This window comes from Algoriphagus sp. (assembly GCF_029254265.1).
Taxonomy (GTDB): domain Bacteria; phylum Bacteroidota; class Bacteroidia; order Cytophagales; family Cyclobacteriaceae; genus Algoriphagus.
Map to the genome: position 1 here is coordinate 1 of NZ_JAQWXX010000053.1, position 43,517 is coordinate 43,517.

The 43,517-nt window shown below is 38.3% G+C and carries 39 protein-coding genes, 1 tRNA gene and 1 riboswitch; of the genes, 22 read left to right on the forward strand and 18 right to left on the reverse strand.

Going from position 1 to position 43,517, the window contains the following annotated elements:
- Positions 1-371 precede the first annotated feature (371 nt).
- Positions 372-773 (reverse strand): hypothetical protein, encoded by a 402-nt coding sequence (locus P8O16_RS08355; RefSeq protein ID WP_075349560.1) that lies wholly within the window; start codon positions 771-773, stop codon positions 372-374.
- A 115-nt stretch (positions 774-888) separates the two neighbouring features.
- On the reverse strand, positions 889-1,665 hold the full coding sequence (locus tag P8O16_RS08360; RefSeq protein ID WP_300313211.1) for a hypothetical protein: 777 nt from the start codon (positions 1,663-1,665) through the stop codon (positions 889-891).
- A 254-nt stretch (positions 1,666-1,919) separates the two neighbouring features.
- On the opposite strand from P8O16_RS08360, the gene P8O16_RS08365 reads away from it, so the two are divergent.
- From P8O16_RS08365 to lepB, 7 genes are all read left to right on the forward strand, one after another.
- The gene (locus P8O16_RS08365; RefSeq protein ID WP_300313214.1) at positions 1,920-3,536 is read left to right on the forward strand and encodes a CTP synthase; all 1,617 of its coding nucleotides are present in this window, start codon (positions 1,920-1,922) and stop codon (positions 3,534-3,536) included.
- A 40-nt stretch (positions 3,537-3,576) separates the two neighbouring features.
- Complete coding sequence (yidC, locus tag P8O16_RS08370) at positions 3,577-5,382, forward strand: membrane protein insertase YidC (RefSeq protein ID WP_300313217.1); 1,806 nt, start codon at positions 3,577-3,579, stop codon at positions 5,380-5,382.
- A 321-nt stretch (positions 5,383-5,703) separates the two neighbouring features.
- A complete protein-coding gene (locus P8O16_RS08375) occupies positions 5,704-6,486 on the forward strand; it encodes an AAA family ATPase (protein ID WP_300313220.1) in 783 nt (260 codons plus the stop codon).
- Between the two features lie 2 nt (positions 6,487-6,488).
- Positions 6,489-7,400, forward strand: a complete 912-nt coding sequence (locus P8O16_RS08380) for a ParB/RepB/Spo0J family partition protein (RefSeq protein WP_300313223.1) — start codon at positions 6,489-6,491, stop codon at positions 7,398-7,400.
- 128 nt (positions 7,401-7,528) lie between these two features.
- The gene (locus P8O16_RS08385) at positions 7,529-7,999 is read left to right on the forward strand and encodes a DUF5683 domain-containing protein (RefSeq protein ID WP_300313225.1); all 471 of its coding nucleotides are present in this window, start codon (positions 7,529-7,531) and stop codon (positions 7,997-7,999) included.
- A 3-nt stretch (positions 8,000-8,002) separates the two neighbouring features.
- Positions 8,003-8,725: a 4-hydroxy-tetrahydrodipicolinate reductase gene (gene dapB / locus P8O16_RS08390; protein WP_300313228.1), complete on the forward strand. Its 723-nt coding sequence runs from the start codon at positions 8,003-8,005 to the stop codon at positions 8,723-8,725.
- Between the two features lie 14 nt (positions 8,726-8,739).
- Positions 8,740-9,813 (forward strand): signal peptidase I, encoded by a 1,074-nt coding sequence (gene lepB / locus P8O16_RS08395; protein WP_300313231.1) that lies wholly within the window; start codon positions 8,740-8,742, stop codon positions 9,811-9,813.
- Between the two features lie 40 nt (positions 9,814-9,853).
- Here the strand turns inward: lepB and ung are convergent, their stop codons facing one another.
- A complete protein-coding gene (gene ung / locus P8O16_RS08400) occupies positions 9,854-10,516 on the reverse strand; it encodes a uracil-DNA glycosylase (protein WP_300313234.1) in 663 nt (220 codons plus the stop codon).
- Positions 10,517-10,578: 62 nt separating this feature from the next.
- On the opposite strand from ung, the gene apaG reads away from it, so the two are divergent.
- Both apaG and P8O16_RS08410 read left to right on the forward strand, forming a co-directional pair.
- Positions 10,579-10,965 (forward strand): Co2+/Mg2+ efflux protein ApaG, encoded by a 387-nt coding sequence (gene apaG / locus P8O16_RS08405; RefSeq protein ID WP_300313237.1) that lies wholly within the window; start codon positions 10,579-10,581, stop codon positions 10,963-10,965.
- Position 10,966: 1 nt separating this feature from the next.
- Positions 10,967-11,746, forward strand: a complete 780-nt coding sequence (locus P8O16_RS08410; RefSeq protein WP_300313240.1) for a class I SAM-dependent methyltransferase — start codon at positions 10,967-10,969, stop codon at positions 11,744-11,746.
- Here the strand turns inward: P8O16_RS08410 and P8O16_RS08415 are convergent.
- Positions 11,735-12,325, reverse strand: a complete 591-nt coding sequence (locus P8O16_RS08415; RefSeq protein WP_300313243.1) for a methyltransferase domain-containing protein — start codon at positions 12,323-12,325, stop codon at positions 11,735-11,737. The genes P8O16_RS08410 and P8O16_RS08415 overlap by 12 nt on opposite strands.
- 23 nt (positions 12,326-12,348) lie before the next feature.
- On the opposite strand from P8O16_RS08415, the gene P8O16_RS08420 reads away from it, so the two are divergent.
- The 4 genes from P8O16_RS08420 to rplI all read left to right on the forward strand — a co-directional run bounded on the left by P8O16_RS08420 (position 12,349) and on the right by rplI (position 14,507).
- Complete coding sequence (locus P8O16_RS08420; protein WP_300313246.1) at positions 12,349-13,278, forward strand: hypothetical protein; 930 nt, start codon at positions 12,349-12,351, stop codon at positions 13,276-13,278.
- A gap of 130 nt (positions 13,279-13,408) precedes the next feature.
- A complete protein-coding gene (gene rpsF, locus P8O16_RS08425) occupies positions 13,409-13,780 on the forward strand; it encodes a 30S ribosomal protein S6 (protein WP_300313249.1) in 372 nt (123 codons plus the stop codon).
- The gene (gene rpsR, locus P8O16_RS08430; RefSeq protein WP_057937597.1) at positions 13,777-14,028 is read left to right on the forward strand and encodes a 30S ribosomal protein S18; all 252 of its coding nucleotides are present in this window, start codon (positions 13,777-13,779) and stop codon (positions 14,026-14,028) included. The genes rpsF and rpsR overlap by 4 nt, the downstream gene beginning before the upstream one ends.
- A gap of 35 nt (positions 14,029-14,063) precedes the next feature.
- The gene (rplI, locus tag P8O16_RS08435) at positions 14,064-14,507 is read left to right on the forward strand and encodes a 50S ribosomal protein L9 (RefSeq protein ID WP_300313261.1); all 444 of its coding nucleotides are present in this window, start codon (positions 14,064-14,066) and stop codon (positions 14,505-14,507) included.
- Between the two features lie 69 nt (positions 14,508-14,576).
- Here rplI and P8O16_RS08440 read toward each other — a convergent pair whose 3' ends face one another.
- On the reverse strand, positions 14,577-14,822 hold the full coding sequence (locus P8O16_RS08440) for a hypothetical protein (protein ID WP_300313264.1): 246 nt from the start codon (positions 14,820-14,822) through the stop codon (positions 14,577-14,579).
- A 307-nt stretch (positions 14,823-15,129) separates the two neighbouring features.
- Here P8O16_RS08440 and P8O16_RS08445 point away from each other — a divergent pair.
- A tRNA-Gln gene (locus tag P8O16_RS08445) sits at positions 15,130-15,202 on the forward strand.
- Positions 15,203-15,294: 92 nt separating this feature from the next.
- On the opposite strand, the gene P8O16_RS08450 is transcribed toward P8O16_RS08445, so the two are convergent.
- A complete protein-coding gene (locus tag P8O16_RS08450; RefSeq protein WP_300313267.1) occupies positions 15,295-16,011 on the reverse strand; it encodes an EcsC family protein in 717 nt (238 codons plus the stop codon).
- 69 nt (positions 16,012-16,080) lie between these two features.
- Here P8O16_RS08450 and P8O16_RS08455 point away from each other — a divergent pair, with 69 nt between their 5' ends.
- Positions 16,081-16,938, forward strand: a complete 858-nt coding sequence (locus P8O16_RS08455; protein ID WP_300313270.1) for a dienelactone hydrolase family protein — start codon at positions 16,081-16,083, stop codon at positions 16,936-16,938.
- 77 nt (positions 16,939-17,015) lie between these two features.
- On the opposite strand, the gene P8O16_RS08460 is transcribed toward P8O16_RS08455, so the two are convergent.
- Positions 17,016-19,733 (reverse strand): M14 metallopeptidase family protein, encoded by a 2,718-nt coding sequence (locus tag P8O16_RS08460; RefSeq protein WP_300313273.1) that lies wholly within the window; start codon positions 19,731-19,733, stop codon positions 17,016-17,018.
- A gap of 302 nt (positions 19,734-20,035) precedes the next feature.
- Between P8O16_RS08460 and P8O16_RS08465 the strand changes: the two genes are divergently transcribed.
- The 4 genes from P8O16_RS08465 (at position 20,036) to P8O16_RS08480 (ending at position 23,640) form a co-directional block, all read left to right on the forward strand.
- Positions 20,036-20,962 (forward strand): ribose-phosphate pyrophosphokinase, encoded by a 927-nt coding sequence (locus tag P8O16_RS08465; protein ID WP_300313276.1) that lies wholly within the window; start codon positions 20,036-20,038, stop codon positions 20,960-20,962.
- Positions 20,963-20,989: 27 nt separating this feature from the next.
- Positions 20,990-21,571: a 50S ribosomal protein L25/general stress protein Ctc gene (locus tag P8O16_RS08470; protein WP_075349580.1), complete on the forward strand. Its 582-nt coding sequence runs from the start codon at positions 20,990-20,992 to the stop codon at positions 21,569-21,571.
- 77 nt (positions 21,572-21,648) lie between these two features.
- Positions 21,649-22,209, forward strand: coding sequence for an aminoacyl-tRNA hydrolase (pth, locus tag P8O16_RS08475; protein ID WP_300313280.1), 561 nt, complete (start codon positions 21,649-21,651; stop codon positions 22,207-22,209).
- A 60-nt stretch (positions 22,210-22,269) separates the two neighbouring features.
- Positions 22,270-22,372: riboswitch (SAM riboswitch) on the forward strand.
- A 92-nt stretch (positions 22,373-22,464) separates the two neighbouring features.
- Complete coding sequence (locus P8O16_RS08480) at positions 22,465-23,640, forward strand: aminotransferase class I/II-fold pyridoxal phosphate-dependent enzyme (RefSeq protein WP_300313283.1); 1,176 nt, start codon at positions 22,465-22,467, stop codon at positions 23,638-23,640.
- 24 nt (positions 23,641-23,664) lie between these two features.
- Here the strand turns inward: P8O16_RS08480 and P8O16_RS08485 are convergent, their stop codons facing one another.
- The 4 genes from P8O16_RS08485 to P8O16_RS08500 all read right to left on the reverse strand — a co-directional run bounded on the left by P8O16_RS08485 (position 23,665) and on the right by P8O16_RS08500 (position 27,619).
- Complete coding sequence (locus tag P8O16_RS08485; RefSeq protein ID WP_300313286.1) at positions 23,665-24,126, reverse strand: CBS domain-containing protein; 462 nt, start codon at positions 24,124-24,126, stop codon at positions 23,665-23,667.
- Positions 24,127-24,354: 228 nt separating this feature from the next.
- Complete coding sequence (locus tag P8O16_RS08490; protein WP_300313289.1) at positions 24,355-25,893, reverse strand: VCBS repeat-containing protein; 1,539 nt, start codon at positions 25,891-25,893, stop codon at positions 24,355-24,357.
- Complete coding sequence (locus P8O16_RS08495; RefSeq protein WP_300313292.1) at positions 25,890-26,633, reverse strand: copper homeostasis protein CutC; 744 nt, start codon at positions 26,631-26,633, stop codon at positions 25,890-25,892. Before P8O16_RS08495 ends, P8O16_RS08490 begins: the two co-directional genes overlap by 4 nt.
- Positions 26,630-27,619 (reverse strand): N(4)-(beta-N-acetylglucosaminyl)-L-asparaginase, encoded by a 990-nt coding sequence (locus P8O16_RS08500; RefSeq protein ID WP_300313294.1) that lies wholly within the window; start codon positions 27,617-27,619, stop codon positions 26,630-26,632. The genes P8O16_RS08495 and P8O16_RS08500 overlap by 4 nt, the downstream gene beginning before the upstream one ends.
- 87 nt (positions 27,620-27,706) lie before the next feature.
- On the opposite strand from P8O16_RS08500, the gene P8O16_RS08505 reads away from it, so the two are divergent.
- Positions 27,707-28,468, forward strand: a complete 762-nt coding sequence (locus P8O16_RS08505) for a creatininase family protein (RefSeq protein WP_300313297.1) — start codon at positions 27,707-27,709, stop codon at positions 28,466-28,468.
- On the opposite strand, the gene P8O16_RS08510 is transcribed toward P8O16_RS08505, so the two are convergent.
- The 4 genes from P8O16_RS08510 to P8O16_RS08525 all read right to left on the reverse strand — a co-directional run bounded on the left by P8O16_RS08510 (position 28,469) and on the right by P8O16_RS08525 (position 39,373).
- Complete coding sequence (locus tag P8O16_RS08510) at positions 28,469-31,999, reverse strand: VCBS repeat-containing protein (protein ID WP_300313300.1); 3,531 nt, start codon at positions 31,997-31,999, stop codon at positions 28,469-28,471.
- Between the two features lie 137 nt (positions 32,000-32,136).
- Complete coding sequence (locus P8O16_RS08515) at positions 32,137-33,870, reverse strand: RagB/SusD family nutrient uptake outer membrane protein (protein ID WP_300313302.1); 1,734 nt, start codon at positions 33,868-33,870, stop codon at positions 32,137-32,139.
- 54 nt (positions 33,871-33,924) lie between these two features.
- Positions 33,925-37,179, reverse strand: coding sequence for a TonB-dependent receptor (locus tag P8O16_RS08520; protein WP_300313305.1), 3,255 nt, complete (start codon positions 37,177-37,179; stop codon positions 33,925-33,927).
- Between the two features lie 475 nt (positions 37,180-37,654).
- Entirely contained in the window at positions 37,655-39,373 is a 1,719-nt protein-coding gene (locus tag P8O16_RS08525; RefSeq protein WP_300313308.1) for a hypothetical protein, read from the reverse strand.
- Between the two features lie 139 nt (positions 39,374-39,512).
- On the opposite strand from P8O16_RS08525, the gene P8O16_RS08530 reads away from it, so the two are divergent.
- Entirely contained in the window at positions 39,513-39,731 is a 219-nt protein-coding gene (locus tag P8O16_RS08530; protein WP_300313310.1) for a PspC family transcriptional regulator, read from the forward strand.
- Here the strand turns inward: P8O16_RS08530 and P8O16_RS08535 are convergent.
- Entirely contained in the window at positions 39,728-40,726 is a 999-nt protein-coding gene (locus P8O16_RS08535; protein ID WP_300313312.1) for a glycosyltransferase family 2 protein, read from the reverse strand. The genes P8O16_RS08530 and P8O16_RS08535 overlap by 4 nt on opposite strands.
- Positions 40,723-41,058 (reverse strand): YbaB/EbfC family nucleoid-associated protein, encoded by a 336-nt coding sequence (locus P8O16_RS08540; RefSeq protein ID WP_300313315.1) that lies wholly within the window; start codon positions 41,056-41,058, stop codon positions 40,723-40,725. The genes P8O16_RS08535 and P8O16_RS08540 overlap by 4 nt, the downstream gene beginning before the upstream one ends.
- A gap of 169 nt (positions 41,059-41,227) precedes the next feature.
- On the opposite strand from P8O16_RS08540, the gene P8O16_RS08545 reads away from it, so the two are divergent.
- A complete protein-coding gene (locus tag P8O16_RS08545) occupies positions 41,228-41,509 on the forward strand; it encodes a hypothetical protein (RefSeq protein WP_300313318.1) in 282 nt (93 codons plus the stop codon).
- On the opposite strand, the gene hisS is transcribed toward P8O16_RS08545, so the two are convergent.
- Positions 41,506-42,873 (reverse strand): histidine--tRNA ligase, encoded by a 1,368-nt coding sequence (gene hisS, locus P8O16_RS08550; RefSeq protein ID WP_300313321.1) that lies wholly within the window; start codon positions 42,871-42,873, stop codon positions 41,506-41,508. The genes P8O16_RS08545 and hisS overlap by 4 nt on opposite strands.
- Between the last annotated feature and the right edge of the window lie 644 nt (positions 42,874-43,517).

Consider the following 43,517-nt stretch of genomic DNA (forward strand, 5'->3'; position numbering starts at 1 on the left):
GGTCAAAACCGTTTATTTTGACCTAATTTAGTACCCGTTAAGATCGCAAGAAAGCGATTGTCACTGGCTGTCACTTCTAACTTATTTGGCTACTGGCATCTTTGCGGATATACATAAAATTTATTTACCACAAGGAGTTAATTCGGGTGTTTGCTAACATTTTCAGGAATAAACATAGCCATATTCAAATCACAACTCCTAAAATCCTCAAACTAAACAAAGAAACCAACATTACTTTGAGTTCTTCCATTCTAATATTTAGTGTAAGGACTTTTCTTTTTTTGATAGTGAATACGAGAAAAATAAATTACTAAAAAAAAAAGCTACTGATTTGATATATCAGTAGCCTTATATTTTCAAGGAGTGGGTAATTAACCTCTCAACCAATTAATAAAAGTCTGGTAACCAACTCCTATTTCTCTAGCGAATGCTGCTTTGGTCTTCTTTCCCGCAGCTTCTACCTTTTTCCACTCTTCAATGATTTTACTTTTCTCAGAATCAGAAAAAGATCTTCTCTTAGAACCTTTAGACACTACATTTCCTGTAACAAGAGAAATTAGCTCATTCAATTCATTTAGAAATCTTCCATCATTCAAATGAAGACCTGCGGCTTCCAATTTTTTAATAACTTGATCCTTTGGGTTTACAGGAGTAACTGCGATGCCTTTGGATGCAGCCTCATGTAAATCGATCTTACTTCCATCAGAAGTAACATAAATAAAACCATCACCTTTTTTTAGATCAGCAATTGCTTCTTTAATTAAATCTCTCATTTTCCTATTATTTAAGGGGTTTTGTAAAAAACGATAGCAATATAATTATATATTATTTGTTTCCCTAGAAAAACAATCTCTAAAAATAAAAAGAGTTTATAATTAAAGCTAAGAATCAATTTAAAGAGTAATTCTTCACCCAATTTTGAATAAGATTAATATGAGAATCCATTTTAAGAATAGCATTGAAATAAATCTTTTCTAGCGCAGCGTTGAAAAAAGAACTTTCAAATGAACTTAAGTCAGTTTTTCTTTGAATTTGTTCAACTAATGATTCAAAATCATTAAATTCTTCCAAGTAGTCTATATTTTCTTTCTTGTCAAATTCATATTGTGGTTCAAATTGAAAAATCTCCTGAGAGGATGTCAAATAAAAGTATTTGTATATTTCTAAATCCTTTTGACAATATATAATAATAGATTGATCACTACTTTTAAGGTAAGCTATTTCTTCAAGCCCCTCATTTAATTTGATGTCTTCTGACAAGAAATCTATCATTTCTAAAATAAATTTCTTCCATGTATGTTGAAGCTCCTCAGGAATCTCGTCAGATATATTTCCAACCTCGTTCAAATGGTTAATTTCAATGGATACACTGGCTTTTGCAGCTAGACTAAGTAGATCAAACCAATGACTATCAGGAAAGTTGGAACTAGGCCAATAACAAACCAAAGTCTTATTTTCAATTACAAATTCATCAAAGAGTTTACTATAAATATGATTTAATGTGTCTACACTATTTTCATAATTAGTCCAATCTATCTCAGAAAACAAAGATACTGGATCAAAATACAGATATTCTTTACTCAAAAATTGAAATCCATCTAATGTCATATTCATTGAACTGGATCTCTGTCCAGTAAGGATAATTTTTCTTCTGATTCTTTTCATGGTATAATTTGTTTAAGATTTCCACTTTTTGGGAAGAACATAAAATCATGATGCTCAAACCGACAATAAAAAGTAGATCATTCAAACTCATTTTAAAAACTTTTGACACTAAGTGTCATAAAACAGATTTAACAGAAAAGATCACTGCTTTCAAAAATGTAAATGCAACTTTGTGAAAAAGGGTCATTACTCAGGAATTTTCCCTAATTTTGTATCCCATAAGAAACCCTACAATTTCACCACTCGCCCTTCTTATGGCTTCCAACACGAAATACATCTTTATTACCGGAGGAGTGACATCCTCGCTAGGAAAAGGCATTATTGCCGCTTCTCTTGGCAAACTGCTTCAATCCAGAGGCTTCAGTGTCACCATCCAAAAATTTGACCCCTATCTGAATATTGATCCGGGAACTTTGAATCCATACGAACATGGCGAATGCTATGTGACTGATGATGGAGCAGAGACGGATCTTGACTTGGGACATTATGAGCGATTCCTAAATATTCCAACCTCCCAAAACAATAACATCACAACGGGTAGAATCTATAACAATGTTATTACAAAAGAGCGAAAAGGTGACTATTTGGGGAAAACTGTTCAAGTGATCCCTCATATCACAGATGAAATTAAGTCCAATTTTTACAAACTAGGTGAAGAAGGAAAATACGATGTAGTAATCACTGAAATCGGCGGTTGTGTGGGAGACATTGAATCCCTACCATTTATTGAAGCGGTGAGACAAGCCAAATGGGATCTTTCTCCCAATGATTTTTTGGTCATCCATTTGACTTTGATACCTTTTCTTAAAGCAGCAAAGGAACTTAAAACCAAACCGACCCAGCATTCCGTTAAGCAATTGCTGGAGGCTGGTATTCAACCGGATATCCTAGTTTGTAGGACTGAATATCACTTACCTCCTGATGTAAAAAAGAAATTAGCCCTTTTCTGTAACGTTCAATTAAATAGTGTAATCGAAGCAATGGACGCAGAGTCTATTTACGATGTACCACTGCTAATGAAGAAAGAAAAACTTGATGAAAGAGTCATGTCAAAGTTGAAGCTTTCTTCAAAAACGAATGCTAATCTGGACAATTGGAAAGAATTCTTGGGCAAATTAAAAAACCCAACCCAAGCTGTAAACATCGGTTTGGTAGGAAAATATGTTTCACTTCCAGATTCATATAAATCAATTATTGAAGCATTCACTCATGCTGGAGCATCCATCGAATGTGAGGTCAACTTGAAGTTGATTTCTTCAGAAGAAATCAACTCTGACAATTTCAAAAGCAAACTCAAAGATTTGGATGGAATCGTTGTAGCACCAGGGTTTGGAGAAAGAGGGTTTGAAGGTAAAATAGAAACTGTCCGCTATGCGAGAGAAAACAAAATTCCATTTTTGGGAATTTGTCTTGGCATGCAGGTAGCTGTGATCGAATTTAGCCGAAATGTGCTTGGTCTAGAAAATGCAAATAGTACTGAAATGGACCCAAATACTCCATATCCAGTGATCGCATTGATGGAAGAACAAAAGAAAGTCGATCAAATGGGTGGAACAATGCGATTAGGTTCGTATGCTTGCGACCTGAAAAAATCAAGTAAAGCCTATGCTGCCTATGGAAAAACTAAAATCCAAGAGCGACACCGCCACAGATATGAATTCAACAACTCATATTTAGAGCAAATCGAGAGCAAAGGAATGATAGCCTCCGGAAGAAATCCGGAAACAGGATTAGTTGAAATAGTGGAGCTGAAAAACCATCCTTGGTTTGTTGGTGTTCAGTTTCATCCAGAATACAAAAGTACCGTTTTAAATCCGCAGCCATTGTTTGTGAAATTCATCCAGGCTGCCATAGACAATAAAGTAAAATAATTTACCCTCCTGAGTTGATTCAGGAATTACGATTAACAATATGGACAAAAATCAAGCAACAGGTTTGATTCTTTTCGCTGCAGTAATTTTGATCTACTCTATCTTTTTTGCGAGTGGACCTGAAATTCCCGAAGGAGAAACTGTAGCAATCACTCAAACAGAAGCAATAGATCCAACAAGCAGCTTCGAGCCACAGGATGTGGCGCCAATCGCAGAAAATGACAGCATTCTAAGTCAATCTCGAATCAATACTTATGGTGTCCTTGCAGTAATGACCATGGGTACTGAAGAAGAAGTTCTCTTGGAGAATGATCTTATTCAGGTCAAAATTTCAAGTAAAGGGGCAAATGTCAAAGAAGTTATTCTGAAAGAATACAAGAGCTGGGACATGAATCCACTGGATTTGATCAGTGAGAAAAGTTCACAGATGAACTTTATGATTGACACAAAATCAGGACCAATCAATCTTAATGATCTTTATTTCAATAGCTCAATAGATAGCTCTGTCGATGAAGAGGGAGTAAAAACACAAACCTTGACATTTTCAGCAGCAACAGAGAGTGGTCAATTGACTCATAAGTTTACGCTAAAAGATGGAAGTTATGAGCTGAAGAAGACGTTTGAAATAGATCGTTATTCAGGGGTTTTTACAGGTAATTCAATTGCTTTTTCTTGGGACGACCAAATTAAAGCGCAGGAAAGCAATTTGGCTGAGTCAAAGCGCCAATCAAGATTAAACTATTACACTGCCTCAGGTTCATTTGACAATTTAGGTGCTGGCGATGATTTAGAGGAAGAGGCAATTGAAGAACCCGTGAAATGGATCTCATTTAGTCAACGATTTTTCTCAGCGGCAATCATCTCTGACAGTACCTTTCAGTCTGTAAAGATTACTCAATCCACTCCAACAGACAGCGCTATAGTACGAAATATGAGTGCGGCCTTCAATATTCCATTGGTAGACGGAAAAGCTGGCTTCACCTTTTATTTCGGTCCCGACAAATACAAAGTCCTGAAAAAAGTTACTCCAGGATTTGAGGACAATGTGGACATGGGATACTTCTTTGTCAGCTGGGTGAACAAGTACATTATTGTAAACCTCTTTGCTTTCCTTGAAAAGTTCTTTAGCAATTATGGTGTAATCATTATCATTATCGTCTTTCTGATCAAGTTAGCCTTGTTTCCATTGACTTATAAGTCATATATAGGAATGGCTAAGATGAGAGTAATCAAACCGGAAATCGATGAACTGAAGGAGAAATACGGTGATGATGCTACCAAAATGCAACAGGAGCAGATGAAGCTATTTTCCCAACTAGGGGTTAGTCCGATTTCGGGGTGCTTGCCTTTGGTACTTCAAATGCCATTTTTGTTTGCGATGTTCTTCTTTTTCCCAAATGCAATCGAGCTTCGCCAAGAATCTTTCCTTTGGGCATCTGATTTATCTACGTACGACACTTTCCTTAAGCTTCCATTTACGATCCCTTTTTATGGATCCCATGTAAGTTTATTCACACTTTTGATGACGGTGTCTCAGATCGTATATACGCATTTCAACAATCAGTTGACAACTGCCACTGGCCCAATGAAGAATCTAGGATACATTATGCCAGTGATGTTCATGTTTATCCTTAACTCCTACCCTGCTGGTTTGAGTTTCTATTACTTTGTATCCAACATGGTGACTTTTGGTCAGCAAGCACTAATCAAACTATTTGTGGATGATGCGAAAATCAGAGCAAAAGTGGATGAAAGCAAAGTGAAAAATGTGAATAAAAAGAAGTCAAAATTCCAGCAAAAATTGGAAGATGCTATGAAAGCTGCAGATTCTAATCGGAAAAAATAAAATTAAAGAGCCTTTTATAAGGCTCTTTTTTTGTCCTTTTCTTGGAAAAACATTCCAATTTTAGATTGATTTCGGATAAAGCTCAGTTCATTATCAAATTAGAATTTCTGGATAGAAGAATTTCTGTGGACAAATAAAAAATGTTAATCCGAAAAGCCCAAAAAGAATGGAATTTCTCTGAAAATCAACACCCTAGACAATCATCATTCTTTTATTAAGTATTAGAGCTATTAAGAGCAAGCCTTAAAAAAATATCAAAATCCAATATAAAAGAGCCGATTTTGATTAATATTGACATTCAAAATCTTCTTTAAAACCAACATGGGAAAAATCATTGCAATTGCTAATCAAAAAGGTGGAGTAGGTAAAACTACCACAGCGATGAATTTAGCAGCGAGTCTGGCTGTTCTGGAATACAAAACCCTTATTATCGATGCAGATCCTCAAGCCAACACCACATCTGGTCTTGGCCAAGATCCAAAACTAGTTAGCACAAGCATTTACGAATGTATGGTTGATGGCATTGAGGTGAGTGAGATTATCATTTCTACAGATATCTCAAATCTTGACCTAGTACCATCACATATTGATCTTGTAGGTGCAGAAGTCGAGATGATCAATATGGAAAACCGGGAGGAGAAAATGAAAAAAGTCATTTCAAGTCTGACTGAGATTTATGATTTTATTATAATTGACTGCTCGCCCTCACTTGGCTTAATTACAATCAATGCCCTAACAGCTGCAAATTCTGTAATTATTCCAGTACAATGTGAATATTTCGCCTTAGAAGGACTAGGAAAGTTATTGAATACGATCAAAATTATTCAGACTCGACTCAACCCTGATCTCGAAATTGAAGGGATTCTATTGACTATGTATGATATGCGATTGAGACTATCAAATCAAGTGGTAGATGAAGTGAAAGTCCACTTTAAAAAGATGGTCTTCGAAACTATAATTCCAAGAAATGTAAGACTAAGTGAGGCTCCGAGTTTTGGATTGCCAGCGATCGCTTTTGATGCTGATGGCAAAGGAGCAATTGCTTATATGAATTTGGCTGCGGAGATAGCTCAGCGAAACGGCCTAACTACAGTGACTAACTAATCATGGCAGATCAAAAACCCATAAAGAAAAAAAGTGCATTAGGAAGAGGATTAGGTGCTTTGCTAGAAGACAGTCCTGCAAAACATAAATCCGAAGATCTACTTCCCGAAGTAGTCAAAACGGGAATATTTGAAATCCCAGTAACTCAGATTCAGGTTAATCCTTATCAGCCTAGAGTCTATTTTGACAAAGACGCCTTACTCGAACTCTCAGAATCCATTAAAGTTCAGGGGATAATTCAACCAATAACTGTTCGGAAACTTGATACAGACGAGTATCAACTTATCTCAGGAGAGCGTAGATTTCAAGCTTCAAAGTTGGCAGGATTGACAGAAATCCCTGCTTACGTACGTACGGCCAATGATCAGCAGATGCTGGAAATGGCACTCATTGAAAACATTCAGAGAGAAAATCTTAATGCTCTGGAGATAGCGCAATCCTACCAGAGACTTCTCGCAGAATGTGATCTGAAGCAAGAAGAGCTAGGTGACCGTGTTGGAAAAAACCGAACTACTGTCAACAATTACCTTAGATTGCTAAAGCTCCCTCCCACGATCCAGGCGGCTATCCGCGATCAAAGGCTTTCAATGGGTCATGCCCGAGCTTTGATCAATATTGAAAACGTAGATAAGCAACTGGCTATCTTCAACAAAGCGCTTGAAGAAGAATTGAGTGTGAGAAAAGTGGAGGCTTTGGTGAAAGCACTAAGTGAAGGTGGACTTGAAAAGAAAGAAAAAGCAGAGCTAGATCCTGTTAAAAAATATGAAACCAGCAAACTTCAACAGAAACTTGCTTCACATTTTGGAACAAAAGTGGCTTTAAAAACGAATTCTAAAAATAAGGGCGAGATCAAAATCCCTTTTACTTCAACTTCTGACCTAAACAGAATTTTAGAAATTCTCGATCTTATTTAAACTTGAACTTAGCCAAACCAAATAATAGCTACCATTTTGCAAAGCTACCATTGGTTGCCTTTATATTATTGTTTTTATTTTCCTCACAATTATCCTTCGGACAAGAAGAAACCAGCAGGCCCAAACCTGTGAAGAAAGAAAAACCAGACTATTCTAATCTGCCAAAAAATCCAAGAAAGGCTACAATGCTTTCGGCAATCCTTCCTGGAGCCGGACAGGTATATAATGAAAAGGCCTGGAAAGTCCCAATCATCTATGCTGGCTTGATCACGGATATATATTTCATAGGGTACAATAACACTAGATATCAGGTTTTTAAAGAAGCACTAATTGCTTCTGACAATGGAGAGCCAACGGATTTCCCAAATCTAAATCGGGACGGACTGGTTCGAAATGTAGATTATTGGAGAGGAAATCGAGACCTTTGCTATATCCTTTTGGGAGCGATCTATGCACTCAATCTAATTGATGCAAATGTAGACGCTCACCTTTCAGGGTTTGATATATCGGATGATCTAGCATTAAAGATTGACCCTAAATTCGAGAGTTTCTCAGCTAATAATAATTCCGTTGGCTTTTCTATCAAATTGAAATTTTAAATAATGAAAATCCTTTTACTCGGCTATGGGAAAATGGGGCAACTAATCGGTGCAATCGCCGAATCAAGAGGCCATCAAATTGTCGGAAAAATAAACATTGACAACACTTCTGATCTGGAAAAATTAGACTCCTCACTCGTTGATGTAGCTATTGAATTTAGTCAACCAGAAGCTGCTGTTAAGAACATTAAATGGTCTTTAGAAAAAGGGATTCCAATCGTATCCGGTACTACTGGGTGGCTCGATCAAAAAGCCGAACTCGACAGCCTTACTAAGACTAGAAACGGCACATTCTTTTATGCTTCAAATTATAGCATTGGAGTCAATATCTTCTTTAAAGTAAATCAGTTTCTTGCTAAACTGATGAATGAAACCTCAGGATATCAAGTTGCAATTGAAGAAATCCATCATACCGCCAAAAAAGATGCTCCTTCAGGCACCGCTATCACTCTTGCAGAAGGAATCCTTGATAACATTGATTCTTTGAATACCTGGAAACTAGCTGATCAGTCTACTATAAATGAACATTCACTTCCCATTGTATCCAAAAGGATAGACCCCGCTCCTGGAACGCACATCATTAGTTATACTTCCACGATAGACACCATTGAGATCAAACATACTGCCCATAGCAGAGAAGGTTTTGCACTTGGTGCAATTTTAGTTGCTGAGTGGATTCAAGATAAGAAAGGGGTACTTTCTATGGATGATTTTCTATCTTTCTGAACATTAAATCGAATATGAGTAAATCTAAAGCAAAAAAATCACCGGCAAGAGAATGGGTAGATGCCCTAGTATTTGCTGTAGTAGCTGCCAGTTTAATCAGATGGCTACTTTTAGAACCCTTTACAATCCCTACTGCCTCAATGGAAAAGTCTCTTCTAGTGGGAGATTTTCTATTTGTGAGTAAAATGCATTATGGAACTAGGATTCCTAAAACTCCCCTTCAAGTACCATTGACTCACCAAAAAATTTGGGGCACAGAGATTCCTTCCTATAGTGATGCAATTCAACTTCCCTACTATAGACTTCCTGGATTTTCAGATGTCGAAAGAAATGATGTAGTGGTATTCAACTATCCAACAGAATTCCAATACCCGACCGACCTCAAGACTAACTATATCAAAAGAGCTGTTGGTACTCCTGGTGATGTAATTGAAATAAAATTAAGTGAATTGATAGTTAATGGAGAGGTAGGATTCAAGCCCGAAGAGATGCAGTTCTCCTATGATGTAATTACCAATAGACCATTAAACGCAGATTTCTTCAAAGAATACGGTATAAACCAAGATAGCTTTGGGACTTTTAGCAATGGAGCTGGATACTTGGTATTTGCTACAGAGGAAATAATTAAAAGACTTGAGTCCTCTCCTGTAGTTACTTCTGTGACCAAAAGAATTCAACCTGCAGGTGGCGAAACAGGTATATTTCCGGACGGAAATATGCTAGGTTGGAATAGAGATAATTATGGTCCGTTGAAAATTCCAGCAAAAGGTTGGACAATCGAAATGACCCAAGAGAATGTGGTTAAATATGGCTTCGCAATTGAGAAATATGAAGGCTTAGAAAATGTGGAAATGAAAGAAGCTCAACTTTTCATCGATGGTAAAAAAGTGGACAGCTATACTTTTACTCAAGATTATTATTTCATGATGGGTGACAATCGGCACGACTCCTATGATTCAAGGTATTGGGGATTTGTACCAGAAGATCACATTGTGGGCAAAGCTTGGTTTCTCTGGCTCTCACTTGATAAAGATGAGTCCATGTTCAGTAAAATTAGATGGAATAGATTCTTTAAAGGAATAGAATAAAAAAGAATGCCTCGGGAACAATATTCTCGAGGCGTTTTTCTTACCAATTTATTGGTTCTTTTCCTTGGGCGATTAGATATTCATTAGTTTGGGAAAAATGCTTACACCCAAAAAATCCTCGGTGCGAACTAAGTGGGCTTGGGTGAGGTGCTTTTAGAATCAAATGTTTTGATTGGTCGATCAAAGCAACTTTTTTCTGCGCGTATGCTCCCCAAAGCAAAAAAACAACATGCTCTTTCTTATCGCTAATCAGTCGAATCACCTCATCAGTAAATTCCTCCCAGCCTTTTTTCTGATGAGATCCTGCTTCATGAGCTCTAACCGTCAAAGTTGCGTTTAGTAAAAACACACCTTGATCAGCCCAACGAGTCAAATCTCCATTGGGCGGCATGTCGATTCCTAAGTCTGTTTTGATCTCTTTAAAAATATTCAGAAGACTGGGTGGAAAAGGAGTCCCTGGTCTTACAGAGAATGACAAACCATGTGCTTGATTCGGACCATGATATGGATCCTGTCCAAGGATCACAACTTTCACATCATTTAATGGACAATGCTCAAAGGCATTGAAAATATCTTTTCCTTGAGGAAAAACTTTTCCTTGTCTGAACTCGTCTTTAACAAAGGAAACTAATCCTTTAAAAAATTCTTTTTCAAAAACGGCACTTAGAGCATTTTTCCAGGAGGACTCAATTTGTACTTCCATGTTAAATTATTGAATTTCTAATTTGGAATTGTATCTTTACCATCTTTCAACCTATTATCGTAATGGTCACAGCAGTAACAGACGGAGTCAAAGTCAGTGTGGAGGTAACCTATCAGGCAGAGTTTTCTAGTCCTCATCAACATCATTATGTTTTTACCTACAAGGTAAACATTGAAAACAAAAGCAACCAGACAATTCAACTTTTAAGGAGAAAATGGGAGATTTTTGATGCTGCGGAAACCCCAAAAACCGTTGAAGGTAATGGTGTCGTGGGCCAACAACCTGTTTTAGAACCGGGAGAGTCACATAGCTATGTATCTGGCTGTAACCTCAAATCAGGATTAGGAAAAATGAGAGGATCATATTTTATGGAGCGGCTAATAGATGGAAAATCTATCGAAGTAAAGGTCCCTGAATTCCAGATGATCGCTAATATTTTCCACAACTGATTTGAACGAAAAGGTATATTCCTTTCTCGCATATCTTTCTTATTGGCTGAAAAAGGAAGATAAATACGCACTTCAATCCCCTTTATTATACAACCACTACAAGGAATTATTCAAATTTATTGAAGAAAGAAAAGATACTGATCTTGAAATCGAAGAATTCAGAAATCAGCTCCTTCAAAGTCAAAAGTTAATTCCAGTGCTTGACCTTGGTGCGGGTTCAAAAAAAGTCAATTCTCCAATTAGGGAAGTAGCGAAAATCACCAAATACAGCACAAGTAATCGAAAATACGCACAGCTATTACAGTACTTTTGCGCTCAAACACCCGGGGAAATCGTTATTGAATTAGGAACCTGTGTAGGCATCACTACTCGATATCTTAGCAAATCAACGAAAACTCAACTTCTTACATTTGAAGCTTCCGAGGAATTAATACAAGTAGCAAAAAGTGATTTCAAACTACCAAAAGTCAAATTTGTAAAAGGTAATATTAATTTCACATTGCCTGAAGAGCTAAGGAAGATTGAGAAAGTTGATTTTGCTTTTATTGATGCCAATCATACCTATGAAGGAACAATGAAGTCTTTTAAAGAATTAATTTCAAAAACAAGTTCAGAATCCATCATTGCGATTGGAGATATTCATTGGTCAAAGGACATGGAAAAAGCTTGGAAAGAAATCCAAGGGTTTTCCGAGGTAAAGTTGAGCTTGGATTTTTATGAAGTAGGAATTTTATTCTTTCAATTCCCAGGCAAGAAAACTCATCTAATATTAGACTTTTGAGTTTTCCAGAATAATAAATAGCTCGTACCCCAACCTTTCAGGAATAGAATTATAACAGGGCGTAAAAGTCTTGATCTCAAAAAACTGATCCAAATAACTGAGATACTTCACCCTATCTCCTCCAAATGGAGGCCCCGCAAAATCGAATTTCCTATCAAATAGCACTCCAACGAGTTTTCCTCCTGGCTTGAGGAGGCTTTTCATTTTGGAAACATAATCAGGTCTAAGTACTGGATCCAAAGCACAAAAGAATGTTTGCTCAATAATTAAATCATATTGACCTTGATGCTCAAAAAAATCAGTCAGAAAAATTTGATTATCAGGAAATTCAGGATTTTTAACTTTAAATCTTTGAATAGGCTCCGAAGAAAAATCCAACAAATGCACATTTTGGAAGCCATTATTATAAGCATACTCTACTTCATATGCATTTCCAGCCCCAGGGATCAAGACCTCAACATCCTTATTTTCAAATTGGTCTAAATATTGCAATATAGGTCGAGATGGAAATCCAATATCCCAACCGGTCTTACCTGATTTGTACCTGTCGGTCCAGTAGTTTTCATCTAAAAACATCATAATCCCTATAAATTAATTCAGTTATGAATTCAGAATTTGAAAAAAATTCGCCTCAAAAGAAAGGACAAGGTAAGAACATTATAATTATTGTTTTGGTCTTGCTCGTCATAATTAGTGGAATCAAGCTATACACTGACTACATTGATCGCACAAAAAAGACGGAAGAAATCTTAATCCTTTCTACAGAGAATAACGATCTAAACAAAAGATTAGACTCCGTTACTTATCAGTTAGACCTTAGAATCCAAGAGATTGAAAAACTCGGAGGAGACATCAAAGCTCTAGAGGAAGTAAAGAGCCAATTAGTTGCCGAACGCAACTCATCTCGTCAGAGAAGTTCATCTGAGATAGCAGCACTAAATGCTAAAATCAATTCATACAATGGATTGATTGCCGAAAAAGATCAGGAAATCCTTGAACTACGCGCAATGAACCAACAGCTTTACTCTGAAAATCAAGATTTGAAAACAACTCAAGCAGAGATTGAAGAGGAAGTGGCACAATTGAATATTCAAAAAGAGAATCTACAGGCCAAAGTCAATGTGGCTTCAATGCTGAAAGCTGAAAACATTTCGATTTCAGCAGTAAATTCTAAAGGAAAAGAGCGAGTGGAAACAACAAAAGACTTTAAGAACCGACAAATCGAACGAATAAAAGTCAGCTTCAATCTTGCTGACAATAAGGTAGCTGAAAAAGGTCCGAGAAATATTTACGTGCAGGTTTTGGCACCAAATTCCCAACCTATTTTTGATGTAGCTAAGGGTTCTGGAACATTTATGATGAATGGCAACGAACAATTCTATACTGTTAAGCAAGATGTGATCTTTGACAATTCCGGTAATGAACTGGTTTTTTACTATGAAAAAGGATCTGATTATGTCTCTGGAACCCATGAAGTCAGGATTTTTGTAGACAATTATCAAGTTGGCTCGAAGAGTTTTACGGTTAAATAATAAAAAGCCTCCCTCGGGAGGTTTTTTTTTGACTTTTAACCTGATCTTCATTTCGATAAATATTTGGAAAACAGCTGATATTCTCCTACTTTTGCGGTCTGTTTATTCAAATTCTTAAACACATTACAAAATGTTCCAAAGAAATTATGAGACGGTATTCATTTTAACTCCCGTTTTGTCTGATGTTCAGATGAAGGATACTGTCGACAAGTTTGTAAACTTGTTAAAAGAAGAGGGGGCAGATGTCATTAATGTGGAAAATTGGGGTCTCAAGAAGATGGCTTATGCTATCGACAAGAAGACTACTGGTTTCTATGTGATGGTTGAGTTCAAGGCTGTTCCAACGATCATCCGTAAATTCGAATTAGAATTTAGAAGAGATGAAAAAGTGATGAGATTCTTGACTACTGTTTTGGACAAACATTCAATTGTTTATGCCGAAAGAAGAAGAAAAGGAGAGTTTAACAAAAAAGTTGAAGCTAAGGAGGAAGCTGCCAAATGACACTAGTAAACGAGCCAATCAATAGAGGCGAAATCAGAAAAAAGTATTGTCGATTCAAGAAGCACGGCATCAAGTACATTGACTACAAGGATCCTAATTTCTTGTTGAAGTTTGTTAATGAGCAAGGTAAAATCCTTCCTAGAAGACTTACAGGTAACTCTGCGAAGTTCCAAAGAAAAGTGGCTCAGGCCATTAAAAAAGCAAGACATTTGGCTTTGTTGCCATTCGTAACCGATGGGTTGAAATAATTTCTTGTATCGTCCAACATTAAAGAACATTACAAATGGAAATCATTCTAAAGACAGACATCAAAGGTCTTGGCTATAAAAATGACTTGGTTGATGTAAAGCCAGGTTACGGAAGAAACTACCTTATCCCTCAGGGATTTGCAGTTTTAGCAACAGGTTCGAACAAAAAGATTCTTGCTGAAAACATTAAGCAAGCTGCTCATAAAGCTGAAAAAATCAAGACAGAAGCTGAAAACATCGCTGCTAAAGTAGAAGCGATAACTTTGGAAATCAAAGCAAAAATCGGTGAATCAGGTAAGATTTTCGGAAAAGTGACTACACTTCAAATTGCTGATGCGTTAGCTACTCACGGAATCGACATTGATCGTAAAAAAATCTCTATCAACACTCCTGTAGACGGAGCTGGTGAATTTACTGCAGAAGTTGATCTTCATAGAGAAGTGAAAACTCAAGCTAAATTCTTGGTGGTAGCAGAGTAATACTGATCTACATCAAATAAAAAAACCCCGATTAATCGGGGTTTTTTTATGCCTTAAATTTCCTGAGACTTAGCTCAAAGCTTTTTCAAAGCTTTCGATCAATTTTTTTGATACTGCTTTGCTGTTTTTCTCTCTAGCTTCTTTGAACAAGGCTATAGCCTCTTCACCTTTTTGAATTACTCCAATAGGGTTTTGATCATTTTGGAAGCTTACCCAGCACCAAGACAATTCTGCAGCTAAGGTTTCTCCACCTTTTACTTTCTCTAACTTCTGAACAACTTCAGGAACTGTTTTTTCTAATTTTTCGACTTGCATAATTTTTAAGGTTTGGTAGTTTTCTTACTGAATTTTAAACAAAACTGAGTAAATATTTTTGTTATTACAATTTTTTACACTCATAATTATCACAATCATAATTTTCAATCGATTGCATAACCCAAAAAAAATAATTCTTTTCAAAACACCCACTTTTCAAAAGGAATTATCCGTCATTTTTTTCCCCCTGATCTAAAGGCATTTATTGAAAAAATAGAAAAACTTTAAAACTTGGTTTGGAAAAAAACAGCTAAGATTCTACCTTTGTCACACTTTAAAGAACCCTACCAGGTTTTAGAAGTCAAACTGGTCTATGGTGTAACTGGCAACACGTCTGATTTTGGTTCAGAAGAGTCTAGGTTCGAGCCCTAGTAGACCAACAGAAAAGCCCCGATTTGAAAGATTCGGGGCTTTTTTTTTATTTTTTCGGCTCTATTTCAGCTTAATAAACTGTTGAAGGCTTTCCTTCCTGCTATTTCAAAACTCGAAGCCTAAAAGCATTCATTGCATTTTTCCCTAAGTGTTCGGTCAATCTGTAATTGGCTATCGCACCCACTCCGGCTCCGATGATAGGGACTAGTTGTGCCAACTTAGCCAAATCAATATAATCCCTATAATCCAGCTGAAAAGTCCTCCAGTCAAAGGCCCCCAAGTCTTCTGGCAGATCATGGCGGTAACTATCCCAATTTTCCAATAATCCTATTAAGTCGTTTCTCCTACTTTGAGTTGAAAAACTGATTTGAAAAATATACAATAGAAATAAACGCTCCTGGTAATTCTTGGTATCAAAACCGTAAAGCGCTGCAATGTCAAAAAGCATTTTCATTTTAATTGTTAAAAAAGCTGGAAAATCCGCAAAACCAAGCAAAATCCCTCCCGCTCCAGTAACCGCTCCTTCGACTGAGGCTGTATTCCTATACCATTTAATTCTATTTCTTACTTTGAACTCTCGCTGTTTTAATGATAGGCTTTCGTGAGGCTTGGGAACAATCCAACTGGAACCAGAAATAACCGCTTTTACCATATTTTCAATAGCCGCTGTTATTGCCAGATGCACTTTCTCAGGAATCCAATCATTAATTTTACTTTGAACCCCATGAGTAACCCTACCCGTGAAACTAGGAGGCTTTTTCATTTGATAGCGCCATAGTCCAAGTTCTGCCTGAGCGTAATTTGTATAATTATCCATTTCCTGTTTGAAAAACTTAAATTGAAATTTCAGGTTATTCCATCATTCCACATACCAAATCTAAACAATATGATTAAGCCTATTTATTTACTCATTCTCCTGTTAGGGAGTTTTCTTTTCCCAAAAGAAAACGAAAAAAACATAGATCCTTTTGCGAACATCACCATCTGTCATTCCGATGATATGGCTCAATTTGTAAATTATCCTGGATTTGCATCTTTTCACCCTGCCCCTTTAGAAATTGAATTTTCAGGGAAGGGAGAAATGACTACTTATCCTACAGCAGATGGAAAAACCGCAAGTGGCTATTTGATCAAATCAAACGGACCATCAGATAAATGGCTCTTTGTATACCAAGAATGGTGGGGGCTAAACGATCATATTAAATCTAAAGCTGATGAATTCTATGATGATCTGGAAGGAAAAGTTAATGTAATCGCTCTTGACATGTATGATGGACAAGTCACATCTAATCCTCAGGAAGCCGGTAAACTAATGCAGGGCGCAAATGAAGATCGACTTACAGCTATCGTAAAAGGAGCACAAGTACTAGCTGGATCTAATGCTAAAATCGCTAATGTAGGCTGGTGCTTCGGCGGAGCATGGTCACTTCGTTCTGCTTTAATCACTGGCGAGCAAAATATAGGATCAGTAATGTACTACGGCATACCTGTAAGAGATGTAGAACAACTCAAAAAATTAAACTCAGATGTTTTAGGCCTTTTTGCAACTGAGCAATATATCTCCGAAGAAATCATCAAGGATTTTGCTTCAAAGATGGATGAGGCAGGCAAAAAGTTAACTTATAAAATTTTCCCAGCTGTTCACGGGTTTTCTAATCCAAGCAACCCTAAATATGATGCGGAAGCAAGTGCCGAAGCATATGAGTTGGCAATAAACTACCTAAGAGGAAAATTTCAAGTTTAATTAATCCCTCCATTTAAGTTATAAACAAGAAAAGCTATCAATTATGATAGCTTTTCTTGTTTTATAAGGTTTTAGAATTACTTGTACAATCCGTTGAATAACATCTTAAATGTACCATGAGATTGCGCTCTGAACGTGATTTCTGGTCCAAAAGCATAGAATTTACCTTTTCCTATTTCTGCTTCAAATGCAGTCACCCCATTTTTTAAATAGGATTGCCCCCAAGCCCATCCACTTTTCAATGGTGCTTCTTCACCAAACCAGGCAATTGGTTTCACTCCCTGATTGGCTGCATTTGGCGAAAGGGTGAATACTGGACTTCGATTGAACATGATATAAGCTTTATCGCCCATACCGTAGTTTATCGGAACCGAATTATCGACATGCATTTCCAGCACAGATCCTGGGATATAATATTTCTCACCGCTCAAAGGTCTGCTTACACCCTTATCGTTTAATTCCACCAATGCGTCATTTACCGGCAAACCTAAATGGAACGCTAAATCTGTGGCTGAACCTACAGTGATAATTTCTCCGCCTTTTTCCAAAAAGGATTTCAACTGTGGTACTGACTCTGCTTTGGTAAAACTTGCCAGCATATGGTGATATTTGGAATCTACCTCTTCAGGCTTAGGAAGTGATCTTCCATAGCGCCCCTGATTCGGACCTGGAATACCAGGACCAATGAACAGTATGACATCATATTTATCATTCAAACCCCCTTCATTGATCTCTTTGGCGAAAAGAAGCTGGTAATCAAAATGAAACTGCTCCATCATCCAGCGTACCCATCCAGATGGCATCGAACCTCCATAATAGTCATAAAGGGCAATTCTTGAAGGCTTAATCTCTTTGGCACCTTTTGGCATTGCTGCTACTGGCTCTGGATAAACCCCATAATCAGATGCCGCTTTATTCAAAAGATCTTTTCCTCCTGATACATAAAATGAACCAACTGGCATCCCATTAGACGCTGTTGTAGTCCGATATACTTTCACCTTTGCTTTTAATAAATCATTTACAGCCATGAAACTGTTGTTATTTCTTGCATCCAAAAGATATCCAGACCCACTAGCGAGCGATTTAGACGGAGGAGTCTGAAGCTCACCATATGGCAGAGCCTTGAAAGGGCCTGAAAAATCCTCATAGATTCTGTCGATATCTGAACCCATTTGAAAAGCTAAGGTCCAACCAGCAGCATCATATGGCCGAATTGGAGGGCCTCCAGGATACAGGAAGTCGTTTGGATGATCTTGCGGCTCAAACATATCAATCACGTGAGGCCGAAAAGCTTGTGATGTTTTGACGATGTAGGAATTGGCAGGGTATGATTTTCCATTAACTGTAAAATCACTAGTAGCCTGATGAACTTGAATCCCAGACTTAATCAATGCATTTAAGAATTTGATTGCCGTAGGGAAATCTGGCTGATCTGCAGAAAGGATATATCCTCTTGGATCTCTTCTTGAAGGATCCTTATAGATTGAATCATAGAACTGTGTAGGAACTCCAGATCTGAAACCGAAATACGCTTCGTCCTCATCATCCCCTTTTGGAGCCTTTTGAGCTTTGGCATAGGCAGCTTCAATTGCCTGAGAATTTTTTGGATACATAGTCCATGTATCCGTGTTTCCTCGCTCGATAGATCTTCTCCCCATGATGTAGATATTGCGGAGCAAATCATCTCCATTCCTTACTGCATGATTTAAAATAGCATAATTCAAGGAAACCGAGTAGTCTATCGATGTTTTAAAATGCCAATCCCTTGGAGTAATTGGGAAAGGATTTGCATTGTTGGGGATTAATCTATCCGGTACTAGAGGGACACTTGAAGGAGTCGGGTTTCCAATAATCTCAGTCAAGATTCCAATTTGGTTGTGATAATAAGGGGTGGTTCTTAAACCACCATTCCACCAAGTAGAAAAGACTGAGCCACCCAATCTTGTATAGCCAGGACGATCTTCCTGGTGTAGACGATTAATCATTGAAGCACCTACAGCATCCAAACTAGTGATGATCAATGGATCAAACACATGGTTGAATGGATCACGATATGGAGGTCCTGCGACTACAGTTCCAGCAGGCCCAGACTGGTGATGATTGTAAATAATCTGTGGAATCCATTCAATATATTGCTGACGAGACATATTTTCTGCCTCGCTCATATTGTTCATGTAGAAGTCTCGATTATTATCGTGCCCCACATATTTCTGATACAGTATCGGAATATTCTGGTCTCGCTTAGTAGGATCCTCTTTTCTCATATACCAATCAGACATGATTTCCATTCCGTCAGGATTGGCATGTACCAAGAGAATGATCACTTCATCCAAAATCCTCATCGTCTCAGCATCAGTCCTTGATGCCAACTCATAAAGCGTTTGAATAAGCTGATGCGGACCAACTACTTCACTCGCATGAAGTCCCCCATCAATCCAGACAACTGGCTTTCCCTCAATAATCAGCTGCTCTGCTTCTTCGCGGCTCATTTCGGCTCGAGCTAGTTTCTGGGAAATTTCTTTATAGCGATCAAGCTTTGCAAAGTTTGAAGGTGCCGTTACGATCATCATAGGTTGCTCACGACCATATTCGGTTTTTCCGATACTGCTGAGGCGAACCCGATCACTTGCATCTGCTACTTTTTTGAAATAAGCTTCAGATTGAGAAAAATTAGCAAGCATATAGTCATCGCCAATATCAAATCCAAAATGGGATTTTGGGGTTGGAATATTCTGCGCGGATAGATTTGCAACGCAAAAAAACAGCAGAACAAAGAATGTAAAACGTATTCTCATAAGGGTATAATTTGGTTCGAAATAGGACCTAATTCCTAAAATAGCATGAAAAACTAAAGGGATGTGGAAGTATTCCCTCTTTATGTCAAAAAATTACAGGATCGGGAATTTTAAGCATTGAAGTCTGGAAATGATTTGACATATCGCTGATACTTTCTAAGTATTTTGATAAGTTTTCTGGCTGAGCAAAAAAAATAGAGGGAAGAAACTTTTGAATGTCTTCTTGGGATTTAGCCTTCCTAAAAAGGAATTGTTACTTTTGTCTAACCAAGCTAAATTTCTTTCAAAAAAACTACGCAGCTATGTCCGAGGTCAAAATCTTTGCCGGAACAAACAGTCAAAAATTAGGAGAAAAAATCGCAAAAAGTTACGGGAAGAGGTTGGGAGAGCTCACCCTTTCTAAATTCAGCGATGGGGAATTGTCTCCAAGTTTTGACGAATCTATTAGAGGCTGTACCGTCTTCTTAGTGCAAAGCACAACTCCTCCAAGCGACAATCTGTTAGAGCTTTGCCTCATGATTGATGCAGCTAAGCGTGCAAGTGCTTATAAAGTTTGCGCAGTGATCCCATACTTCGGATATGCCCGTCAAGACCGAAAGGATAGGCCTCGTGTGTCTATAGCTGCTAAGCTAATAGCAAATATGCTCACTTCTGCAGGAGCAGATCGAATCATGACATGTGACCTTCATGCAGGACAAATTCAAGGTTTTTTCGACATACCCTTGGATCATTTGAATGGATCAGCTATTTTTGTGCCCTATTTGAACTCACTGAGGTTAGAAAATATGATTTTCGCAGCTCCAGATGTGGGAGGAGTAGCCAGAGCAAGGGCCTATGCCAAGCATTTTGAGGTAGAAATGGTAGTCTGTGATAAGCACAGAAAAAGAGCCAATGAAATTGCATCTATGCAAGTTATTGGTGATGTAGAAGGAAAAGATGTAATTCTCGTCGATGATCTAGTGGATACTGCAGGTACGCTTTGCAAAGCTGCTGAAATCCTTATTGAGAAGGGAGCCACTTCAGTAAGAGCTATTGCTACACATGGAGTCCTTTCTGGAAAGGCTTACGAGAATATTGAAAATTCGAAATTGGTAGAGCTAGTTATCACAGATACCATTTCGATGAAACATCCATCTTCAAAGATTAGAGCGCTGACTGTAGCTGAATTGTTTGGAAAAGCCACTCATGCCGTGACAGGAAACACTTCAATAAGTTCCTTATTTATTTAAAGAGAACCAATTTTAAAATACACATATATGAAAACACTAGAGGTTATAGGGTTTAAAAGAGCAAATCTCGACAGTGCAAGTCTTACTGAGCTAAGAGAAGCTGGCAATGTTCCTTGCGTCGTTTACGGACCAGGTATTCCAGAGCAGATTCATTTCTACTCTCCGATCATTTTGTTCAGAGACTTAATTTACACTCCTGAAGTTCACTTAGTTGAGTTGAACATCGAAGGAAAAATAATCAAAGCGATCTTGAAAGATGCACAATTTCACCCAGTTAGTGAAATGATCCTTCATGCTGATTTTGTTGCTTATTCTGAAGAAAAGCCAATTAAATTTGAAATTCCTGTTAAAATCGTAGGAAACTCCCCAGGTATTGCCAAAGGTGGTAAGTTGGAGTTAAAAACCAGAGTTCTTAAAGTTAAGGGCCTTGCAAATTCGCTTCCTGATTTCGTTGAAGTGAATATTTCTTCGCTCGACTTGGGTAAATCTTTCAAAGTTGAAGATCTATCTGTAGAAGGTTTTGAAATCTTGACTAGTCCAAACGTTTCTATCGTGACTATTGGAATTCCAAGAGCACTTAGAGGTAAGAAGGTTGGCGAAGAAGCATAATCTTTTCTATAAATTAATTCTAAATCCTGCCCTTTTAGGCAGGATTTTTTATTTTCATGGCATTTTAGAATCGAAAAATGAAATACTTAATTATAGGATTGGGAAATATTGGTCCTGAGTATGAGCTCACAAGGCACAATATTGGGTTTTTGACTATAGATAGATTGGCTGATAAAGAATCATGTACTTGGACTAGCGATCGTCTTGCCTTCAAAACTGAATTCAAACATAAAGGCCGAACTATTCATCTTATCAAGCCCACGACCTACATGAATCTGAGTGGAAAGGCGGTAAACTATTGGATGAAAACCCTTCAAATCCCGAAAGAAAATATTCTAGTGGTGGTTGATGATGTAGCTATCCCTTTCGAAAAGCTAAGAATGAAACCTAAAGGAAGTGCAGCTGGTCATAATGGACTAAAAAATATTGAAGAACTTACCGGGGGACAGAATTATCCCCGTCTCCGAATGGGAATTGGAGATGATTTCCCTAAAGGGAGGCAAGTAGACTTTGTTTTGGGCAGATTTACCCAAAACGAGTTTGATGCTCTGCCTGCCATGATGGACAAAGCCATTGAAATGATATTAGCCTTTTGTACCATTGGGATTGAGCGAACTATGAATCAATTCAACGATTGATTGATCCAAATTTTGGATTTCCAGTTATTCGGCATTTATTTGTACCCACTTCAGGAAACTGATTTATAAAGAAGAGGCGAGAGATTAGGCTCTATGACCCTCTGGCAACCATTCGTTTTTTCGAAAAGGTGCCAAATCCTACCCGATCCGGGAATGATAAATTGGCTTACATCTTTAATCCCATTTTTTATTCTTGATTCTCATTGGGTAAGATTTCTTAGAATCTTTCTGGAAAGTCTATTTTAAACCTACACCATGATGAGTACACATTTCGAAACAAATTCTATCCGAATTTCCCCTTCTAAGTCTAACCAAAAGGAGCACAGCGCCCCGCTTTATTTGACTTCAAGTTTTACGTTTGATTCAGCAGAGGAAGCAAGAGCAACTTTTGCGGATGAAATTGAGGGGAATATTTATTCCAGATATGCGAATCCAAATTCAAGTGATTTGATACAGAAAGTCTGTTCAGCCGAAGGAACTGATGATGGTATTGCCACTGCATCTGGTATGGCTGCGATGTTTGGAAGTATTGCTTCACTACTTCAGCAAGGGGATCATATTTTGGCCGCTAGGTCACTTTTCGGCTCTACACATCAGCTCCTTACCAGAGTATTTCCCAAATGGGGAATTACTTCGACTTATGGTGATATTTCCGATTTTGAGAATTGGGAAAAACTGGTTCAACCAAACACCAAAATGCTTTTTATTGAAACACCTTCTAATCCTGGACTGGAGATAATTGACTTGGAATGGGCAGGCAAATTTTCCAAAGCACATAATTTGATTTTAGTGGTGGACAATTGTTTCGCCACCCCCTATTTGCAGCAACCAGCCAAATGGGGTGCTGACATTGTGACTCACAGCGCCACAAAATACATTGATGGACAAGGAAGAGTTTTGGGTGGATTGATACTCGGAAGGGCTGATTTAATCAAAGAAGTCCAATTTTTCACTCGGCACACTGGGCCTGCAATCTCACCATTCAATGCCTGGATTCTTTCAAAGAGTATGGAAACCCTTGGTGTTCGAATGGATAGACATTGTTCCAATGCCTTAAAAGTTGCCGAGTATTTCGATGAAAATAAAGAAATCAATTTTGTAAAATATCCCTTTCTGAAATCTCATCCGCAGTACGAATTAGCCAAAAAGCAAATGAGTCAAGGAGGAGGAATCATTACTTTGGATCTGAAAGGAGGATTAGAGCGAGCTCAGCGATTCATTGATAAGCTTAATATGATCTCTGTAACTGCTAACCTTGGCGATAGCAGAAGTATAGTGACTCATCCTGCTTCGACCACTCACAGCAAACTGAGTGAGGAGGAACGCCAGCGGGTTGGCATCACTAATGGATTGATTAGGTTATCCGTAGGATTGGAGCATTTTGAAGACATTATCTCCGACGTTTCACAAGCATTAGATCAGTCAAAATAAGAAAAGCCCTTTCGGGCTTTCTTTCTACCAAGTCGTTTGGTTTAGTTTAGGAAAGGCTCGAATCACATCACTCAAGCTAATTTGCCCCACCAATTTCCCATCTTTTAGGACAGGAAATCTCCTTATTCTCAGTTCAAGAAATTTTTGTGCAGCATCAAAAAGTGAAAGATCAGGTGAAAGTGTAATTACGTCCTTGGTCATATGCTCGCTCACTTTTGTGGGAAATTTGGGCGTATTCGAATATTTTCCCTTGATGATCTCCCGAAGACAATCTACCTCTGAAATAATTCCTACCAAGGCACCAGAATGATCAACAACGGGCGCACCAGAGATTTTCTTCTTTGTCAAGGCCTCCATTACCTGATCAATAGTATCATCCTCTTTGAAAGTAATTAATTTGGTAGACATATGATCTCTAACAGTGATGTTTTGAATCGGAGCCTTTTTTGGTTCTACCACTCGAACCCCTTGAAAACTTTTTACCATGACTAAAATAATTTATTGAGCGAAAAATAACTTACTGAAAAAATAGGGTAATAGCAAATAAGAGTTTTAAAAAACTAATAATTCAAAATAATAAACCGGATATAGCAATCTATTCAATTTATTATTTTGAAAAAACTTTGTGATTTTCAATTATAATTCTACTCAATAACTCGGATATCGAAAAACAAACTTTCTCCATAAATCAACAGAGGCTATAATCGGGCAAGCCTATTTAACGGAGGTATTCTTTATGAGGATGAAGGGCTTCCAATTTTTTGAGGGTTTTTTATATAAATCATCAAACCCAAATGTGCCCACCACCACATCAGCATCTCCATCTAAGTCAACGTCTCCTTTTGTAATAGTCAACCAATGTGAATCGAACTTTTCAGCCAATACAAAAGGCGTGAATTTATTAGGAGATTCCTGCCTGAAATAAATTAAATCCTGAGAAGGTTTTTGGCTCGAATCCGGAAAAAATGCCAAGGCAAAAATATCAAGATCACCATCTCCATCGAAATCTTCGACTTCCAAACCACTTGCTCCGTACATTGGATAAAACCACGATTCCTCAAATTCATTTTCTCCATTATTCAGATAAACTCGGACCCCATGGTAGTTTTTAAGAATTTGAGATTGATCTGCATTATCTCCATTCACTAATATCAAATCCTTAAACCCATCCCCATTCATATCTTCAAACCGAAAGTCACTTGAACCAAAGGCCGGCTGAAATCTTAATACAAATTTTGAAGAAAAATTCCCTTTTCCATCATTAATCAGCGACAAAATCCCTTCGTTAGATTGAGTCATTTGAACCAACAAATCCAAATCCCCATCCTGATCTAAATCTTTAGCAATTGATCTTCTTGCACCTGGCTGAGCATTTAAAATACGTTCTTCCCCATTGCCAAAATGCAAGGCCAGTTTTCCAAGATGATTTCCGAATTGCGCGGTGACATATTCTTTTTTACCATCTCCATCCAAATCCGCTTTAAGCTGATGAACCGGTCGCATCAAGCTATCCAGAATTTCCCGACTTTTCCACGCTTTGCCTTCTTTTGAAAAAAGAGAGAGCGAACCAATAGAGTCATTGGAAGGATCCATTAAGCCCATTGTCAACAATTCAAACTCACCTCCTTCAAGCCATTCAATTTCCACTGGGGCTATATCGGTCTCAATTGAATCTTTCCGTTGGAAGTTGTTTTTCGAATCCAGTACAAACACCTTTCGAAAGCGATTACCCAACCATAAATCCCCTGTTTCAGGATGGATTCTTACCATCGTAGTCAGGTTGGGATAGATGAAAGCATAATTTGGCTGAATGACCTCAAACCCAGGAATCCCAACTCTTGGATTTTCCTTTTTTGCCTGTGGCAAGGGACTATCCGGAGCATTTTCAAGGTAATAATCAAGGATTTTTTGCCAGTCATCCCTTTGAATCAATTGCGCTTTGGAATAAATACCTGCGGGGACCTCAGCATCCTCAGGAAGTATAGTGCCAAAATCGGACTCTAAATAAAGTCCCATCCTTTTCCGCATATCAGGAAGTACATTTTCGGACCATGTCTTCTTATCTAAAACTGAAGGCTCAGGTTTTAGATGGCAACTTCCACAATAAGCATTTGCCAATTGCTCCCCATTCAATTTTAAGTCGATGCTCGCAAGCTGTTCCAAAGTCGGAGGCGGTTGTTTTCGCTCCGAAATGGGATTACATGCTGCAAAAATTATTGAAACAACAACTCCAATTAAGATTCTAATCTTCATTGATCTAATACCTCCAAAAATTGATTGACTACCTCTTGATCTATTTCTAAATGATGGGAAAAAAATTTGGGATCATCCGAAAATGACAAATCTGGATTGATAAATTGATTTTTTGAAGGTCGCCAAGTCTTGCAAGAGGCATGAATTTCCTTGAGAAAACCAGTCTTGTTGAGTTCGGTGACATGCGCTGGCTTGGTGCCTCCACCTGGCATTATTGTAATTCGATCTTTAGCTACTTCCATCAGTTCTTTCAATAAAGAAAGCCCTTCTTCTACTGTATTTTTTCCACCCGAACTCAAGATCCGTTGAAATTTACAGGCAATGATTTTCTCCAAAGAATCAAAGTAATCTGATGAAGCATCAAAAGCACGGTGAAAAGTACAGGGCTTTCCGCTTGCGGAGCGAATCAACGATTCACAGGCATCAAAATTCACTTTTCCCTGAAAGTCTAAAACACCAAAGACAAATCCATCAGCCCCTAACTCTCCAAGAATCTCGATATCACGCTTCATTACCATCAATTCTTTCTGAGAATATGCAAAATCCCCACCTCGTGGACGGATCATTACAAAAACCGGAAGATCAATTTCCGACTTAAGAATCTTGAGCATTCCGGCGCTTGGGGTCACTCCCCCCTCAGGAAAATTAGAGCAAAGTTCCAGTCGATCTATCCCGAAATCTGCCGCTTGCATACAAGCCTCCAAACTATAAACTGGTGTTTCTAGAATGATCTTACTCATGGTTTAAAGTGAGAGTTTGAATCAATTAATACATTTCCGCTTTGAGTTGCTTTCGCGAAATTAAATCCAGGATGAACCGCGAATGCTCCAGTGACACCTTCTTTGTTGATCGCAAGAAATCCGGCTTGGATATCGTTGATATTTTTATTTTTTGAAATCAATCTTCTCACTGCTTCTTCACAAGCTTCTTGGGGAGTTCTCCCCTGACGCATTAATTCTACAATCAGAAAGCTACCACAAATCTTGATAATTGTTTCGCCTAAACCAGTGGCAGTAGCGGCCCCCACTTCATTATCTACATAAAGACCTGCCCCTATTATTGGACTGTCCCCTACTCTACCATGCATTTTGTAAGCCAGACCACTCGTGGTACAGCTCCCAGCCATATTCCCATTAGCATCTATTCCAATCATTCCTATAGTATCGTGATTTTCAATATTGATAATTGGCTTGTATTGGCTGGTTTTTTTCCATTTTTCGTATTCAATTGCCGCTTTAGGGCTAAGTTCCTCTTTTTCCAAAGAAAAGCCCTCAGCTATCGCAAATTGCCTAGCGCCCTCTCCAGCAAGCATAACATGTGGTGTTTTTTCCATCACTCTTCTTGCAAGAGAGATTGGATGCTTTATTTGTCTAACGAAAGCCACTGAACCACAATTTCCATCACCAGTCATTATCGATGCATCAAGGGTTGTGATTCCTTCACGGTCAGGAAGCCCCTGAAGCCCGACCGAAAGATTATCCATATCCAATTCAGTATCCCGAACCCCTGCCTCTACTGCATCCAAAATGGTGCCTCCGGCAGTAAGACTATCCATCGCAGCCTGATTTGCAGGTAGCCCATGATTCCATGTAGAAAGAATTAGCGGAATCTCACCTGACTCGCTGGACTTTTGCTTTTCATCAGCAGCACAAGCTGTGGAAATACTTGGAATAAAAAGAGCAGTTCCAATCAGGGATTGCTTTATAAACTTTCTTCTTTGGGACATAAGACGTATTTTAGAATCGATTCTCAAATTATTAAAAATGCCTCTAAATCGGCCTATTTTTCATCCAAATCATTTAAAATTCATCAAATGAAACCCTATCTACTCAAAGAATCAAACTGGAAGGATCTCCAGACTCATCGTTTCGAATTAGCAGTTTTACCATGGGGAGCCACTGAGGCCCATAATTACCATATGCCTTATGGTACGGATGTTTATGAAGCAGATGCTGTGGCTGAGATTTCCGGGAAGAAAGCCTGGGAAAAAGGAGCAAATGTAACCATTATGCCTACTATTCCATTTGGGGTAAATACAGGACAATCGGACATTTATCTTGACATCAATTTAAACCCAAGTACACAGCTACTCATCCTTCAGGATATTTTGACTGTTTTAGATCGGCAAGGGATAAAAAAGTTTTTGATTATCAATAGCCATGGAGGAAATGATTTTAAAACCATGCTCAGAGAATTGGGATTAAAATTTCCAGATATGCTACTATTCACTTGTAATTGGTTTCAGGCTTTAGACAAATCAAAGTACTTCGAAGAATCCGGTGATCATGCCGATGAAATGGAAACGGCATTGATAATGCACCTTCACCCTGAACTTGTACTTCCACTAGACCAAGCCGGAATGGGAGATGAGAAAAAATCCATAATCAAGGGGGTTCGGGAAAAATGGGCCTGGGCTGAACGAAAATGGTCTGAAGTCAGCGCTGACACTGGAATCGGTAATCCAAAAAAAGCCTCCCCAGAAAAAGGAAGGCTTTATTTTGAAGATGTAACTGACAAAGTCGCGGATCTTATTTTGGATATTTGCGCAGCAAAACCCGGAGAAATCTATGTATAATTAATCCAAAGAATTTAAATCCAACAGAGTGATTTCTCCTTTGTAATTAATAAATGTAATTGATTTCAAATTTTTTGGGAGGGAAATCTCTCTTGATGATTGAGAAAGAAAGCCTGCACCTAAAGAGGTTTCGTATCGCTGTTTGTTCCCATTTCCAAGTTCGACTATTACTGCCATTGTATTTATAGGAGGCGTAAGTGTTCGCATACCTGAGTCTTTTTCCTCTTTCTTAAATACAAGGAGTGAATTTCTATTCTGGGAAGCGATCAACAGAGAGGACCCTTGTGCGGAGCTTAGTTTCACCAATGCTTTGGCATCTCCCGGAACAATGAATCCGCTTTCGTTTGGTTTAACAGGCGTGAAGTCTCCAGCTCCATCTCCTAAAAGGACAAGCCCTACCAATGCATCCAATCTTCCTGTGAAGATTTCATTTCCAAAGTCATTTCCTACCAAAAGCACATCCAAATAGCCATCCCCATTTACATCCTCAGTCAAAACCCCATTCACCGGAGCTATTTGAGCAGCAGTTGGCAATCTATGTACTTCAAAAGTACCATTACCATTATTTTTAATAAATGCTGATTTATCATAATTACCAGTCAAAATAACTGCTCCTTCCTTTTCTTCAGGAGTGAATAGATCATTCTCAGTACTCAAGGCAAAGGATTTATACCGCTCATATTTCCTTCGGAAAAGAATGCTTTGCCCATACAAATCATCCCAGAAATGGCTCGGATAAGAATTGTAAACACCTGATCTGTCTTTATAGTAAGCAAAAGTGACAGGGTCCATACTTCCATTTCCATCGAAATCTTTTGCATAAATTTTAACAGGTTGTTCCATTGTAGGATGATGAGGATTGTTTTCACCTAGATTACCTACAATGAAATCCGTATCTCCATCTTGGTCAAAATCTCCAGAGGCAATCGAATTCCACCATCCCAGATGATTCTCCAAACCAGTATTAGAAATCTTGTGAAATTTAGCCCCATCGTTCTTGAATATGGTGATTGCCATCAATTCGCCAACGACTACTAAATCTACTTTCCCATCTAAATCCACATCAGACCAAGTGGCGTCTGTCACCATTCCTATATTTCTAAGCTCAGGAGCTAACTGATCGGTAACATCCTGAAGGATTCCTTGATTATTTCTGAAAAGAAAGCTTTTATCGGCTATTGGGTATTTCGCAATCGGTGTTCTACCACCAACAAAAAGATCAATAAAACCATCTCCATCAAAATCTGCTCCTCTTACAGTCGTACCACTTGCTTTTGCAGCTGAGAAATTTTTATTCAAAGTGAAATTTCCCATACCGTCGTTCAAGTATAATCTATCCAAGTATTCGTCCGAGTCAGGGACAAACTCACTACTTCCGCTTACGAGGTATAGGTCAAGATCTCCGTCATTTTCCAAATCGAAAAGAAGCATTCCCATCTCCTCAAAATTTGAATTTTCACCAGGAATCAACTCTTTCTCAGTGAAAGTACCATCTGCTTTTTGAATGAATAATTTTGGAGAAAACCCAGCCGATGAACCAACAATAAAATCCTCTAATTGATCGCCATTCACATCACCAACGGTAAGAGAAGGGCCATACTGACTTAATTTATGTGGAATAGTTCGCTGAATATTGAAATCCACTTTATCGGCTTCCTCATGAATGAAATTGATCCCAAGTTCATTAGAAACCTCATTGTATAAAGGATTTACTTCAGCAGACTCAAGAATTGCAACAGAAAATTTTCCTTGTTTTGCATCAGCATAATTGACTTGTAAGACTTGATTTGCTTCAACATTTGAAAGTGTTGAAATCTTCCCATCAGGCCAAATTACTTCGACCGTAGATACATTAGAGAAATCACCCAGCCCAAAATGTAAGATATCCTCAATTGAAGACATGTATCCACGAACGATTTGCTGCTCTTGATAACGAATTGAACCATCACTCAATTTCAGGGAAACTTTTGCTCCTAGTCCACTGGGGTTCGATGCTTTACCTTGGAGTTTAATCCGAAGGTAATTTGGTTTTTCTTTAGAATCATTTAAGGTGTTTTCGAAAATGAAAGCCGGATCGTTGATATTATTAACTATATAATCTAAATCTCCATCCTGATCCAAATCCACATAGGCGGCGCCATTTGAAAAGGAAGGAATATTCAATCCCCATTCTTCACCCGAATCTTTGAAAGTCAAATCCCCATTGTTTCGATATGAATAATTTGGGATTTTGACAATTGGAATTGAATCCAACAACTGACGGATACTGGCTACGCCGCCTACATCTGCCCGATAGTTTGCAAAATCCTTATCAGTAATATCTCTGGGAAATCCATTGGTAATTAATAAATCTCGCAATCCATCATTGTCAACATCTCCAAAAAGTGGTGCCCAACTCCAATCTGTCTGATATATACCTGCCAGCATTCCGATTTCACTAAAAGGAACGCCTGCTCCATTGTTAATCTGAAGCATATTCCTGACATACTGGTATTCATAGCCCCACTGTTCGTTACTGATATAGACTTGGTAGGAGTTTTTTCCAATGGTAGTTTTCTTTCTGAAATTATCCTCCCCTAACATATCTATTGTAATCAAGTCAGGTAGTGCATCATTATTAAAATCAGAAATATCTGAACCCATGGAAAACTGGCTTTGATGCCTCAAAAATTCCTTAGAACGATTGGAAAAAGTACCATCTTGATTGTTTATATAAAGAATATCATTGGTCACATAATCATTGCTGACGTGGATATCAGGCCATCCATCATTGTTTAAATCCGAAACGACCAACCCAAGTCCAAAGCCTTCAATTGTGATTCCAGCTTCAATTGTGACGTCTGTGAAAGTTCCATCACCATTATTTCTGTAGAATTTATCATTGTTAATTGCAGATCCATCCACTATTTTCTCACGGTAATTGGATGGGGTTACTTTGCTCTGCTCATTATTGAGGACGTATAGGTCTAAGTCTCCATCAAGATCGTAATCTAGAAAAGAGGCTCCCATTCCATTACCTGAATCTGCAATTCCATATTGTTTTGCTTGTTCTAAGAATGAAATATTACCCGCAGCATCTTTCCCTTGGTTGACAAATAAAAGATTATTCCGTTCACCATTCCCAGTCTTCATTGCGGCTGCCACATAAATATCCATCCATCCATCTCCATTGATATCGACTGCAGTTGTCCCTGTACTCCATCGATCTTTTGCCTCTATCCCAGAGCTTGTCGAAATATCCTTGAATTTAAAATCACCCTGATTGAGGTAAAGTTTATTTGGGACCTGGTTACCTGTAAAAAACAAGTCTGGAAGACCATTCTGATCAAAATCGGCAACTGCCAAGCCCCCACCATTAAAAATATATTCGTCGGTAAGAATATTAAATGAATCAGATTCTGTGATTTGATTTGAAAAATCAACACCAGTTTCCTTTTGGGTTTTCAGTTTAAATAACTTGGATTCTTGATTACAGGAAAACAAGAAAACAACTAGGAACGCAGCCAAAAGGCTAGATTTAGAAAACTTCATAGATTAATCAATTTGGGTGCTTGGGAACTTTGAAATTACCACTTTTGAGGCAAAGGTGGAAAAAATAAGCACTTGATTGTCATAAAAAAAGGAAGGCTTTTCAGCCTTCCTTTAATTACTACTTCTAATACTAAAGATTAGAAACCTGGGTTCTGAATCAAAATGTCTGATCCTACCAAGTCAATTTGATCTTGAGGTATTGGAACTAGCTTATACTTTTCAGTAAACTTAGCGCCACCAAGAGCAGCAGCCAATTGAACACCATCAAGTGCAAAGTAGAAATCAAGCTCTTCTTGAACAGTATTCCATCTCACTAGATCATAGAATCTGTGACCTTCCATACCTAATTCAAGCATTCTTTCCATTCTCACAGCAGTTCTTGCTGTAGCAGCATCAGTCCATGGAGAGTCATACGTACCTATTACATAATTAGCAGCCATAGTACCATCTTCACGCATTAACTTGGAGTTCATTGCTCTTTCTCTAACACGGTTTACATAACCTCTTGCAGTCTCTAATCCACCAGTCTCGATTTCTGCCTCGGCAGCCATCAATAACACATCAGCAAATCTGATAATCATGAAGTTAATACCAGTGTATCCAGGAGTCCAAGAAGAGTTATCCTGGAAAGTACCTGCTTCAGATCTCGCATAAACATACTTCTTTGGAGAATATGGTCCACCGTTTGGTTGATTTCTGATCCAAGCAGCGCCTGGGAAATCCTGCCAACCTAGGTAAGGAATACCTCTTCTTCCAGTTGTATGATCAACTCTTGGATCCAAGTTCCCTGTATCAGGAGTGAAAGGATCAGCAGTTTGAATACCCATATCACTTTTCACTCTATTTGCAGGATCATTATAAGACTTATCCAACAATGGAAGACCAGCAGCATTTGTTCTAAAAGCATTCACAAATGAAAAGCTTGGTTGGAAGAATCCACAACAGTTACCTGGGCCAGAAGGACCAGTATTGTAAGGGAAGTTCAAGTCAAACTCTGGATTGGCATTTTGTACAGCACCAGTACCGGCAGCTGCCTGATAAGCCCAAACAGATTCCTCATGGTTATCGTTGGCTCCTCTAAATGCGTCATCATAATAAGGAACTAGGTCATACTTTAAGTTATTGCTAGTTACACCATTATTGATTACATCTGTAAATAGAGTTTTCGCTTCTCCGAATTTATTCTGATACATGTAAATTTTAGCAAGGTATGCTTTAGCTGCCCAAGAATTTACACGACCAACCTGAGGCTGAGTAGGTGGGAGATTATCTGCTGCAAACTTCATATCTGCCTCAATCAAAGGCCAAAGGTCTACATTATTACTAACTTCCTCCAAGCCACTACCATAATCCAAAGTCTCATCAACATATGGCGTATTACCATAGTCACGCTTCAACTCAAAGTAATAATGTGCTCTTAAGAATCTTGCCTGCGCAGATATTCTTGTAACATCTGTTGGGGTTACATCTGGCCCTGGATTAGCCAAAAGTCTCAACACGTTATTAGCACGTGCAATCCCTTCGTAAGCCACATTCCATTTGGACCCTACGTCTCCAGAAGCAGAATTGATCTCAAATCTCTGAATAGGGTTGATTGTAGTAAAATCTCCAGGGTCAGTACCCTTATTAGCTTCACCCCCTCTAATACTACCCCAAACCCAGTTTGAAGGAGACCCCAATCTGTTTCCTCGACCGTTTACTTGTGAATAGGCCGCAATCAAGGAAGCATCAATACCCGCTAGCGAAGTCAACTGAGCCTCTGCCAACAAACCTGTCGGCGCAACATCAAGGAAATCATCGCTACAACTCACTGCTACCATCATCAATCCTGATGACAGTAACGCTCCGATTTTTAATTTAAAATTGTTCATCTGTTTTAATCTATTATAGTTTCTATAACTCGATTTCTTTATAAATGTTTAAGCTTAGAAGCTGAGATTCAGACCAAAAGTATAGCCTCTAGTAACTGGATAGTTACCTACGTCAATACCAAAAGATAAGTCAGCGTCACCACCTACCGCAGGATCAAGTCCCTCATAACCTGTGATAGTAAAGAGGTTGTTTGCAGATGCAAAAACTCTCAATCTCTCCAGTCTCCATCTTTCCAACAAAGTTGCAGGAAGCGTGTAACCTAAAGTCACGTTCTGCAATCTCAAGTAAGATCCATCTTCCACATAAAATGAATTTTCTACGTTAGAAGTTGAGAAGTTTGAAGTTTTCTCCACAACTGGAATGGTAGCATCCAAATTCTCAGGAGTCCAAGCATTTTTTAAACGCTCTGAAATAGCTGCTCCTTCAAACGTCTGGAAGAAATCTGTAAACCACTTAGACTGGTTCCAAACTTCGTTTCCAATAGAAGTGTATAAGTAAGCAGAAAGGTCAAATCCTTTATACCCTACTGTGAAGTTTACACCACCAGTAAAGTCAGGAATTGGATTACCCAAATTGATTCTGTCATCAGGAGTAATTACTCCATCCTTATTAACATCTTCAAATTTAAATCTACCTGGTGCAGCTCCATCTTGAGTAGCATGACTTGATACATCTTCAGCATTTCTAAATAAACCAAGTGTGTTGTAACCGAAGAAAGTTGAAAGAGGTTGTCCAACTGAATTCCTTATTGGTCTAATACCTCGGTATGCAGGATTGACAGAAGTAATAATTTCTAATCCAGGGGCCAATGAAACAATCTCATTTTTCAACACCGATCCTGTCACTGTCAAATCATAAGTAAACTCACTTGATAAGTTGCCTCTTGTACTAACCAATAGGTCTAAACCTCTGTTAAGCATTTGCCCAATATTTACAGCTGGGGGAGAAGCATTACTACCAGCAGTCAAAGGAATTGGAACTGTAAACAACAAGTCTTTAGTATCTTTTTTCCACCAGTCAAAAATCACATCCAAACGTCCATTAAAGAAAGTACCATCAAAACCAATATTGGTAGTTACAGCAGTCTCCCACTGTGCATTTGGGTTACCAATTCTAGTTCTTCTAAAACCAATTACAGCAGAAGAGTTAGACCCAGTAATATCATACGAAGAAGCTCCTATGTTACCACCAAATAGAGAGAACTGGTTGTTTGGATCCACGTTGTTCGAGTTACCCATTTGTCCCCATCCACCTCGGATTTTTAAATCATCAATCCAAGTAGCACCAGAAAGGAATCCTTCAGAAGAAATTCTCCAAGCTGCAGAGAAAGCAGGGAATACACCGTAACGATTATTAGATCCAAATCTTGAAGAACCGTCTCTTCTTACAACTCCACTAAACAAGTATTTATCGTTGTAGGTATAATTAACACGACCGAAGTAAGAGTTGAAGTTCACACCTCTGTAAAGTCCAGAGTTAACTTGTCTTGTAGAAACTGGTAAGTTAGAGATATTGATAAAGTCAGGGTCTCTAGAGAATGGATTCTGACCAGAAGCACTCATAAATCTACCAGCACCTGTATTCAATGCTTCTTGACCTAAGATCACATCAAACGCATGCTTATCGAAAGTTTCCTTCCAAGAAACAGTGTTTGTGAATGTCCAGCCAAAGTTAAATCCTGATCCTTCATTGTATCCGAATGCAGAGTTGTTTTCTGAGTTCTCATATTGCAATCTGGAATATCCCCAGAAGTAGTTACTTGAATAATCGATACCCAAAGCAGTTCTGAAAGTCAAATTATCCAAGATATCATACTCGGCATAAACATTACCAAATGCACTAGAAGAGTATCCTCTATTATCTCTTAAACCATCTCTGTTTGCAACAGGGTTTCGAGGGTTATTAAAACCTCTTGCCGCAGTACCTCCATATCCGCCAAACTCGTCATAAACCGGGATAATGGATGGCATACGGAAGGCCTGTAGAATGTCATTTTCATCGTCCGAAACTCCTCTACCACCTGTACCACCTTGCTGACCCAAAACCTGACGGTAAGTAGCCTGGAAGTTTTCACCAATTCGTAATTTGTTTGTTACATCAAATTCGGAGTTTGCTCTGAAAGTGATTCTTTTGAAATTATTTACGATCATGATACCTGCCTGATCCTGATAACCTAAACCTATATAGAATCTGCTTGTCTCAGAACCGCCATTCAATCCAATTGAATGCCTATTCAATGGAGCATTTCTTGTCAAAGCATCATACCAATCTGTTCCTTCTCCAGTAGCAGCTCTAACAAGCTGATAAATTGGACCTTTTGATGGATCTGTGTTATATAATGCACGCTCTTGCTCAATTCTGTCTGCTGAGAATGGACCAGCCACACCTGCTACTCCACCCACATTGATGTAATATGGAAGAACTGGAGATGTTCCAGAGCCAAACTGAGGATGTCCATAGGCTGGAGCTCTTCCATCAATTCTAGCTTGATTTGTCTCAGCCAACCAAGTGTAATCTGCAAAATCCTGCGGATTCATCATATCAAGGCCTTGACCAGGAGTAGTGACACCAAACATACCATTGTAATCCACTCGTAATTTTTGATCACCTCTTCTACCTTTCTTGGTAGTATAAATAATAACGCCATTGGCAGCTCTTGCTCCGTAGATTGAAGCCGCAGCAGCATCTTTCAATACTGTAGTAGACTCAATGTCATCAGGATTGATGAAATCTGTATTTCCCACAGGAACTCCATCCACAACATATAGAGGCTCATTTCCACCAAAAGCACCAAATCCACGTACTCGGACGATAGATGAGGTACCTGGCTGACCGTTTGTAATAACTGTAACACCTGAAACTCGACCTTGAAGGGTCTGCTCTACGTTACCTGTTGGAATTACTGTAAGGTCCTTTGGATCCACCGTTGCAATCGCACCAGTAGTCTCTCTTCTGCTGTCAATGGTATAACCAGTAACAACAAGCTCAGTAAGCGTCTGCTCATCTGGCTTCATTTTAAGATCCACAACACTTCTGGATCCTACCACTTGCTCCACTTTGGTGTAACCAATAAAAGAGAAAACAAGTACAGCTTGGTCATTTGGGATATTGATGGAAAACTTTCCATCGATATCAGTTGCGGTACCTGTAGTTGTTCCTTTCACGAGGACTGATACCCCTGGAAGTCCTACATCGTACTCGTCAAGCACTGTTCCAGTTACAGTCTTCTGTGCGAAGGCCGTAGCACTGGATAGCATCAGGAGCATTAAGAATGCACCTAGACTTTTGTAAAGATTTTTCATAAACATAGATAGATTGGGTAACAAGAATAATTTAAAAACTTGTCTTTAATTGTTAATGCAATCGTTTGCGATATCGCTCAAAATAATTGCAATAGATAATTGTCTGTAATTCAGAGCTCTATTGCGACTATACCTTGGTTATTTGAAAACCGACTTAAAGAAATACCAATAGGTTTGAGAGCATCTATTGGAATGCGGGGCGGGATGTAGTAATTACTAGCTAATAGGTCATTGGCAAATATTTTGGGTTTTTGTCTCATACTTAATCTCCAATGTTAAAGATTCTTAAACAAATTTCAAATTTTAAACCATAAATAATATTTGGCTTTTCATCTTAATTTGTGAAAGAAAGCATTGAAAAAGCACTTTTATCAAGATGAAGTTAAAGGAAAAAAAGAATTAACAAAAAGATAACAGCTATCATTTCAGCATTTTAACATGAAAAGTTCAAAAACATATTTGACAGGTAAAAATTTGTAATTCAATTCTGAAAAATATTTTGTCGGAAAATATCAAAAAACGCTTGTTCGCTTCTAATTTCCTCAAAAACAGGGTCAATCAATGCCCTTTGGTAAATTAACTCGTTGGTATCTATTGCTTTCTTTAACTGAATAATGGCTACTTCTTTCTGCCCATTTTTTGAAGCAACCATCGCAAGACCGTAATAACCATAGCCGTAGTCACGATCAGCAATCACCGATTCTTCAAATGAAAGTGTTGCATTGGCATAATCCTTTGCTAAAAAATAAGCTAGTCCCTTGTTGAAATAATCTTTAGCCTGAGTATAAGGATAGTCAAATCGAAGCGTCGCTAATTTGTAATCTCCTCGTATTATATCCAAAGCTCCTCTCAGACTTTCATTCATTTTCAAAAAGTCTTCATTTTTGGTAAGTATTGAGGCATCTGAGAGTTTCTTGTAGGCATCCCAATAATCACCCTCTAAAATCATGATTTGAGCTTGATTATGCAAAACATAAGGACTGGTCTCCAATCGGGATGCTTGACTTAAAAGTCCCTTCGCCTCCTCCCATAATTTGGATTTGATTTCCGGATCAAGTGTGCGCTGGGCCATTCTCATTTTCACCACAGCCAGGTTATTATAAGGTAATGCAGATCGAAAAAGCTCTGTCATCTTACTATAAATGGCCTCCTTGTCTTGTAATCTGGGGGAAAATTCTCCGGCGATCGACCACTCACCAAGGTCTAGTGACTTTCCTACCTTATTCTCGTCTAAGATTTCTCTGAGCTCCATGGCTTGTTTCTGATCCAATCCCGGAAGCGGTTTTGCCTCTATTTCAATTTTCGCTGCACGGAGTCTTGGATAAAGATCTCTTGAAACAGTAGAAAATCCGGAAATCTTTTTCAATTGTTCCGCTTGATCCAGAAATTCTGCTCCACTTAATAATACCGAATAGTACTCATCCTTTCGTTGAGTGGAGATTTTAGAATAATCTCTAAGTAGCAATCGAAAATCGAACCAATCATTCCACCTTGATTTCACCTCAGTCAAACTATCACGCATCATCAATCCGGACTCAGCCAAATATTGGTAAAGGTTATCTGCACGGTCTCTTCCCAATCTACTATTTTTCCCTTCGCTCGTTTCCGGAGATTGTATCCCGGTTATTCTCAAGCTAATGATTGAAGGATTTTCGGTGACAAAAGTTTTTAGATTTTCAATTACCTCAACATTAGATGGGGTTAATTCCAACTTTGATGATCCCGATTTGTATAAAACCTCAAAAACTCTGGATCGGCTCATATCAATTGCTGCCACGCCTGTAGGAATGTATAAGCCCACATCAGGAATTGGTTCATTGGGATAGACCTTCCCTACTTTTGCCATTAAGGGAGTTGTAATGATTCCTCTTGCCAAAATCTTCCGCTCATCTGGCTCAGGTAGATTTTTTTCACCCTGATTGAATTGAAGTTCCAATAAACTGGCATCCATCCATTGCTCATAGGGAATGGTAAATGCTTTTTTGAATCGATAGGCATCAAATGCTTTTTGAAGCTCAAGCTCTCCCAAAGCAAGTTTTTTTTCTGGCGATCTCAATTCCAAGCGGACAATCGGATCGCGAGGGATCATCACGGATTCGATAAGAATTTTACCTTCCACTTCAAATCGGATTGAATCACGCAGGTATTCAAGATTTGAAGGAGTTACCTTAGCATCTTCCAAAAAATTACTTTCAGGCACTATTATTGAACTGCAGCTAAACAGGAAACACAAACAAAAGAGACTGAATATTTGTGTGTTAACTTGTTGATTCTGCATTAGTTTTGCTTTTATTCCTATCTTTTTCAATAAATTTAAAGTTATGAAGCCTTTTGAAACCATGGAAAAGTTAAGATTATTCTTTGAAGAGCGCGCATTTGGGGTTTGTTCCAAGCTCGGTGAAAAACTTAATTTCCCGATAGACAGTATTCGTTTATTTTTTATTTATGCTTCTTTCATCACCATGGGCTCACCAGTGATACTGTATGTTTCTATGGCAATGATGATGAAAATCAGAACTTATTTTAGAAAAAAAAATAATCCAATTCTTTTTGATTAAAGCTCTTGAAATGATTTTTTACCTAAAATTTTCCAGTTCCAAAATATAAATCGAACTGGGCTTTTACTTGGGATTTCATTTTCCAATGACTCTGTTTTTAAAATCTTTTCCTTTTTTGCCTTAAAATCTGAATACCCTTTCCAAATAGCCTGAGCTAAAGTTTTTTGTCCTTTTAGCAAATAGCTCCAAGCTGCAAGATTTTCGAGTAAAAACTTCACTATATATATAAAAGTGAAATTTCGCCCGTTCACATTCTTGTAAATCATACTTAGGCTATTCCTGATATTGAGGTAAAGTTTCTTGGGACTTCCACGATCAAGAGTCGCTCCTCCTAGATGATATACAGCGATTTTACCAGAATATCCAATCTTCCAGCCAGACTTTCGCATCCTCCAACAAAGATCTATCTCCTCCATGTGGGCAAAGAAATCGGAATCAAATCCCCCTAAATGGTGAAAGACTTCTGCTCTTATGATCATACAAGCTCCGGATGACCAGTCCACTTGGATATCATCATCGTATTGACCGAAATCCGACTCGATTGAATCCCAGATTCTCCCCCTGCAAAATGGATAACCAAAGGAATCCAAAAATCCTCCACCAGCACCTGCATAATCAAAAAGACTCTTATTTTTCCATGACAAAATCTTGGGCTGAAATGCCGAAAAATCTGGATTCAACTCTAGATTTTCAATCAGCCCTTTATCCCAGGATTTAGTGACTTCTACATCAGAGTTTAATAAAATATAGTATTTATATTTTCCTTTTAGCTGATCCAAACCCCAATTGTAACCTCCTGCAAAACCAAAGTTCTCAGGAGATTGAAGCAACAAAATCTGAGGGTAGTTTTCTTTCAAAAAAACCAAAGATTCATCTGTACTATTATTATCAATTACCCAAATATCATTTGAACTATTCTCAATAACCGATGGCAAGAAGGTAGCCATGGTCTCTTCACCGTTATAATTCAATATGACAATGGCGCAAGATTTCATCCAAACATGCTGCCTAGGTCCATCCCCGGGATATTCGGCAGCATTCCTTCTGTTGCGGCTTTCATCTCGGTTTTGATCTTCTGATCAATGGATTGCATCGCAATATTTGTAGCAGCCACGATCAAATCACTTAACATTTCTTTGTCTTTGGGGGACAAAAGACTCTCATCCATATCAATCGTCAATACTTTACGCTCCCCATTGACAGTCACTTTGACCATTCCTGCACCTGACTCCCCTGTTGCCGTAAGCAGATGCAACTTGGACTGAGCTTCTTTCATTTTGGCTTGGGCCTCTTTTACTTTGCCCATCATTCCCATTATATCAAACATGTTTTTTTATTTAAATTCAAATTATAGAATCAATTCAGAATTTTATTTTTTTAAATATTAAAATGTCAAAATTATTTACCGATAAAGATCGTTTATATGATCCATAAGGTAATTTTCTGTAACATTTTCAGACGATTATAAGTATCACAAAATACTAACTAATCAACCTATGAAAACGCTAGAAATCATCGACAAAGAACAAATTTCAAATTTTCAATTTTCAAAGAAGGAAGTTCTTTTAACTCCCGACGATCAGGGAAGACGCTTTGCTGACCTGCAACGAGCCCAAACTTTGGGAAACCTCCTCCAATCTAAAGTAAAACTTATCTTCGAAACCGCAGATAGTAGAATCCTACAAGTTGAAACCACCATCTGGGCCGTTGGAAATGATTTTATCTCGCTCAAAGGCGGAATGGTAATTCCTGTAAATGCAATTCATAAAGTTGACTAGCTCAACTTTGCAAAAGCAGTTTCTAAGGTCATACTTTCTTGATTCCCAGTTTCAAGGTTTTTAATTGAAATTAGGTTTTCACTTATTTCATTATCTCCGCAGATTCCCACGAAAGGAATCCCCTTCTTCGTGGCAAACTCAAATTGTTTCTTCACTTTAGCCAAATCAGGATAAAGCTCTGCCTTGATTCCTGCTTTTCTGAATCGCTGCACGAGTGAAAGACCATAGGCAAATCCCTTTTCGTCAAAATGACAGAGTAAGATTTTTGACGTTTGAAGGCTTTCTTCGGGAAATAGATTCAACTCCTCCAGCACATCATATAAACGATCCACCCCAAAAGAAAAACCAACTCCAGATACCCCGGACAAACCAAACACTCCAGTTAGATTATCATACCTACCTCCACCACTTACAGATCCGATTGAAGCATTATTCACTTTCACCTCAAAAATCGCCCCGGTGTAATAGGACAAACCTCTAGCCAGCATCACATCAAAATCAACAAAATCCAGATTCTCTCCCATTCCAATTAAAGTAGCGGCAAGCTCCTCTAGCTCAGCTATCCCTTGAAGGCCAACTTCACTTCCCGAAAGGAATTTTTTCAGAAATTGGATTTTCCCTGCAAAGTCTTCTGAAAGGTTGATTAATGGCTCCAATTTTTCGAGTGAATTACTTGAAAAATCTCTGGAGAGTAATTCTTCCTGTACCTTTTCCCAGCCTATCTTATCTAATTTATCGATGGCCACACAAAGCGGGCCTTCTTTACCTGCTGCGTCAATCGCTTCGGAGATTCCGGTTAGAATCTTTCTGTTATTTAATTTAATGCTGTAATCTGTCAATTTCAGCTTTGCAAACACTTCTCGGATCATCAAAATAATCTCAGCTTCGCAAACCAAACTATCTGTCCCAACTACATCGGCATCACATTGGTAAAATTCTCTGTATCGCCCTTTTTGTGGACGATCTGCTCTCCATACAGGTTGAATCTGAAAACGCTTAAAAGGAAATGTAAGATCATTTCGATTCATCACGACGAATCGAGCAAATGGAACAGTCAAATCATACCGAAGTCCCTTTTCAGAAACTTTGGAAAGTGTAGCAGCCGCTCCTTTTTCCAAGTCCGCAGCATTTACGTTTTTTAAATAATCTCCACTATTTAAAATCTTAAAAAGTAACTGATCTCCTTCGTCTCCATACTTACCGGTCAGGGTACTGAGATTTTCCATTGCGGGAGTTTCGATCTGATTATAGCCAAAAAGCTGAAAGGTAGAGCGAATTTGATCCAGGATATAATTTCTTCTTGCCATTTGGATTGGCCCAAAATCACGGGTTCCTTTTGGAAGACTTGGCTTTTGCATTGATATTTTATTGGTGATTAGCTTTCAAATTTATTCAAAAAAAGGGAAACACAGGATCAAATGGCAAAACAGAAGTAATTTATTCCACATTTATCTTAGGCAAAAAAGAAATGTTTCCTTACTTTTGCGATTCGTTTCGAAACAACTCATTAAAAACATACGACCATGGCAGTTACTACGCTTAAGAGAAAACTAAAAAGAAAAAGACAAAGTCAGACCACACGTGTTATTAAGATCAAGCAATTATGTTCTATGCCAGTAATTAAAAACGTGGACGTTGAAGAGCTTAAAAAATCTTTCGGAAAGTAATCTTTCCCTGATATCTTTTTAAAGACGACTAATTGGTCGTCTTTTTTATTTTTAACCCTTTTAAACTCGCTGGATTCAGCAGAGGTAAATAGATTACAATGATATTACCATGATTTAAATGGAGTTCTTAATTTTTTTTGTAATGAAGAGATCCGTTTCCATCCTCCCACGTTTACCTTCCTTTTCTAAGGGTAAATCCTGCGCAGGAGACCAATCAGCCTCTTTGACTCGTCCTAAAAAAAGTTTACAGATTAATAATTATATACTGTTATAGGTTTACAGTTTTCGTTAATCCTGTAATTGATTTACAAGAGTACGATTTTTGGGATAATAGTTCTTCC

Excerpts from the sequence above, each read along its gene's own strand:
- P8O16_RS08355 (WP_075349560.1), bottom strand. The coding sequence starts at position 773 with ATGAGAGATTTAATTAAAGAAGCAATTGCTGATCTAAAAAAAGGTGAT.
- P8O16_RS08360 (WP_300313211.1), bottom strand. The coding sequence starts at position 1,665 with ATGAAAAGAATCAGAAGAAAAATTATCCTTACTGGACAGAGATCCAGT.
- P8O16_RS08365 (WP_300313214.1), top strand. The coding sequence starts at position 1,920 with ATGGCTTCCAACACGAAATACATCTTTATTACCGGAGGAGTGACATCC.
- yidC (WP_300313217.1), top strand. The coding sequence starts at position 3,577 with ATGGACAAAAATCAAGCAACAGGTTTGATTCTTTTCGCTGCAGTAATT.
- P8O16_RS08375 (WP_300313220.1), top strand. The coding sequence starts at position 5,704 with ATGGGAAAAATCATTGCAATTGCTAATCAAAAAGGTGGAGTAGGTAAA.
- P8O16_RS08380 (WP_300313223.1), top strand. The coding sequence starts at position 6,489 with ATGGCAGATCAAAAACCCATAAAGAAAAAAAGTGCATTAGGAAGAGGA.
- dapB (WP_300313228.1), top strand. The coding sequence starts at position 8,003 with ATGAAAATCCTTTTACTCGGCTATGGGAAAATGGGGCAACTAATCGGT.
- lepB (WP_300313231.1), top strand. The coding sequence starts at position 8,740 with ATGAGTAAATCTAAAGCAAAAAAATCACCGGCAAGAGAATGGGTAGAT.
- ung (WP_300313234.1), bottom strand. The coding sequence starts at position 10,516 with ATGGAAGTACAAATTGAGTCCTCCTGGAAAAATGCTCTAAGTGCCGTT.
- apaG (WP_300313237.1), top strand. The coding sequence starts at position 10,579 with ATGGTCACAGCAGTAACAGACGGAGTCAAAGTCAGTGTGGAGGTAACC.
- P8O16_RS08415 (WP_300313243.1), bottom strand. The coding sequence starts at position 12,325 with ATGATGTTTTTAGATGAAAACTACTGGACCGACAGGTACAAATCAGGT.
- P8O16_RS08420 (WP_300313246.1), top strand. The coding sequence starts at position 12,349 with ATGAATTCAGAATTTGAAAAAAATTCGCCTCAAAAGAAAGGACAAGGT.
- rpsF (WP_300313249.1), top strand. The coding sequence starts at position 13,409 with ATGTTCCAAAGAAATTATGAGACGGTATTCATTTTAACTCCCGTTTTG.
- rpsR (WP_057937597.1), top strand. The coding sequence starts at position 13,777 with ATGACACTAGTAAACGAGCCAATCAATAGAGGCGAAATCAGAAAAAAG.
- rplI (WP_300313261.1), top strand. The coding sequence starts at position 14,064 with ATGGAAATCATTCTAAAGACAGACATCAAAGGTCTTGGCTATAAAAAT.
- P8O16_RS08440 (WP_300313264.1), bottom strand. The coding sequence starts at position 14,822 with ATGCAAGTCGAAAAATTAGAAAAAACAGTTCCTGAAGTTGTTCAGAAG.
- P8O16_RS08450 (WP_300313267.1), bottom strand. The coding sequence starts at position 16,011 with ATGGATAATTATACAAATTACGCTCAGGCAGAACTTGGACTATGGCGC.
- P8O16_RS08455 (WP_300313270.1), top strand. The coding sequence starts at position 16,081 with ATGATTAAGCCTATTTATTTACTCATTCTCCTGTTAGGGAGTTTTCTT.
- P8O16_RS08460 (WP_300313273.1), bottom strand. The coding sequence starts at position 19,733 with ATGAGAATACGTTTTACATTCTTTGTTCTGCTGTTTTTTTGCGTTGCA.
- P8O16_RS08465 (WP_300313276.1), top strand. The coding sequence starts at position 20,036 with ATGTCCGAGGTCAAAATCTTTGCCGGAACAAACAGTCAAAAATTAGGA.
- P8O16_RS08470 (WP_075349580.1), top strand. The coding sequence starts at position 20,990 with ATGAAAACACTAGAGGTTATAGGGTTTAAAAGAGCAAATCTCGACAGT.
- pth (WP_300313280.1), top strand. The coding sequence starts at position 21,649 with ATGAAATACTTAATTATAGGATTGGGAAATATTGGTCCTGAGTATGAG.
- P8O16_RS08480 (WP_300313283.1), top strand. The coding sequence starts at position 22,465 with ATGATGAGTACACATTTCGAAACAAATTCTATCCGAATTTCCCCTTCT.
- P8O16_RS08485 (WP_300313286.1), bottom strand. The coding sequence starts at position 24,126 with ATGGTAAAAAGTTTTCAAGGGGTTCGAGTGGTAGAACCAAAAAAGGCT.
- P8O16_RS08490 (WP_300313289.1), bottom strand. The coding sequence starts at position 25,893 with ATGAAGATTAGAATCTTAATTGGAGTTGTTGTTTCAATAATTTTTGCA.
- P8O16_RS08495 (WP_300313292.1), bottom strand. The coding sequence starts at position 26,633 with ATGAGTAAGATCATTCTAGAAACACCAGTTTATAGTTTGGAGGCTTGT.
- P8O16_RS08500 (WP_300313294.1), bottom strand. The coding sequence starts at position 27,619 with ATGTCCCAAAGAAGAAAGTTTATAAAGCAATCCCTGATTGGAACTGCT.
- P8O16_RS08505 (WP_300313297.1), top strand. The coding sequence starts at position 27,707 with ATGAAACCCTATCTACTCAAAGAATCAAACTGGAAGGATCTCCAGACT.
- P8O16_RS08510 (WP_300313300.1), bottom strand. The coding sequence starts at position 31,999 with ATGAAGTTTTCTAAATCTAGCCTTTTGGCTGCGTTCCTAGTTGTTTTC.
- P8O16_RS08515 (WP_300313302.1), bottom strand. The coding sequence starts at position 33,870 with ATGAACAATTTTAAATTAAAAATCGGAGCGTTACTGTCATCAGGATTG.
- P8O16_RS08520 (WP_300313305.1), bottom strand. The coding sequence starts at position 37,179 with ATGTTTATGAAAAATCTTTACAAAAGTCTAGGTGCATTCTTAATGCTC.
- P8O16_RS08530 (WP_300313310.1), top strand. The coding sequence starts at position 39,513 with ATGGAAAAGTTAAGATTATTCTTTGAAGAGCGCGCATTTGGGGTTTGT.
- P8O16_RS08535 (WP_300313312.1), bottom strand. The coding sequence starts at position 40,726 with ATGAAATCTTGCGCCATTGTCATATTGAATTATAACGGTGAAGAGACC.
- P8O16_RS08540 (WP_300313315.1), bottom strand. The coding sequence starts at position 41,058 with ATGTTTGATATAATGGGAATGATGGGCAAAGTAAAAGAGGCCCAAGCC.
- P8O16_RS08545 (WP_300313318.1), top strand. The coding sequence starts at position 41,228 with ATGAAAACGCTAGAAATCATCGACAAAGAACAAATTTCAAATTTTCAA.